General features: G+C 71.4%; 52 protein-coding genes and 1 pseudogene. 27 read left to right on the forward strand and 26 right to left on the reverse strand.

The annotated features are described in order from the left end of the window. Window positions 1-13: 13 nt before the first annotated feature. From ACWCSV_RS16880 to ACWCSV_RS16890, 3 genes are all read left to right on the forward strand, one after another. Entirely contained in the window at window positions 14-289 is a 276-nt protein-coding gene (locus tag ACWCSV_RS16880) for a hypothetical protein (protein WP_451142836.1), read from the forward strand. A gap of 87 nt (window positions 290-376) precedes the next feature. Further along, on the forward strand, window positions 377-3,127 hold the full coding sequence (locus ACWCSV_RS16885; protein WP_451142838.1) for an outer membrane protein assembly factor BamB family protein: 2,751 nt from the start codon (window positions 377-379) through the stop codon (window positions 3,125-3,127). 289 nt (window positions 3,128-3,416) lie between these two features. Continuing rightward, entirely contained in the window at window positions 3,417-4,853 is a 1,437-nt protein-coding gene (locus tag ACWCSV_RS16890) for an NlpC/P60 family protein (protein WP_451142840.1), read from the forward strand. A 138-nt stretch (window positions 4,854-4,991) separates the two neighbouring features. Here the strand turns inward: ACWCSV_RS16890 and ACWCSV_RS16895 are convergent, their stop codons facing one another. The 6 genes from ACWCSV_RS16895 to ACWCSV_RS16920 all read right to left on the reverse strand — a co-directional run bounded on the left by ACWCSV_RS16895 (window position 4,992) and on the right by ACWCSV_RS16920 (window position 12,005). Next, window positions 4,992-5,870 (reverse strand): hypothetical protein, encoded by an 879-nt coding sequence (locus ACWCSV_RS16895; protein WP_451142842.1) that lies wholly within the window; start codon window positions 5,868-5,870, stop codon window positions 4,992-4,994. Window positions 5,871-6,108: 238 nt separating this feature from the next. Next, window positions 6,109-7,344 (reverse strand): styrene monooxygenase/indole monooxygenase family protein, encoded by a 1,236-nt coding sequence (locus ACWCSV_RS16900; protein WP_451142844.1) that lies wholly within the window; start codon window positions 7,342-7,344, stop codon window positions 6,109-6,111. Window positions 7,345-7,389: 45 nt separating this feature from the next. Further along, window positions 7,390-8,100, reverse strand: coding sequence for a GTP-binding protein (locus ACWCSV_RS16905; RefSeq protein WP_451142846.1), 711 nt, complete (start codon window positions 8,098-8,100; stop codon window positions 7,390-7,392). Beyond that, complete coding sequence (locus tag ACWCSV_RS16910; RefSeq protein ID WP_327177955.1) at window positions 8,081-8,494, reverse strand: DUF742 domain-containing protein; 414 nt, start codon at window positions 8,492-8,494, stop codon at window positions 8,081-8,083. Before ACWCSV_RS16910 ends, ACWCSV_RS16905 begins: the two co-directional genes overlap by 20 nt. Then, on the reverse strand, window positions 8,491-8,970 hold the full coding sequence (locus ACWCSV_RS16915; protein WP_451142848.1) for a roadblock/LC7 domain-containing protein: 480 nt from the start codon (window positions 8,968-8,970) through the stop codon (window positions 8,491-8,493). Before ACWCSV_RS16915 ends, ACWCSV_RS16910 begins: the two co-directional genes overlap by 4 nt. Beyond that, window positions 8,967-12,005, reverse strand: coding sequence for a sensor histidine kinase (locus ACWCSV_RS16920; protein WP_451142940.1), 3,039 nt, complete (start codon window positions 12,003-12,005; stop codon window positions 8,967-8,969). The genes ACWCSV_RS16915 and ACWCSV_RS16920 overlap by 4 nt, the downstream gene beginning before the upstream one ends. Window positions 12,006-12,370: 365 nt before the next feature. On the opposite strand from ACWCSV_RS16920, the gene ACWCSV_RS16925 reads away from it, so the two are divergent. Further along, complete coding sequence (locus tag ACWCSV_RS16925) at window positions 12,371-13,156, forward strand: hypothetical protein (protein WP_451142850.1); 786 nt, start codon at window positions 12,371-12,373, stop codon at window positions 13,154-13,156. A gap of 16 nt (window positions 13,157-13,172) precedes the next feature. On the opposite strand, the gene ACWCSV_RS16930 is transcribed toward ACWCSV_RS16925, so the two are convergent. Continuing rightward, window positions 13,173-13,670: a MarR family winged helix-turn-helix transcriptional regulator gene (locus ACWCSV_RS16930; RefSeq protein WP_451142852.1), complete on the reverse strand. Its 498-nt coding sequence runs from the start codon at window positions 13,668-13,670 to the stop codon at window positions 13,173-13,175. Between the two features lie 235 nt (window positions 13,671-13,905). Between ACWCSV_RS16930 and ACWCSV_RS16935 the strand changes: the two genes are divergently transcribed. Both ACWCSV_RS16935 and ACWCSV_RS16940 read left to right on the forward strand, forming a co-directional pair. Then, entirely contained in the window at window positions 13,906-14,745 is an 840-nt protein-coding gene (locus ACWCSV_RS16935; RefSeq protein WP_451142854.1) for a lysozyme, read from the forward strand. 172 nt (window positions 14,746-14,917) lie between these two features. Continuing rightward, on the forward strand, window positions 14,918-15,697 hold the full coding sequence (locus ACWCSV_RS16940; RefSeq protein WP_451142856.1) for a polysaccharide deacetylase family protein: 780 nt from the start codon (window positions 14,918-14,920) through the stop codon (window positions 15,695-15,697). A gap of 147 nt (window positions 15,698-15,844) precedes the next feature. Here ACWCSV_RS16940 and lon read toward each other — a convergent pair whose 3' ends face one another. Then, window positions 15,845-18,262 (reverse strand): endopeptidase La, encoded by a 2,418-nt coding sequence (lon, locus tag ACWCSV_RS16945; RefSeq protein WP_451142858.1) that lies wholly within the window; start codon window positions 18,260-18,262, stop codon window positions 15,845-15,847. A gap of 708 nt (window positions 18,263-18,970) precedes the next feature. On the opposite strand from lon, the gene ACWCSV_RS16950 reads away from it, so the two are divergent. The 4 genes from ACWCSV_RS16950 to ACWCSV_RS16965 all read left to right on the forward strand — a co-directional run bounded on the left by ACWCSV_RS16950 (window position 18,971) and on the right by ACWCSV_RS16965 (window position 20,847). Then, on the forward strand, window positions 18,971-19,309 hold the full coding sequence (locus tag ACWCSV_RS16950) for a MerR family transcriptional regulator (RefSeq protein ID WP_451142860.1): 339 nt from the start codon (window positions 18,971-18,973) through the stop codon (window positions 19,307-19,309). Window positions 19,310-19,790: 481 nt separating this feature from the next. Continuing rightward, a complete protein-coding gene (locus ACWCSV_RS16955; protein ID WP_451142862.1) occupies window positions 19,791-20,000 on the forward strand; it encodes a cold-shock protein in 210 nt (69 codons plus the stop codon). Between the two features lie 170 nt (window positions 20,001-20,170). Beyond that, window positions 20,171-20,485 carry a CBS domain-containing protein gene (locus tag ACWCSV_RS16960; protein ID WP_451142864.1) on the forward strand — a complete coding sequence of 105 codons (315 nt, stop codon included), beginning with the start codon at window positions 20,171-20,173 and terminating at the stop codon, window positions 20,483-20,485. A 56-nt stretch (window positions 20,486-20,541) separates the two neighbouring features. Beyond that, complete coding sequence (locus tag ACWCSV_RS16965; RefSeq protein WP_451142866.1) at window positions 20,542-20,847, forward strand: SCO5918 family protein; 306 nt, start codon at window positions 20,542-20,544, stop codon at window positions 20,845-20,847. Window positions 20,848-20,869: 22 nt separating this feature from the next. Here the strand turns inward: ACWCSV_RS16965 and ACWCSV_RS16970 are convergent, their stop codons facing one another. From ACWCSV_RS16970 to ACWCSV_RS16995, 6 genes are all read right to left on the reverse strand, one after another. Continuing rightward, window positions 20,870-21,430, reverse strand: coding sequence for a nucleotidyltransferase domain-containing protein (locus ACWCSV_RS16970; protein ID WP_451142868.1), 561 nt, complete (start codon window positions 21,428-21,430; stop codon window positions 20,870-20,872). A 29-nt stretch (window positions 21,431-21,459) separates the two neighbouring features. Continuing rightward, window positions 21,460-22,140, reverse strand: a complete 681-nt coding sequence (locus tag ACWCSV_RS16975) for a maleylpyruvate isomerase N-terminal domain-containing protein (protein ID WP_451142870.1) — start codon at window positions 22,138-22,140, stop codon at window positions 21,460-21,462. 75 nt (window positions 22,141-22,215) lie between these two features. Next, the gene (locus ACWCSV_RS16980; RefSeq protein ID WP_451142872.1) at window positions 22,216-22,815 is read right to left on the reverse strand and encodes a TetR/AcrR family transcriptional regulator; all 600 of its coding nucleotides are present in this window, start codon (window positions 22,813-22,815) and stop codon (window positions 22,216-22,218) included. 216 nt (window positions 22,816-23,031) lie between these two features. Further along, window positions 23,032-23,793, reverse strand: a complete 762-nt coding sequence (locus ACWCSV_RS16985) for an SDR family NAD(P)-dependent oxidoreductase (protein WP_451142874.1) — start codon at window positions 23,791-23,793, stop codon at window positions 23,032-23,034. A 183-nt stretch (window positions 23,794-23,976) separates the two neighbouring features. Continuing rightward, window positions 23,977-24,660, reverse strand: coding sequence for a FadR/GntR family transcriptional regulator (locus ACWCSV_RS16990; protein ID WP_451142876.1), 684 nt, complete (start codon window positions 24,658-24,660; stop codon window positions 23,977-23,979). Window positions 24,661-24,827: 167 nt separating this feature from the next. After that, the gene (locus ACWCSV_RS16995) at window positions 24,828-26,069 is read right to left on the reverse strand and encodes an MFS transporter (RefSeq protein ID WP_451142878.1); all 1,242 of its coding nucleotides are present in this window, start codon (window positions 26,067-26,069) and stop codon (window positions 24,828-24,830) included. 613 nt (window positions 26,070-26,682) lie between these two features. Here ACWCSV_RS16995 and ACWCSV_RS17000 point away from each other — a divergent pair. The 5 genes from ACWCSV_RS17000 to ACWCSV_RS17020 all read left to right on the forward strand — a co-directional run bounded on the left by ACWCSV_RS17000 (window position 26,683) and on the right by ACWCSV_RS17020 (window position 33,815). Further along, the gene (locus ACWCSV_RS17000; protein ID WP_451142880.1) at window positions 26,683-27,384 is read left to right on the forward strand and encodes a spermidine synthase; all 702 of its coding nucleotides are present in this window, start codon (window positions 26,683-26,685) and stop codon (window positions 27,382-27,384) included. Between the two features lie 229 nt (window positions 27,385-27,613). Further along, the gene (locus ACWCSV_RS17005; RefSeq protein ID WP_266709036.1) at window positions 27,614-28,351 is read left to right on the forward strand and encodes a response regulator transcription factor; all 738 of its coding nucleotides are present in this window, start codon (window positions 27,614-27,616) and stop codon (window positions 28,349-28,351) included. After that, the gene (locus ACWCSV_RS17010; RefSeq protein ID WP_451142882.1) at window positions 28,348-29,424 is read left to right on the forward strand and encodes a HAMP domain-containing sensor histidine kinase; all 1,077 of its coding nucleotides are present in this window, start codon (window positions 28,348-28,350) and stop codon (window positions 29,422-29,424) included. Before ACWCSV_RS17005 ends, ACWCSV_RS17010 begins: the two co-directional genes overlap by 4 nt. A 258-nt stretch (window positions 29,425-29,682) precedes the next feature. Beyond that, a complete protein-coding gene (locus ACWCSV_RS17015; protein WP_451142884.1) occupies window positions 29,683-33,495 on the forward strand; it encodes a multifunctional oxoglutarate decarboxylase/oxoglutarate dehydrogenase thiamine pyrophosphate-binding subunit/dihydrolipoyllysine-residue succinyltransferase subunit in 3,813 nt (1,270 codons plus the stop codon). A gap of 137 nt (window positions 33,496-33,632) precedes the next feature. After that, the gene (locus ACWCSV_RS17020; RefSeq protein ID WP_003961784.1) at window positions 33,633-33,815 is read left to right on the forward strand and encodes a DUF6104 family protein; all 183 of its coding nucleotides are present in this window, start codon (window positions 33,633-33,635) and stop codon (window positions 33,813-33,815) included. Window positions 33,816-33,875: 60 nt separating this feature from the next. Here ACWCSV_RS17020 and ACWCSV_RS17025 read toward each other — a convergent pair whose 3' ends face one another. Next, a complete protein-coding gene (locus ACWCSV_RS17025) occupies window positions 33,876-34,721 on the reverse strand; it encodes a hypothetical protein (protein WP_451142886.1) in 846 nt (281 codons plus the stop codon). A 162-nt stretch (window positions 34,722-34,883) separates the two neighbouring features. Here ACWCSV_RS17025 and ACWCSV_RS17030 point away from each other — a divergent pair, with 162 nt between their 5' ends. Continuing rightward, window positions 34,884-35,741 carry a DUF4097 family beta strand repeat-containing protein gene (locus ACWCSV_RS17030; RefSeq protein ID WP_451142888.1) on the forward strand — a complete coding sequence of 286 codons (858 nt, stop codon included), beginning with the start codon at window positions 34,884-34,886 and terminating at the stop codon, window positions 35,739-35,741. Between the two features lies 1 nt (window position 35,742). Next, window positions 35,743-36,927 (forward strand): helix-turn-helix transcriptional regulator, encoded by a 1,185-nt coding sequence (locus ACWCSV_RS17035; protein WP_451142890.1) that lies wholly within the window; start codon window positions 35,743-35,745, stop codon window positions 36,925-36,927. Between the two features lie 98 nt (window positions 36,928-37,025). On the opposite strand, the gene ACWCSV_RS17040 is transcribed toward ACWCSV_RS17035, so the two are convergent. Continuing rightward, window positions 37,026-37,613, reverse strand: coding sequence for a Clp protease N-terminal domain-containing protein (locus ACWCSV_RS17040; RefSeq protein ID WP_451142892.1), 588 nt, complete (start codon window positions 37,611-37,613; stop codon window positions 37,026-37,028). Next, a complete protein-coding gene (locus tag ACWCSV_RS17045; protein ID WP_451142894.1) occupies window positions 37,613-37,822 on the reverse strand; it encodes a helix-turn-helix domain-containing protein in 210 nt (69 codons plus the stop codon). The genes ACWCSV_RS17040 and ACWCSV_RS17045 overlap by 1 nt, the downstream gene beginning before the upstream one ends. A 149-nt stretch (window positions 37,823-37,971) precedes the next feature. Between ACWCSV_RS17045 and ACWCSV_RS17050 the strand changes: the two genes are divergently transcribed. The 4 genes from ACWCSV_RS17050 (at window position 37,972) to ACWCSV_RS17065 (ending at window position 40,952) form a co-directional block, all read left to right on the forward strand. Continuing rightward, window positions 37,972-38,937, forward strand: a complete 966-nt coding sequence (locus tag ACWCSV_RS17050; protein WP_451142896.1) for a zinc-binding dehydrogenase — start codon at window positions 37,972-37,974, stop codon at window positions 38,935-38,937. A gap of 65 nt (window positions 38,938-39,002) precedes the next feature. Next, complete coding sequence (locus ACWCSV_RS17055; RefSeq protein ID WP_451142898.1) at window positions 39,003-39,452, forward strand: DUF6304 family protein; 450 nt, start codon at window positions 39,003-39,005, stop codon at window positions 39,450-39,452. A 139-nt stretch (window positions 39,453-39,591) separates the two neighbouring features. After that, window positions 39,592-40,587 (forward strand): NAD-dependent epimerase/dehydratase family protein, encoded by a 996-nt coding sequence (locus tag ACWCSV_RS17060; RefSeq protein WP_451142900.1) that lies wholly within the window; start codon window positions 39,592-39,594, stop codon window positions 40,585-40,587. Between the two features lie 17 nt (window positions 40,588-40,604). After that, window positions 40,605-40,952, forward strand: a complete 348-nt coding sequence (locus tag ACWCSV_RS17065) for a DUF952 domain-containing protein (protein ID WP_451142902.1) — start codon at window positions 40,605-40,607, stop codon at window positions 40,950-40,952. A 980-nt stretch (window positions 40,953-41,932) separates the two neighbouring features. On the opposite strand, the gene ACWCSV_RS17070 is transcribed toward ACWCSV_RS17065, so the two are convergent. Continuing rightward, window positions 41,933-43,381, reverse strand: coding sequence for a hypothetical protein (locus ACWCSV_RS17070; protein WP_451142904.1), 1,449 nt, complete (start codon window positions 43,379-43,381; stop codon window positions 41,933-41,935). Further along, window positions 43,382-44,437, reverse strand: a complete 1,056-nt coding sequence (locus tag ACWCSV_RS17075) for a 5'-methylthioadenosine/S-adenosylhomocysteine nucleosidase (RefSeq protein WP_451142906.1) — start codon at window positions 44,435-44,437, stop codon at window positions 43,382-43,384. 66 nt (window positions 44,438-44,503) lie between these two features. On the opposite strand from ACWCSV_RS17075, the gene ACWCSV_RS17080 reads away from it, so the two are divergent. Beyond that, window positions 44,504-45,094, forward strand: coding sequence for a hypothetical protein (locus ACWCSV_RS17080; protein WP_451142908.1), 591 nt, complete (start codon window positions 44,504-44,506; stop codon window positions 45,092-45,094). 188 nt (window positions 45,095-45,282) lie between these two features. On the opposite strand, the pseudogene ACWCSV_RS17085 reads toward ACWCSV_RS17080, so the two are convergent. Together ACWCSV_RS17085 and sodN are read right to left on the reverse strand one after the other, a co-directional pair. After that, window positions 45,283-45,486, reverse strand: a pseudogene (locus ACWCSV_RS17085) (relaxase/mobilization nuclease domain-containing protein); the annotation flags it as partial. A gap of 381 nt (window positions 45,487-45,867) precedes the next feature. Continuing rightward, window positions 45,868-46,263 (reverse strand): superoxide dismutase, Ni, encoded by a 396-nt coding sequence (gene sodN, locus ACWCSV_RS17090; RefSeq protein WP_266708992.1) that lies wholly within the window; start codon window positions 46,261-46,263, stop codon window positions 45,868-45,870. A gap of 188 nt (window positions 46,264-46,451) precedes the next feature. Between sodN and sodX the strand changes: the two genes are divergently transcribed. Beyond that, on the forward strand, window positions 46,452-46,889 hold the full coding sequence (gene sodX / locus ACWCSV_RS17095; RefSeq protein WP_450771714.1) for a nickel-type superoxide dismutase maturation protease: 438 nt from the start codon (window positions 46,452-46,454) through the stop codon (window positions 46,887-46,889). Here sodX and ACWCSV_RS17100 read toward each other — a convergent pair. Next, window positions 46,793-47,422 carry a CGNR zinc finger domain-containing protein gene (locus ACWCSV_RS17100; protein ID WP_451142910.1) on the reverse strand — a complete coding sequence of 210 codons (630 nt, stop codon included), beginning with the start codon at window positions 47,420-47,422 and terminating at the stop codon, window positions 46,793-46,795. The genes sodX and ACWCSV_RS17100 overlap by 97 nt on opposite strands. 96 nt (window positions 47,423-47,518) lie before the next feature. Between ACWCSV_RS17100 and ACWCSV_RS17105 the strand changes: the two genes are divergently transcribed. The 3 genes from ACWCSV_RS17105 to ACWCSV_RS17115 all read left to right on the forward strand — a co-directional run bounded on the left by ACWCSV_RS17105 (window position 47,519) and on the right by ACWCSV_RS17115 (window position 49,761). After that, a complete protein-coding gene (locus tag ACWCSV_RS17105) occupies window positions 47,519-48,298 on the forward strand; it encodes a class I SAM-dependent methyltransferase (protein WP_451142912.1) in 780 nt (259 codons plus the stop codon). Window positions 48,299-48,496: 198 nt separating this feature from the next. Further along, window positions 48,497-48,985, forward strand: coding sequence for a SigE family RNA polymerase sigma factor (locus tag ACWCSV_RS17110; RefSeq protein WP_451142914.1), 489 nt, complete (start codon window positions 48,497-48,499; stop codon window positions 48,983-48,985). Next, window positions 48,982-49,761: a hypothetical protein gene (locus ACWCSV_RS17115; RefSeq protein ID WP_451142916.1), complete on the forward strand. Its 780-nt coding sequence runs from the start codon at window positions 48,982-48,984 to the stop codon at window positions 49,759-49,761. Before ACWCSV_RS17110 ends, ACWCSV_RS17115 begins: the two co-directional genes overlap by 4 nt. Before the next feature lie 61 nt (window positions 49,762-49,822). Here the strand turns inward: ACWCSV_RS17115 and ACWCSV_RS17120 are convergent, their stop codons facing one another. From ACWCSV_RS17120 to ACWCSV_RS17130, 3 genes are read right to left on the reverse strand one after another with little or no spacing between them, the layout of a single operon-like run. Beyond that, window positions 49,823-50,575, reverse strand: a complete 753-nt coding sequence (locus ACWCSV_RS17120; RefSeq protein ID WP_327180158.1) for an amino acid ABC transporter ATP-binding protein — start codon at window positions 50,573-50,575, stop codon at window positions 49,823-49,825. 5 nt (window positions 50,576-50,580) lie between these two features. Further along, a complete protein-coding gene (locus ACWCSV_RS17125) occupies window positions 50,581-51,522 on the reverse strand; it encodes an amino acid ABC transporter permease (protein WP_451142918.1) in 942 nt (313 codons plus the stop codon). Window positions 51,523-51,551: 29 nt separating this feature from the next. Beyond that, on the reverse strand, window positions 51,552-52,511 hold the full coding sequence (locus ACWCSV_RS17130; RefSeq protein WP_451142920.1) for an ABC transporter substrate-binding protein: 960 nt from the start codon (window positions 52,509-52,511) through the stop codon (window positions 51,552-51,554). Window positions 52,512-53,069: 558 nt separating this feature from the next. On the opposite strand from ACWCSV_RS17130, the gene ACWCSV_RS17135 reads away from it, so the two are divergent. After that, a complete protein-coding gene (locus ACWCSV_RS17135) occupies window positions 53,070-54,299 on the forward strand; it encodes an NAD(P)-dependent malic enzyme (protein ID WP_451142922.1) in 1,230 nt (409 codons plus the stop codon). Window positions 54,300-54,378: 79 nt separating this feature from the next. Here the strand turns inward: ACWCSV_RS17135 and ACWCSV_RS17140 are convergent, their stop codons facing one another. Further along, window positions 54,379-55,431: a family 2 encapsulin nanocompartment cargo protein polyprenyl transferase gene (locus ACWCSV_RS17140; protein ID WP_451142942.1), complete on the reverse strand. Its 1,053-nt coding sequence runs from the start codon at window positions 55,429-55,431 to the stop codon at window positions 54,379-54,381. Window positions 55,432-55,492: the final 61 nt, after the last annotated feature.

The raw sequence follows: 55,492 nt of genomic DNA on the forward strand, positions 1-55,492 counted from the left end.
CAAGACTGTCCGGGTGAGAAGCGAGAACACCCCCTTCGAGGGCGGTCCCCTGGACGGCCGGGTCCTGCCCGTCCTCACCGGCCTCACCGGCCACCCGCCCAAGTGGTACGTGGTGCCGGTACCGGCCGAGGACGGCGGTCCGCCGGCCGTCCACGCCTACCGCCGCGTCCCGGCCGGGTACACCCCCCGGCTGCACCTCCAGCGCGGCTGGCTGTACGAGTACGCCCCCGGCGGCCGGGAGCGTTTCCGCCCCAAGTGGCCCTGGACAAAGCCGAACAGCGGCGGGTGAGGCAGCGGGGCGGCCCGCTCGGTCCGGTACCGAACCCCCTAAGATCGGCGGTCAGGTGCCGAGGGACGGTCACGAGGGGGGTGCGCCATGGAGGCGCTTCGTCAGGACGATCCACGCCGCTTCGGCCCGTACACCGCGCTGGCCCGTCACCGCGAGACGGCGAGCGCGGTGAGTTACGTGGCGCGCGGGGCGGACGCCGAGGACCTGGTGCTGATCACCGCCGCCCGGCCCGCCCTCGCCGGGGTGCCGGCCTTCCGGCGCCGCTTCCGGGCCGAGGCCCGCACCGCCGAACGGCTGGCCGGCGGCTGGGTGCAGCCGCCCCTCGACGGCACCGAGGGCCCTGTCGGCTCCGGAGGCCCCGTCGTCCCCGGCGGTGACGCTTCGCTCTCCGGTCCGGAGCCGCTCTGGACCGCCGCCCGCTACCTCCCCGCACTGACGCTCGCGGAAGCCGTCGCCCTCGGCGGTCCGCTGCCCGAACGCGCGGTACGGATACTGGGCGCGGGCATCGCCGAGGTGCTGGCCCGGGTGCACGCCACCGGCGCCGCCCTCCAGGGGCTCGCCCCGGACACCGTGCTGCTCGCCGTCGACGGGCCCCGGCTGACCGCCTTCGGCCCGCTGGGCGGGGCCGCCGCGGCCGAGGCGCTGCCGGGCGGGCAGCTCTCCGTACGGCTCGGCTACCTCACCCCTGAGCAGGTCGCCGGCCAGGAGGTGGGCGCCGCCTCCGACCTCTTCGTGCTGGGGCTGCTGCTGGTGTACGCGGCGACCGGGGCCACCCCGTTCGCGGAGGGCCCCGCCGAGAGCACGGCGGACCGGATCGCCCACGGGGAGCCCGGACTCGGCGGCGTACCGGCCGAGTTGCGGGAGCTGGTCGCCGGGTGTCTGGCGAAGGACCCGGCAGCCCGCCCGAGCGCCGCGACGGTCGCGGCGTCGCTGGCGCTGGAGGGCGCCGCCGCGCTCGCCCGGAGCGGCTGGCTGCCGGAACGGCTGGTGGCGGCGGTGGCCGATCAGGAGGCCCGGGTGCGGGCGCTGGAGGCCCCGGCCACCTCGCCGCTCGCAACCTCCCCCGAGGGTGCTTCGGCCACCCGGTTCCTCAACACCCGTTCCCGCGACGGGGCGCCGGACCACCCCACCACCCGGCTCGCCGCACTCCGCGAGCACTCCCCCGAGCAGGCCCCGCCAACCGGTCAGGCCCCGCCAACCGGTCAGGTCGCACCAACCGGTCGGGTTGCACCAACCGGTCAGGCGGCCCCCGCAACCGGTCAGGCCCTGGTGACCCGGCGGCCCGCCCCGCCCGCGCCGGCCGGTCCGCCGGGTGCCCCCTCCCCCGGCTCGCTGCTCCCCGCGCGCCGCCCCCTGGAGTCACCGGCCGGTGGTTCGCTCGCCGCCCAGGCTCCGGCCGCTCCGGCCTATCCCGTTCCGTACTCCGGTACCTCCCTGCCCGGCGGCGGCACCCTGCCCACCGGCGCGGCGGCCCCGCCGGTGCGGCGTCCCGCCGGGCCCGACCGGTCCTCGTTCTTCCCCACCCGCAGGTCGTTGCTGGCCACGGCCGCCGCCGGGGCGCTGGGCCTCCTCGTCGGCGGGGCCGTGGTCGGCGCCCTCGGGACCGACGACGTCCCCGCCCCCGTGGCCCACGGGAAGCCCGGGCCGAGCAAGGGCCCCGCGCTGCCCGGTCAGCCGCCCGCCCTCACCTGGACGTACGCGCACCCTGCGTCCGAGTCGGAGCCGCTCACCGCCGCGCTCTGGCAGGACCGGCTGCTGGTGCTGACGAGCAAGGCCCAGGCGACGGCGGTCGACCTCCGCACGGGCAGACGGGTCTGGCAGCGGGCGGACGCCGCCGAGGGCCAGGCGGCGCTGGCCGCCGGGGACAGCCTCGTCTTCGTCGCGGGCCCGACCGCGTTCCTGTGGCTGTCGCCGGAGACCGGCGAGGTGGAGCACCGGGTGCGGTACGCGGACGGCTTCGCCGGCCTGCCCGGGCTCCGCGTCGGCACGCTCACCGGGCAGTCGGGCTCCGTCGTCTGGTTCTGCGGCGCGCGGACGGTGACCATGAAGGCCCCGAAGCCGGCGAAGGGCAAGAAGCCCGGCAAGGACAAGCAGGTCGTCCAGGCGTACTTCTTCGCGTACGACCTGGTGGGCCGCAAGGAGCTGTGGCGGGTCCAGGTCCCGGCGGGCCGGGGCGCGGCCGGTCCGGAGTACCGGCTGACGGCGGCCCGGCTGAACGACATCGTGGTGCGCCAGGACGCCTCCACCCTCACCGCCGACGATGTGCGCGCGGCCAAGGGGAAGAGCACCTTCCGCTGCTTCGACCGGACGACCGGGAAGCTGCTCTGGACCAGGCAGTTCGGCGCGGTCGCCCCCTCGGGCGCGGCGGGCGGCGACGAGGAGGGGCGGCTCTTCGGCGCGGTCGGCCACGCCCTGCAGTCCTGGGACACGGACAGCGGCAAACCGCTGTGGCGTCTCGACGGAACCGGCGCGAAGTCGGAGTTCGGCGCCCCGGTGGAGTCGGACGATCTGATCGTCACCACCAACCGCAGCCAGGAGGTGGGCATGGTCGAACGCGAGACCGGCAAGCTCCTCTGGCTGCGCTCCACCGAGGTGCCGGTCGGCGGCGCCGCACCCGTCGTCACCGTCACCGCGTCCGGCGACACGGTGCTCGCCTCCGACCTCACACAGGTGACGGCCTTCAACGCGCGGGACGGTCGACGGCTGTGGAAGTTCCAGGACATCGGGGTGGCCGATCCCAAGGGCGCCGCCGTCACCGGCCCGTACCGGACGCTGACGACCGGGCAGACCGCCGTCGTGCTGCGGGGCCGGGCCATCTACGCGTTCCCCGTGGCCTGACGGGCGCGGCCTGACGGGCGCGGCCTGACGGGCGGCGGCCTCCCGAGCGTGGTCTGACGGGCGAGGGGCCGGCGGACGACGGGACGACGGGACGGCGAGCCACGGGCCGGCGGACGACACCCCGGGCCGGGCCGCCCGCCGTACGGGGTGAGGCGGGGCGCCACGCCGTGCGGTGCTTGCACCACCGGACCCCGAGTGAGCGGATAAATATGATTCGCACACTTTTCAGGGGCCTGGTCCGGTCCGTCGTACGGACGACGAGCCCCGCACCATCACCGGAGGTGATGACGTGTCAGGCAGGCTTCTGCGAGCGGTCTGCGCGACGGCGGTCCTGGCCGCCGTCGCCGCCCACGCCCCGTCCGGCGCCGACGCCGGCCCGCGACCGGCGCTCGAGCCCTCCGCCCGGGGCTCGTCGCGCACCCCGGACTCCTCACGCGTCCTGCGTTCCTCGCACCCCCAGGACGCAGACGCGACCGGCCCGGCTACCGGCGCCCCGCCCCCGGGAGCGTCCGACGCCCCGGCCCCCGCCCCGTCCTCCGACCCCGCCCCGTCCTCCAGCCCCGCCCCGTCCTCCAGCCCCGCCCCGTCTCCCGGCCTGACCGTGGACGCCTCCGAGGCCCTGGCCGGCCGCAAGCCGTCCGCCTCCGCCACCCCCGACGCGTCCGCCCCAGGGGCCGTTCCCGACGCCGCCGCCCCCCAGGCCGCCCCCGCCCTGCTCACCGAAGTCCAGACGCTCTTCCGGCGGCTGGAGAAGGCCACCGAGACGTTCAACGCGACCGACGAGAAGCTGGCGCGCCGGACCGCCGCCACCCGGAAGGCGAACGACGCCCTGACGAGGGCCCGGCGCACCCTCCGCTCCGGGCACGCGGCGGCCGGGCGGCTGGCCCGGGAGCAGTACCGGGGCCGGTCCGACTTCTCCGCGTACCTCCGCCTGCTGCTGGCGGACGGGCCGTCCGACGCGTTCGGCCAGGGGCACGTGATCGCCCGCGCGGCGGCCGGGCGCGCGGCGACCGTGGACCGCCTCACGAAGGCCGAGAAGCGGGCCGGTGTCCTCGCCGTCGCCGCCCGTAAGGCGCTCGCCGAGCAGCGGGCGCTCGCGGCGGAGCAACGCAGGCAGCGCGACTCCGTACGGACGGCGCTGGACGGCGTCGAGGCGCGCTTGGCGGACCTCACACCCGCCCAACTCGGCGCGGTCTCCGCCCTGGAGGACGAGAATGTCGACGCGGCGCAGCGGGCCCTCGTCGCCTCCGGCGCCCTCAGCTCGACGCGACCGCCGTCGTGGGAGGGTGCCGAGGCGGTGGCGTACGCGATCGAGCAGATCGGCAAGCCGTACGAGTGGGGCGCCGAGGGGCCGGACAGCTTCGACTGTTCCGGGCTCACCATGCGGGCCTGGGAGCACGCCGGGCTGACGGTCCCCCGGACCTCGCAGGAGCAGTGGGCCGAACTGCCCCGCGTCCCGGTCTCCTCGCTGCGGCCGGGCGACCTCGTCGTGTACTACCCGGAGGCCACCCACGTGGCGCTGTACATCGGCGACGGCCTGGTGGTGCAGGCGCCCAGGCCGGGGGCGCGGGTGAAGGTGTCGCCGCTGGCGTCGAACCCACTGCTCGGCGCCGTACGCCCCGACCCGCAGGGCGTGCCCCTCGGCACGTACACCCGGCCGGAGTTGCCGGAGGGGGCGTCGGAGGGGTCGGACACGGGGTACAGCGGGTCGACCGAGCCGGAGTGACGCGCTCGTGCCGGGTCTCGGACCGCCTGCATGCCGCCGTCGACCGGGAGGACCGCCCCGGTCACGCAGGAGGCGTGGAGTTCGCCCGGCGCCGGCAGCGCAGCTTCCACTCCACCTGCGCCGACGTCCCCGCCGGTCTCATGCGTGTGCCCTGGTCAGGGTGTACAGGTTCCAGGAGTCCGGGTCGCCGATGTACTGGTAGACGGTGACCCGCCCCTCGTCGCCGCCCACCTCCCAGGGATCGTCGTCGCCCCAACCGCACGCCGGGAGGGTGACGGAGACCGTCTGCCCCCACGGTCCCTCGCCGCGGCCGTAGGTCCAGGTGCCCCGGCCGGTGCACCGCTCCATCCCCTCTGCCGTCCCGGCGTCGAAGGCGGGGTCCCCGACCGCCACGGCCTCCGCGCTGCCGTCCTCCGCGAGCGTCAGTGTCCCGCCCTCACCGTCGGTCCAGTCGCCCACCATCCTGGCGCGGGTGACGACCGGCGGGGCGTACGTGTCGACGAGGCCGAGGTCGAGGGCCATGAGCCCGAGGACGCCGACGCTCAGCACCCCCAGCGTGCCCCACAGGGCGATCGGACCGAAGAGTCCCTTGCGCGCGACCCGGGTGACGAGGCCGGCCACGGCGAGCGGGACCGTCGCCGCGCACCAGGCCATCACCGCCTCGACCGGCCCGAGGTACCCGGCCAGGGCCGCGGCCACCCCCAGCGGCGCGAGCCCCGTCGCCATCACCACCGGCACCCACCACCACGCCTCACGGCCACCGAACCTGCGCCCCAGCACGTCGCTCAGCCGCACGGCGGGGATCACGAGGACCAGCGACAGTACGGCTCCGGCGACAAGGCCTGCCAGCATGAGGAAGGGCAGCATGAAGAACACGCCCAGGCCGAAGGACTGGGCGCTCGGTGCCTCCCGCGACCGCCCGTGGACCACGAAGAGGATGAGGGCGGTCACCGCCTCCAGGGTCACCACGAGCAGCGAAACCGACTGCATGTCGTCGAACGAACGTTTTTGCGTCATGGAGAGCCCCCTCGTGACGGGCGAGCGGCACGCCGGACAGCATGACGGCGGCACGCCGGGACAGCGCGGCACGCCCGCTGGGCGACTGCGTATCCACTCATCCTGTCAGCAAATTTGAACGCGTTCAACGCCTCGTCCCGGGTCTCCGCCGACCAGGGCCGCCCGAAGCCGGACACGCGAAAGGCGCCGGCCACCGACGGATTGTCGGTGACCGGCGCCTGGAGAGGACCGGGCGGGGTCAGGCGCCCGCGACCGAGGCCAGGTACGCGTTCGTCTTCTCCGGCTCGAAGAAGAAGTTGTCGAAGTCGGCCGGGTCGTTGAACCCGTTGGCGAAGCGGTCGGCGACCGGCTGCATCTGGCCGGCGGCGCCGATCAGGTTCAGCACGTGCTCCGGCGGGACGCCGAGCATCGCGTTGGTCCACTTCACCACGTGCTGGGCGGTGTCCCAGTAGCGGTCGAAGGTGGCCTGCATCCACTCGGCGTCGAACGCGCGGTCGCCGTGCTCGATGATCGACTCCAGGTACGCGTTGGCGCACTTGGAGGCCGAGTTGGAGCCCTGGCCGGTGATGGGGTCGTTGGCCACGACCACGTCGGCCACGCCGAGCACGAGGCCGCCGCCGGGGAGCCGGCCGATCGGGTTGCGCACGGTCGGCGCGTACCGGCCGGACAGGGTGCCGTTGGCGTCGGTCAGCTCGACCTTGGTGGCGCGGGCGTACTCCCACGGCGTGAACCGCTCCATGAGCTCCAGCGTCCTGGCCAGGTGCTCCGAGGGGTCCTTGATGCCCTGGAAGGCGTCGAGCGGGCCGCCCGGGATGCCCTCCCAGAACAGGATGTCCGCGCGTCCCGAGGTCGTCAGGGTCGGCATGACGAAGAGCTCACCGACGCCCGGCACCAGGTTGCAGCGGACCGCGTCGAACTCCGGGTGCTCCGGGCGCGGGCCCATGCCGTGCACGTACGCGACGGCCAGCGCCCGCTGCGGGGCGTCGAACGGCGAACGCGAGGCGTCCCGGCCGAACATGGAGACCAGCTCGCCCTTGCCGGCCGAGACCATCACCAGGTCGTACGTACGGGAGAAGTAGTCCAGGTCCGAGACGGCCGCACCGTGGATGACGAGCTGGCCGCCGCGCTGGGCGAAGGTCTCCATCCAGCCGGCCATCTTCACCCGCTGGTCCACGGACTGGGCGTAGCCGTCCAGCTTGCCGACCCAGTCGATGACCCGCGAGGAGTCGGGGCCCGCGACCGAAACGCCGAGGCCCTCGATCTTCGGGGCCTGGGTCTCCCAGAAGTTGAGCTGGTAGTCGCGCTCGTGCTGGAGGGCGGTGTCGAACATGCACTGCGTGGACATGACCCGGCCGGTCCGGATCTCGTCGGCCGTGCGGTTCGACATGAGGGTGACTTCGTACCCGCGCGACTGCAGGCCGAGGGCGAGCTGAAGTCCGGACTGGCCGGCTCCGACTATGAGTATCTTCCGCATGGGACGGTTCTCCGTTTACGTGGTACGTCGATCGGGGGGCGCTATTCAGACAGGGGTGGCGTCGAGAGCGTGGCCCACGAGGGTGAGCAGCGACTCGACGACGGTGATCCTGCTGCGCGCGTCCATGATCACCACAGGCACGTGCTGAGGGACACTCAGGGCCTCCCGGACGTCGGCCGCTTCGTAGCGGTCCGACCCCTCGAAGTGGTTGACGGCCACGATGTACGGCAGCCCGCAGCTCTCGAAGTAGTCGAGCGCCGGGAAGCAGTCGGCGAGACGGCGGGTGTCGGCCATGACGATCGCGCCGATGGCGCCGCGCACCAGGTCGTCCCACATGAACCAGAACCGCTGCTGGCCGGGCGTGCCGAAGACGTACAGCACGAGGTCGTCGTCGAGCGTGAGGCGGCCGAAGTCCATGGCCACGGTGGTGGTGGACTTGTCCGGGGTCGCGGTGAGGTCGTCGGTCTCCTCACTGGCCCGGGTCATGACCGCTTCGGTCTTCAGCGGGGTGATCTCGGAGACCGCGCTCACGAAGGTCGTCTTGCCCACGCCGAAGCCGCCCGCCACCACGATCTTGGTCGCGGTGGGCGCGCGCGTATGGTCCAGCTGCCACGCCTGGATGGACTCCTCGGTCCGGTCCTGGGGCCCCGGCTGACGCGGGGTGAAGAGCGTCTGCTCCGCGGGTTTCGGTTCGGCGGGCGCGGGGTCCGCGAGCGTCGGCCCGGACAGCTTCGGCTCAGAGACGACGGAGTCCATTGAGCACCCTTTCGAGCAGTGCGCGGTCGGGCTGACCGGCGCCGTGGCCGGTTCCGTACACGCGGATCTTTCCCTGGTCCGCCAGGTCGCTGAGCAGCACCCGGACCACACCGAGCGGCATCTGCAGCAGGGCGGAGATCTCGGCCACCGTACGCATCCGGCGGCAGAGTTCGACGATCGCCCGGAGCTCCGGCATGACCCGCGTGCTGAGGTTTCCGCCGGTGAGCTCGCGGCGTTCCTCGGGCGCCTCAAGCGCGGCGACGAAGGTCTCGACGAGCAGTACGTGCCCGAAGCGGGTACGCCCGCCGGTGAGGGAGTACGGACGGACGCGCGCGGGCTTCCGGTCGGACCCCCGCACGGGGAGCCTGCGGGCGGGTTCGGCGGCGGACGTCACTGGGCGCTCTCCATCGATTTGCGCAGCTCATTGCGGAGTTCGGGGGTGAGGACGTGTCCGGCCCGGCCGACGAAGAGCGCCATGTGGTACGCGATGACGCCCATGTCGCAGTCGGGGGTGGCGTGGACGCCGAGGAGCGAGCCGTCACTGATCGACATGACGAAGACGCTTCCTTCCTCCATCGCGACCATCGTCTGCTTGACGCCGCCGCCGTCCATCAGCTTCGCGGCCCCCATGGTGAGGGAACCGATGCCGGAGACGATGGTGGCCAGGTCGGCGCTGGAGCCCCTGGGGCTCTGCTGCTTCCCCGCGGCCGGAGCGGCCTGGTGTCCGGGGTCGGAGGAGAGCAGCATGAGCCCGTCGGACGAGACGACCGTGACCGAGTGGACCCCTGGTACCTCCTCCACCAGATTGCTCAGCAGCCAGTGCAGGTTCCGGGCTTCGGTGCTCAGCCCGAGTGTGCTGGGCGCAGTCAACTGCGTGCCTCCTCGACAGTGTCCCCCGCCTCCTGGCCGTCCGAGCGGCCGGCCAGGTCGGTGCGTGCGTTCGGTGCGGCAGGAACGTCGGATTCCACGCCGTCCGCAATCTCTGCTTCCACGTCCCGGCGGCCCTCACGCGCTCCCCGCTGGAATCCGCCGAGCCGGCGCCTGAGCGCTTCCTTGTCCAGGCTGCCCGTGCGCTCGGCGGAGGGTGAGCCGGCGGGCTTGACCACCCTGGGGGTGCGCTTGGGCAGCCCCTTGTCCGTGACCCGCTCGGGCTGCCGGGGACCCGGCACGGACTCGGTGGAGGCGGCCTCCCGTACGGGAAGCGCGTCGGGCTCCGGGGCCTGGGGGGCCTGGTGGTCCTCGGGGACCTGGGAGTACGGGGTGTGCGCGGTCCCGGGGAGCGGGAACGGCCGGGGCTCCGGAGCCCCGTACGGGTCGTGGGCGGCCGGGGCGGGCGCATCCGCCGTGCCGGCGGGCCGCTCGTGCCGGTCGGGGCCGACGAGGTACGGGTTCCCGGGTGCGTCCGGGGCCGCCGCGGGAGCCGGGTCCGGGTCCTCCTCCGGCACGGTCGGGAGCCGGAACTGCATGGTGGTCTCGGCCAGGGTCTCCACCGGGGCCGGGCGGTCCACGACGGCCGGTTCCCCGGGAGCGGCGGCCGGGTGCTCCACCGCGGCCGGTGCGTCGGGAACGGCGGCCGGCTGCCCGTGCGCCTCGGGAGCGGCGGCAGGGACGGCCTGCGGGCCCGCGTCCCGGATGGTCTGCTCGGCGGCGGCGATCAGCGGGTCGTCGGCGGCTACGACGAGGGAACGGCCCTGGAGGGTGTTGGAGTTCGCCTCGGCGACGGAACCGGGGAGGTTCAGCGCCGGCGCCACGCCCGGCACGTTCACCGGCGGCGGCGAGGCGGCCGGCGGGGCCTTGGGCAGCAGGGCCTGGGGCAGCACGACGACCGCCGTCACGCCGGTACCGGTCTTCTGCGGCTGCAGCCGCACCTGTACGCCGTGGCGCGCGGCCAGCAGCGAGGAGACCTGGAGGCCGAGGCCGGTGCTGTCGTCGGCCGGGTGCCCGACCCGGAAGGAGTTCGGGTCGGCCAGCCGGAGGTTGACCTCCTCCATCCGCGCCGCCGACATCCCGATGCCCTCGTCCTGCACGGAGAGCATCACCTCGCCGGTCTCCAGCAGCCAGCCGGAGAGCTCGACGCGCGAGTCGGGCGGCGAGAACGCGGTGGCGTTCTCCAGGAGTTCGGCGACCAGGTGGCTCAGGTCGTCGGCGGCGAACCCGGCGATCTGGGCGTACGGCGGCAAGGACTGGATGGTGACGCGTTCGTACCGCTCGATCTCGCTGACGGCGGCGCGGGCCACGTCGACCAGCGGGATCGGGCCGGCGTGCCCCTGACCGTGGTCGGCGCCCGCGAGGACCAGCATGTTCTCGCCGTGGCGGCGCATCACGGTGGCGAGGTGGTCGAGCTTGAAGAGGGTGGCCAGCCGCTCCGGGTCCTGCTCGCGCTCCTCCAGGTTCTCGATCACGCCCAGCTGGCGCTCGACGAGCCCGAGGCTGCGCAGCGAGAGGTTGACGAAGGTGTGGTGCACGGTGTCGCGCAGCCGCTGGAGTTCGGCGGTGAGGTCGGTGACCTGGACCTGGAGTTCGGCGCGCTGGAGGGTGAGCGCCTCGCGTCCGGCGACCAGTTCGGCGTGCTCGGCCCGCAGCCCGCCGGTCTGCCCGGCGAACTCGTGGTGCAGGGCGAGCAACCGGTCGTGCAGGGCGTTGATCGAGCGGACCACCTGGGCGAACTCGTCGTTGCGGCCGCGGTAGGCGATCGCCTCCGCGCTCTCCGGTTCGGCGGCCAGCCGGGCGGAGCCGATGCGCAGCACGGCGAGCGGCTGGGTGAGGGTGCGGGCGACGGCGGTGGAGACGCCGACCGCGATCAGGAAGCAGCCGCCGAGCAGGGCGAGGGAGAGTTCGAGCCCGGTGACGTCGTCGTCGCGGAGCTTCTCCAGCCGCTGCACCTGGGCGGTGCCGAGCGCCGACTCGACGCCGCGCATCCGGTCGATGCGCGCGGAGAGAGCGGCGGAGAGCTTCTTGGAGCTGGTCTTCCGCTCGGAGTCGGAGAGTTCCGGGCTGTCCGTCAGGGCGGCGAGGTACTTCTCGGCGCTGTTGACCTCGGGCCCGGTGACGGTGGAGGAGAGCTTGTCGCGAGCGCCGGCGCCGGCTGCCTGGTCGAAGTCGGCGAGGGCGGCGAGTTCACGGACCCGGGCCTGCTGGGCGGCGGCGCTCAGCTCGTCCCGGGCGCGGTCGTCGGCCGACTTCTCGTCGTCGTCGCTCTGCACGGGGAGCCCGGTGTAGGGGTCGTACTCCTGGACCGGCGCCGGGCTGGGCACGGCGAGGGCAGCGAGAAGCAGTCCCCGGGTAGCGGAGGCCTGTTCGACGGCGGTGGAGAGGGCGAGCGGCGCGCGGGTGGCGGCGGCCGCGCGCGGCGGGGTCGACTCGGCGAGTTCGGCGGCGAGGTCGTGGAGCTTGGCGATGACCTCGCTGTACGCCTGATGGGCGGCGAGGGCCGAGCCCTTGCCGCTGACCGCGTCGCGGCGCAGCGACGGGACGGTGGAGAGGTCCCGGCGGAGCGGGGCGGGGGCGGCCTCGCGGATCTCGTCGATCTGCTGGTCGACCCGGGCACTGAGGCTGTCGGCGCCGGGCTTGGCGTCGCCGCCGTCGCCGTTTCCGTCGTACGCCTCACGGCCGCCCGCGATGTACGCGGTGATCGCGTCGCGTTCGTCGGCGAGGGAGTGGGCGAGCGTGATGGCCTGCTGGTCGAGCTCGGCCAGGGTCACCAGGTTCTGCGACTCGTTGAGGTCGGAGGAGGCGCTGAGGGCCGCCGGGGCACCCGCCGCTATGACGGTGATCCCGACGACGGCGACGCCCGCCACGAGACGCCTGCGCACGCGCACCTTGCGCTTGCCGCCGCCCGCCACCGGAGCGGTCGCCCCGGAAACGTCCTGCGTGCTGACCTTGCTCCGCGGCCGCTTCTTCTGCACCGGTGCTCGCATTCTTGACTCGTCCGCCCATGAAGCAGAGGTGACGCATCGTCACATGCGCGCACTCCCCTGCCACTGGTCCAGCTTCTGACCATTCCAGCCCTTTTGGGAGGGAGACGCGCATCGACCGCTCCGCCACTCGAACGAGTGAACATCACTCGTGAGCGGGCGAACAAGTCTCCCCAGTGCGACCGCTCCCCATGCGCCGGACGCCGGGTGGACCTTCCGCGCGGGCTTTGGCAGGATGCCCGCCCGCACCCCGCCGGGTTCCGCGACCGCCACCCCCCGGCCCGGCCTGACCTGCTGCTACACGGCAGCACGCCCGTCGTGCAGGCGGTGTGAAGGCGTCGTGCAGACTGGCTGCCATGCGCATCGAACTCGCCGGTACGCCCGGCAGCCCCGAACGCCCCAACGAGGACTGGGTCATGGCCGCCCTCCCCGCGTCCGGCCAGGGCGGGTGCCTGGTCCTGCTGGACGGAGTGACTCCCCCTCCGGGTGACGACGGTTGTGTGCACTCGGTGCCCTGGTTCACCTCGCGGCTGGGTGGAGGGCTGGCCGAACTGTCCGCTTCACGCCCGGATCTGACCCTGGAGGAGATCCTCGCCGAGTCCATCCGGCGCACGGCGGACGCCCATCGCACCTCCTGTGACCTTTCTCACGTAAGGACGCCTCAGGCAACCGTCGTCCTGACCCGCTGGAACGAGGCGGCGATCGAGTACCTGGTGCTGTCCGATTCGGTCCTGCTGCTGGAGTCCCTGGACGGGAGCGTACGCGCGGTGATCGACGACCGGCTCGACCGGCTGCCGCCGGGGATGCTCTCCTCCATGGAGTTGACGGACACGCTGGCCCGGAACAAGGAGGGTGGATTCTTCACCGCCGCCGCCGATCCCGCCGTCGCGTCCCGCGCGGTGACCGGCGGACTGCCGCTCGGGGAAGTACGCGCACTGGCCGCCCTGACGGACGGGGCGAGCCGCTGGACCGAGGTGTTCCAGGAGGGTGACTGGCACGCCGCGTTGGGGCTGCTGCGCTCGGCGGGTCCCCAGCACCTCATCGACCGCGTACGGGAACGGGAGCGGGCCGACACCGGCCGGGTCCACCTGGGCCGGGGCAAGCGGCACGACGACGCCACGGCGGTCCTGGTGGAGTTCTGACACCTCCTTCGCTGCCTCAGCTCTCCGCGCGCGCGTTGAACTGGTGCAGCAGCCGGGCCAGTTCCGCGACCTCGGCGCGGTCCCAGTCGGCGAGCTTGCGGACGTAGCGGGCCCGCCGGGCGTCGCGGACGTGCCGGAACCGGGCGAGCCCCTCCTCGGTGAGGTGGACGAGCGAGGCGCGGCCGTCCTCGGGGTCCGGCTCGCGGTTCACCAGACCGAGGTCCTCAAGGGCGCGCAGTTGACGGCTCATGGTGGCTTTGCCGACCCCGAACCAGGCCGCGAGCTCGGTGGCCCGCTGCTGCCCGGCGGACTCCAGCCGTACGAGCAATCCGTAGGCGGCGGCCTCCAGTTCGGGGTGGACCTCGCGGGCCATCTCGCCGGAGGTGGCGCGCGCACGCCGCAGGATCACGGCCAGTTCGTGTTCCAGGGCGAGGAATGCCCGATCCGCCGGGACCCCGGCTGCGGTGTCGGGCCCGGTTCCGCTGTCCTGCTCCTCCACCACGGCACCCCTCATGCGCTTTCCACCTCTGAAACTTTCGCCCGCCGCGGTTCCTTTCCGCAGCTGGGCCAGTATTTCGCAGGAGTAGACCACAGGAGGGTCCTGGACCCTCTTCCGGAGAACGGGTCAACGCGCGTAGCGTCATTCTCGTCATGTTCGTGACAGAGCAGGACCACCGGGGCCCGGCCCCGCACGCACCCCGGTTCGCGGTTCCCCCCACCGTCCCTCACCGAACCACGGAGGCACGCCCATGTCCGCGCACAGATCCCGTTCCCGCACCGCTCGTCTGCTCGCCCCGGCCGGCACCCTGCTCGCCGCGCTCTCACTCCTGTTCTCCCTGCCCGGTGCCGCCTCGGCGGCCGGCACCCCGGCCGACGCCGTTCCGGCCCGGGGGACAGCCTCGCTCGGCATGGGCGTCGTCGCCCACGACGGCCGGGGGCCCCTGCCGGTCGGTACGACCGCGACCCAGACCGAGGGCGTCGACGTCAGCGGCCACCAGGGCAATGTCGCCTGGTCGACGCTGTGGAGCGCCGGAGTCAAGTGGGCGTACGTGAAGGCGACCGAGGGGACTTACTACAAGAACACCTCGTTCTCGCAGCAGTACACGGGCTCGTACAACGTCGGGATGATCCGCGGTTCGTACCACTTCGCCACCCCGGACACGACCTCCGGCGCCGTCCAGGCGAACTACTTCGCGGACAACGGCGGCGGCTGGTCCCGGGACGGCCGGACGCTCCCGGGCGTGCTGGACATCGAGTGGAACCCGTACGGCGACCAGTGCTACGGCAAGACGCCCGCCGCGATGGTCTCCTGGATACGCGACTTCGTGAACACCTACAAGGCGCGCACCGGGCGGGACGCGGTGATCTACACGGCCACCAGCTGGTGGACGACGTGCACCGGCGGCAACGCGGGCTTCGGCGCGACCAACCCGCTCTGGGTGGCCCGCTACAACACCACGGTGGGCGAACTCCCCGCGGGCTGGGACTACTACACGATCTGGCAGTACACCTCGACCGGTACGACGGTCGGCGACCACGACAAGTTCAACGGCGCGCTGGACCGCGTACAGGCCCTGGCGAACGGCTGACATACCGCCACATGCGGCGCACCTCACCACCCGTGGCCCCGGCGACGCACCCCGTCGCCGGGGCCACGGCGATCCACCGGGTACCCGCCCCGCTATGAACCAATTGTATACACGGTATGTATAGTCCGGGCTGCCGTACCGGACGTACGGCTGTACCGCGCCGTACCGACCGATGGATGGAACCACCGTGCTCAGAAGGACGCCGAAGCCCCGCGCCTGGTCGACTCCCGCCCTGGTGGCCGCGCTCGCCCTCACCCTGGGCGGCTGCTCCATGGCCACCACCGCCCCCGCCACGGCGCGCGACGAGGCGGCCGCCGACGCGAAGGGCGAACCCGGCCCGGTGGACTGCCGCGTGGCGAAGTGCATCGCGCTGACCTTCGACGCGGGACCGGGCGAGGACACCCCGCACCTGCTGGACGTGCTCAAGGAGAAGAAGGTGCACGCGACCTTCTTCCTGCTGGGCAAGAACCACGTCCTCAAGCACCCCGACACCGTGCGGCGGATCGCGGACGAGGGGCACGAGGTGGCCAACCACACTTGGTCGCACGAGATCCTGACGGACAAGAAGCCGGACGAGATACGGGCCGAGCTGGAGAAGACCCAGGACGCCATAGCGGAAATCACCGGGAAGAAGCCCCGGCTGATGCGTCCGCCCCAGGGCCGCACCGACGACACCGTCTCGGAGATCAGCAAGGACCTGGGCCTCTCCCAGATCCTGTGGAGCGCGACCGCCAAGGACTACTCGACCACCGACTCGGCGCTGATCGAGAAGCGCATCCTGGACCAGGCGGAACGGGACGGCATCATCCTGCTCCACGACATATACAAGGGGTCCGTGCCCGCCGTGCCGGGCATCATCGACGCCCTGCGGGCACGCGGCTACACCTTCGTCACCGTCCCCGAGCTGATGGCCCCCGCCGAGCCCGAGCCGGGCACGATCTACCGCCCCTGACCCGGGTCACGGCTCCCCCGGGGTGCGAGCACGGGAACGGCCCGCCGCCCCGGGGTCTCCGGGGCGGCGGGCCGTCCGTACCGGTCGCGCGCGGCGGCGCGTCCGGCACACCGTGCCACTCATGCCGTGCCGCTCACGCCGTGCCGCTCATGCCGCGGCCGGAACCTTCTCCTCCGCGCCCGCGGTGGCCGGGGCGAGGGCGATCTCCAGCACCTGGCGGACGTCGGTCACCGGGTGCACCTCCAGCTTCTCCAGGACCTCGGCCGGGACGTCGTCCAGGTCGGCCTCGTTCCGCTTGGGGATCACCACGGTGGTGATCCCGGCCCGGTGCGCCGCCAGCAGCTTCTGCTTCAGGCCGCCGATCGGCAGGACCCGCCCGGTCAGCGAGACCTCACCGGTCATCGCCACGTCCGTACGGACCAGCCGCCCGGAGAGCAGCGAGGCCAGCGCCGTCGTCATGGTGATGCCGGCGCTCGGACCGTCCTTCGGGACCGCGCCCGCCGGGAAGTGGATGTGGGTGCCCCGGTCCTTGAGATCGGCGACCGGCAGCTCCAGCTCCGCGCCGTGCGACCGCAGGAAGCTCAGCGCGATCTGCGCGGACTCCTTCATCACGTCGCCGAGCTGACCGGTCAGGGTCAGTCCGGACGCCCCGGTCTCCGGGTCGGCCAGCGACGCTTCGACGAAGAGCACGTCGCCGCCCGCACCGGTCACCGCGAGGCCGGTCGCCACGCCCGGTACGGCGGTACGGCGCTCGGCCGGGTCCTGGGCGGACTCGGGCACATGGTGCGGCCGCCCGATCAGCCCCCGCAGGTCGGCGTCGGTGACCGTGAACGGCAGCTCGCGGTCGCCCAGTTCGTGCTGGGCCGCGACCTTCCGCAGCAGCCGGGCGACGGCCCGCTCCAGGTTCCGTACGCCCGCCTCACGGGTGTACTCGCCGGCCAGCTTGCGCAGCGCCGACTCGTCCAGCGCCACCTCGTCCTTCTCCAGACCGGCCCGCTCCAGCTGGCGCGGGAGCAGGTGGTCGCGGGCGATGACGACCTTCTCGTCCTCGGTGTACCCGTCGAGCCGGACCAGCTCCATGCGGTCGAGCAGCGCCTCCGGGATGGCCTCAAGAACGTTGGCGGTGGCGAGGAAGACCACGTCGCTGAGGTCGAGCTCGACCTCCAGGTAGTGGTCGCGGAAGGTGTGGTTCTGCGCCGGGTCCAGCACTTCGAGCAGGGCCGCGGCCGGGTCGCCCCGGAAGTCGGAGCCGACCTTGTCGATCTCGTCGAGCAGCACGACCGGGTTCATCGAGCCGGCCTCCTTGATCGCCCGGACGATGCGTCCCGGCAGCGCGCCGACGTACGTACGCCGGTGGCCCCGGATCTCCGCCTCGTCCCGGACACCGCCGAGCGCCACCCGGACGAACTTCCGTCCCATGGCGTGCGCGACGGACTCCCCGAGCGAGGTCTTGCCGACCCCGGGAGGGCCGACGAGCGCCAGCACCGCGCCGCCGCGCCGCCCGCCGACGACACCGAGGCCCCGGTCGGCCCGGCGCTTGCGGACCGCGAGGTACTCGGTGATGCGCTCCTTCACGTCGTCGAGTCCGGCGTGCTCGGCGTCGAGGGTCGCCTGCGCGCCCCGGATGTCGTACGCGTCCTCGGTCCGCTCGGTCCAGGGCAGCTCCAGGACGGTGTCCAGCCAGGTCCGGATCCAGGACCCCTCGGGGCTCTGGTCCGAGGACCGCTCCAGCTTCTCGACCTCCTTGAGCGCGGCCTCGCGGACGTGCTCGGGCAGATCGGCGGCCTCGACACGGGCGCGGTAGTCGTCGGACTCGTCGCCCGGGTCACCGTTGAGCTCCGACAGCTCCTTGCGTACGGCGTCGAGCTGGCGCCGCAGCAGGAACTCGCGCTGCTGCTTGTCGACGCCCTCCTGGACGTCCTTGGCGATGGACTCGGCCACGTCCTGCTCGGCGAGGTGCTCACCGAGCCACTGCACGGCCAGCTTCAGCCGGGCGACCGGGTCCGTGGTCTCCAGCAGCTCGACCTTCTGCGCGGTGGTCAGGAAGGGGGAGTAACCGGAGTTGTCGGCGAGCGCGGAGACACCGTCGATCTGCTGCACCCGGTCGACGACCTGCCAGGCACCCCGCTTCTTCAGCCAGCTGGTGGCGAGGGCCTTGTACTCCTTGACCAGCTCGGCGACGGCCCCCGGCAGCGGGTCGGGCACCTGCTCGCCGATGCGCGTCGCCTCGACCCAGAGGGCCCGCCCGGGGCCGGTCGTACCGGTGCCGATCCGTACCCGCGAGCGCGCCCGCACGATCGCGCCGGGATCTCCGTCGGAGAGCCGCCCGATCTGCTCGACCGTACCGAGGACGCCGGTCCCCGTGTACCGGCCGTCGATGCGCGGCACCAGCAGCACCTCGGGCTTGCCGCCCTCGGCGGCTGCGGCCTGCGCGGCCTCGACGGCGGCGCGTGCCTCGCTGTCGGAAAGATCGAGAGGAACCACCATGCCGGGCAGCACGACTTCGTCGTCGAGCGGCAGCACGGGCAGGTCGAACGGAGTGGACGCCTTGGTGTCGGTAGCCATGATCTTCCCTTCGGCAGTCAAGTTGAGCTATGCACGCTCAATGCTTGTGAGCCGAGGAATGTTCCCCACGGGGTGTTCGCTCTGAGCGATCGGCGGACGACCGCACCTCACGGCCGGGGGGAGCGCGCACCCAGCGACCGCACCGCCGGAAACCTCCCTGGACTTGACGAAGAAATCTGTAGTGGCGACAGTAGACATTGCTTCATGGTGTGACTAGGGTTTCTCTCGTAGCCCAGAGAGACAGAGAGGTCGGCGGAGACGAACCGCCGGGCAGCAGTACGCAGCACAGCAGTACGCACGACGGTGCGGTGGTGGAGCCCCGGAGCCGGCAGCGACGCAGGGAGGCGACGGGGCTGACGACCGGACCGGGCGGCCCGCGGCGATCAGGGGCCGCCGCCGGACCTGCCGCGAGGGCGGTCCGTACACGTGGCCCGCCGAACGGGCCATCCAGAGGGAAGAAGGGAGGGACGGGCGCCATCACCATCGCCCGGGCGGGAACGACGGGCCCGGGTACCGCACGACATCGACAGTGAGGTGGTCTCCGGTCAGGCACACGCGATCCCCGCACCCGCGGCCGTCCGCCGCGAGTCGGTGCGGAACAAGAAGGCCGGCAGGGTACTGAAGCCGGCAGATGGTGTAGCAGTTCCTTCGGGGCCCTGGTGCCGTACGGCACCAGGGCCCCGCCACGCGTTCCACGGAGAGGTGCGTATGACAGCACAGGACTCGAACGGCCGTCTTGACGACGACGACTATCCCGCTTTCACCATGGGCCGGGCCGCCGAGATGATCGGCGCCACCCAGGGCTTCCTCCGCTCCGTCGGCGAAGCCCGCCTCATCACGCCGCTCCGGTCCGAGGGCGGCCACCGTCGCTACTCCCGCTACCAGTTGCGCATCGCCGCGCGCGCCCGGGAACTCGTCGACCAGGGCACCCCCGTCGAGGCCGCCTGCCGCATCGTCATCCTCGAAGACCAGCTCGAAGAGGCCCAGCGGATCAACGCCGAATACCGCCGGGCCGCCCAGGCACCCGGCCCGCCGCCCGCGCTCTGAGGGAGCCCGCCCGGCCCGCCCCCGCTCGCCCGGTGTTCCCGTACACGCACGTCGGCGGGGGCGGGAGCGACGCCCCTCCGGGGCCTTCCGCGAACACCATCCCCTGCGCATGCCTGCGCGGACGCCTCCGGACGCCTCCACGGAAGCCTCCCGGGCGCCTCCTGGGTACCGAAGCGCTTCCCCGAAGAGCTGCGCTTCCGAGGGGGCAATATCTGTGCCCGCCGGGCGAACTTTGAGCACACCGCGCACGAAGTGTTTTAGGCCTGGGGACCGGAGCGGAATTACACATCGCCTGCCCACCACTACCGCATGCTATCGTCGAACCAGTTGCCGTGGTCCTAAAATTTCGAGCACCCTCGTCGACATTTCCGACAGTAGGACGCCTTTCGCGTTTCCGGTCGTTATCGGACGGGGCATCACCGCGGCAACCGGGCATCCATGCAACTGCGGTTTCCGGCGTAATGCCCCAAGGAGATATGACATGGCGTCCGGCACCGTGAAATGGTTCAACGCGGCCAAGGGTTTCGGCTTCATCGAGCAGGAGGACGGCGGCCCGGACGTGTTCGCCCACTTCTCGAACATCGCTGCCGAGGGCTTCCGCGAGCTGCTCGAAGGCCAGCAGGTCACCTTCGACATCGCGCCGACCCAGAAGGGCCCGACGGCCGAGAACATCGTTCCCGTCCAATCGTGACGCGCCCAGTTCTCCTCTCCGCGGGGCACCGCCGTTTCACCGTTGCAGTCGATTCACCGCAGGCCTGATCCGATTTCGCATTCCGTTCGGCGCATTCTCGGCATTCCCGCAGCGGCTTCTCGCCCACGGCGGGAATTCCTTGATCGGCGCCGCGTCGAGGAAGGTTCCTCTTGGGCCCCGTACGTACGCACAGACACTTCTCCCGCATTCGTCCCACCGGCACCGTCCAGCTTTCCGATGACGACACTCAGGAGCCGCGGGTCGGCGACGACATGACCGTCGAAGTGGCTCTGTCGGTCATGATCAGTGCCCGTGTCGACCATCTGCTCGTCTGCGACAACGACGGACTGTGCACCGGGACGGTCACCCTGGCCGCGCTCGCCGCCGTACGGGACGGGACCGCGTACACGGACCGGATCCAGTTGCGCGACGTTCTCGCCGACGACCGGGACGGCGCTCCGGGCCTGCTCGCCCTGGCCCTCTGAGCCGACCCGCTCGGCACGACAGCACCCCGCTCCTTCTCTTCTCTCTGTGAGGCATCATGCGCTGCGTCATCGCCCGTTTCCCGTTCGAGCTCACGAAGAGCGGGGTCCTGGAAGCCATGAAGGGCATCAAGCCGGAGCCGGCCGTCGGCGAGTGCGTGATCGTGGGCCGCCGTACCTACCCCGTCAAGCAGGTCGGCCAGGTCATCACCCGGCAGGACCGCCGGGACTTCAGCGCCGGTGAGGTCCTCCGGGCCATGGCCCAGCTCGGCTTCACCTGCCCCGCCGTTCCCCGCGCGCCCGCGCCCGCGACCGACTCGTTCCAGCACGCGTCCGAGCTGCTCGGCGCCCCCGCAGCCGCCTGAGCCGAGTCGGACTCCGGCCCGGTCAGAAGTGCGTGGCGATCCCGAAGGCGCGGCGCAGCAGGGCCATGTCGTGCAGGTCTCGCGACGTGGGTTCGTACCCCTGGTGGAAGTAGGCCTGCTGCTCCGCCGAGAGGCACGGGACGCGCGTGCCCCCGATGGTGCCCGTCACGAAACAGGCGGCGGGGTACCGGAAGGGGCGGTCCGGTTCGGGCGAGGCCTGTACGGCGGAACCGTCGGCGGCGAAGACCAGCGGGTGCAGGTCCAGCTCCGGGCCCGGCGGGGAAGACAGGCCCGGCGGGGGCGTGAGGGCTGGCGGGGGCGTGAGCGCCGGGGACGAGTGACCCGCCGGAGACGTCAGGACGAACCGTACGGGGCGCTGGTCGAGGGTCTCCGTGAAGCCGGCGCCCGCCAGCGCGGCCAGCACGGCCGGCTCCTGGTCCGAGCGGTGCATCAGGTCGAGGTCGCGGTGGTCCCGGGTCTGCTCGCCTATCAGCGCGTCGATCCCCCAGCCTCCGCCGATCCAGACGTCGGCCTCCGCCCGTCGCAGCAGGCCGAGGACGGACAGCACGTCTTCCGCCGTCATCACGGCACGCGCTCCCTTCTTTCGGCCGGTCAGATCCGGGGCCGGGGTGTGCCGTTCCAGCGCCAGGTGGTCAGCCGTGGGTGCCCGGGGAGTTCGGCGCGTCCGGTGGCCCACAGCAGAGTGGGCCAGGGGGCCGTGGACTCCGGGGCGTCCGGGAAGAGCCGGGCGAGCACCCGTGCGCAGATGCCGGCGGGTGGGTTCCAGGAAAGGCCGAGCCCCTGGGCCAGGTCGTGGGTGTGCACCAGGGTCTCCACGATCCCCATCGCGGCGAAGCCCTCGGGGTCGGACGCCCCGTAGCCGTGGTGGGCGCGGACCCGCGGGGGTTTCGTACGCACCATGGCGGCCAGCAGCGCACCGCTGGCCTCCAGCACCTGCAGGAGCCCGTCGGGACCGGCCGCGCGGTCCGCGTGGATCGCGTTCGCGGGGCCGCCGGGCCGCCGGCTCTCCCAGAGGAAGGGCACATCGCCCGTCATGGGCGGTGTGCGGGGCCCCAGTTGCGCGGCGTACGCGAAGAGGTCGTCGCTGAGGTGCTCGACGGTCTCCCAGCAGTCCCACTCCAGCGAACCCGCCTTCCCTTCCCACGCGTCCGGCGGGGCCTCGCGGAGGGCGTCCACCGCGAGCCGCACAGCACGGTCGAGGTCGTCCGCGGTGACCGGGCCGTGCGCGGCTGCGGAGGACTGGGAAGGGCCGGTCTCGGTCGATCGGGACATGACAGGACGGTACCTCTGCCCGGGGCGCGTGCCACCCCCTCCGGCAGGGCCCGTCACCCACGCGGCGGCAGTCTTTCAGGCGTGGTCCGGCACCCGCAGGTGGTCGAGGGCCAGGTCCAGGGCGGATTCCAGCGGGCCGAGGCGGCCGGTGGCGATCAGGGTGAACGCACCTCCCTGCACCGCGGCGAGGATCGACTCGCCCGCCCGCTCCGCGTCCGGCGCGGCCGACATCAGCCCCTGGCGCTGCATGTCCCGCACCCCGGAAGCCAGTTGGGCCTGCCAGCGGCCCATCAGGTCCTCGGCGACGGCGCGCACCTCGGGGTTGTCACCGGCGAGCTGGCCGGTGAGGACGTTCAGCGGGCAGTTGCGGCCCTGGCGGCGGTAGTGGTCGAGCACCGCGTCGCGCCAGGCGTCCCAGGCGGGCCAGCTGGTGAGTTCGCCGAGGTGGGGCTGCTGGTCGGCGAGGATCGCCTCGGCCTCGTGCCGGGCGACGGCGACGAGGAGGGCGGACCGGCCCTCGGGGAAGTAGTGGAAGAGCTGGCTCTTGCTGGTACCGGTCGCTGCGCGGATCTCGTCGAGGGAGACCTCGGGCCCGCGCTGCCGCATCAGCTGGGCAGCGCCGTCGACGATGCGCTGCCGCGTCGCGGCACCCTTGCTGGTCAGGCCTTGTGCCACGGGTCCGCTTCCTGGGGGTGCAGGGGGCGCCCGGCGCCGGCGCCCCGGGGGACACGCGTACCGGGTCCCCGCCTGGTCGGCCCATCGTACAACCGGGCGCACGGGCCCCTGAGGTACGCGGCCCGGGGCCGTACCGCAGTGGCCCGTGGGCCCGTGGCCCGCAGCCCGAGCAGCCCGAGCAGCCCGCCCGGCGACGCGGTGGCGGTCAGGCAGCGATCAGGTGGCGATCACCGCGGTGGAGGTCCTGCCGCCGTCCACGTCGAGGACGATGCCCTGCACGAAGGAGGAGTCGTCGCTCGCCAGGTAGACGACGGCCCGGGCGATGTCCTCGGGCCTGCCGTGCGTACCGGCCGGGGTTCCCTTCATCATCACGTCGCCGGGCATCGGCTCGCCGGAGGGCTCGTGGACCACACCGGGCGAGACCGCGTTCACCCGGACCCCGGACGGCCCGAACTCCGCGGCCCAGGCGCGGGTGAGGGTTTCGACGGCTCCCTTGGTCGAGCTGTAGAGCGCGTTGGAGGCTACACCGAGCCGGGTGATCCAGGAGCCGAGGTTCACGACCACTCCCCCGCCGGCCGCCACCATGGCCGGGGCCACGGCCGCCGTGAGGAAGAAGGGGGCCTTCACGTTCACCCCGTACACCAGGTCGAAGGTGGCCTCGTCGGTGGTGGTCGTGGTGGACGGCGGGTAGATGCCCGCGTTGTTCACCAGGATGTCGATGCGGCCGCCGAGTACCTCGGTGCTCCGTTCGGCGAGCGCCCGGGAAGCGGCGGCGGTGCCGTCCAGGTCGGCGGCGACGAAGTCGGCCCGGCCCCCGGCGGCCCTGATCCCGGCGACCACCCGCTCACCTCGCTCGCCGTCACGGCCGGAGACCACGACGTGGGCGCCTTCAGCGCCGAGAGCCAGCGCGATGGCCCGTCCGATGTTGCTGGTCGCGCCGGTGACCAGCGCCGTCCTGTTGTCGAGTCGTGCCGTCATGGCGCCGCACTCCCTCTCGGAACTCTCGGAACTCTCGGAGCCCAGGATTGGACCGTACGGTTCAAAGCTAACCTCTTATGGACCGTACAGTCCATTCCTGTGGGCAGAAAACGGCGGAGCCGGACCCGACCGGTGTACGGGCCGGACCCGACCGGTGTACGGGAAGGGGCGGCGCCCCCGTCCTCACGCGCCGCGCAGGCGTTCCAGGGCACGTCCGAGGTTGCGGCGGGTGGCCTCTTCCGCCGCCTGCGGGTCACCCGCGACGACGGCGGCGACGAGGTCCTCGTGCGCGCGGGCGTCGTCGCCGCCCGGGCCGTCGTGCACGTCGCCGTCCGCCACGGCGTCCCGGGCGGCGACCCGGAGCGCACCGAGGAAGGAGTCGTACACCTGGGCGAGGACCGGGTTGTGCGCGGCTGTGACCACCGCGCGATGCAGCCGCAGGTCGGCCTCCACCAGCTCGGCGTCCGAGCCGGCGGCGCCCCGCTCGCTCAGCAGCTCCCCGAGGACGACGACATCCTTGTCGGTGCGCCGGGTCGCGGCGAGCCGTCCCGCCTCCACCTCCAGGGCGATCCGTACCTCGTACACGTCGGCGACGGCGGCCCGGCGGAGCCCGCGCTCGAACTCCTCGACGGGTGCGGTGGAGACCACGTAGGTACCGGATCCCTGCTGGGAGCGGAGCTGTCCGGAGGCGATCAGTGCCCGGACCGCCTCCCGCCCGGTGGAGCGGCCGACGCCGAGGAGCCGGCTCAGTTCGACCTCGCCGGGCAGCCGGGCACCCACCGGCCAGTGTTCCGCCGCGAGCAGGCGGCGCAGTTCGGCGACCGCGCCTTCGACGAGCGAGGTGCGCTGCACCGGCCGTACCGCCATGACGGACGCTCCCTGGGACCGAGGTGGGAAGTGGGTCGAATTCCCGGACGAAGAACGTTCCGGACGAAGCAGGTTCCGAACGAAGCAGGTTCCGAACGCGGAATGCTCCGTACCCGAGGAACGACGGCACCGTCACCAGCCCGCCACTCCTCGGGTACTCAGACAACTTAACCCACGGCTTCGGAGCCCTCCTTCTCGCCGGCCGCCTCCGGGCCGGGCCCCGGCTCCGCAACCGCCACCGCCGCCTGAGGCGTCCGTTCCCGCAGCCGCAGTGCGGCGAGCAGGGCGACCACGAGGATCGCGAGGACCACGGCGAAGGTGACGCGCAGTCCGTGCGCGTCGGCCAGCCGCCCGAACAGCGGCGAGCCGAGTCCGCCGACCGACATGGTGAGCCCCAGTGTGACGCCGCTGGCGGTGCCGGGGCGGGTGGGCAGGTAGTCCTGGGCCAGGGTCACCTGCGAGGAGAAGGGGATGAACATGGCGAAGCCCAGTACGGCGACGCCGATCGCGCCGGCCGCCACACCGGGGGCGAACACCAGCGCGGCCATCGCGGGCACCGCGAGGGTGTAGCCGCTGCGGATCGCGGCCAGCCGCCCGTACCGGTCGGCCGCCCACCCGCCCAGCAGGGTGCCGACCGCTCCGGCCAGCGTGAAGGAGGTCAGGACGGCCGCGGCCGTCCCCCGCGAGCTGTCCAGTTCACGGATCATGAAGAGGGAGACCAGGGAGACCGTCGTCACGTAGGGGACGGACCAGCAGGCCGCGACCACGACCAGCCGGCCGAACGCGTGCCAGTCGTCCCGGGCCCCGGCACCGCCGGAACGCGCACCGGCGGCGGGGATCACCACCGTGGCCTCCTGGATGCCGCGGGCCCGCATCCAGGGCCCCTTGGCCACCCAGAGCGCGGCCATCACCAGGGCGGGTACGGCCAGCAGCCAGGTGCCCCGCAGTCCGGCGGCCCCGACCACCAGCGTGACGAACCCGGGGGCGAGCGAACCTCCCAGGGTGCCGCCGACCGAGAAGACGCTCATCGCCTTCTGGGAGTTTCCTCCCGCCGCCCGCGCCTGGTTGGTGGCGGGCGGGTGATAGGCGGCGATGCCGATCCCGGCGACGGCGGCGCAGATCCAGGTGAGGAGATAGCCGGAGAACAGTCCGGTACCGGCCACTCCCGCGGCGGCCACCAGGAATCCGGCGGGCACCAGCCAGGGACGCGGCGCCCGGTCCGCCAGCGCTCCGAAGAGCGGCTGCACCACGCTGGAGAGGCCGGTGGCGGCGAGTGAGATGCCCGACAGCGCCGAGTAGCTGTAGTGCCGTTCGGAGACCAGGAACGGCAGCAGCGCGGGCAGCGCCCCCTGGTAGAGGTCGTTGACGACGTGGGTGCCGGTCAGGAACCCCAACTGCCCCTTGCGCACACCGTCCGGTCTCCCCGCGCGTCCCGCCGCATCCGGCCGTGGCGCGCCGCCCCGCCTCTGCCGCCGCGGTTCGCCGCGGCCCGTCGTCATCGTCATCGCCGGTTCCTGCCCCTCGCCCTTGAACGTCCCGCTCGGACGTCGCACCCGAACACCTCACTCCTCAGGTCCTCTGAGGAGTTGGGGTACGGTAACAGGACACGGGCGACCGCAGCAACGGCGTCCACCGGCGCACGGCGGGGCGGACCGGCGCGGTATCGGCCACCCCCGCAGGGAGACCACCCGACACCGGGCCGGGGCGGCGGTGTCCCCATCGGAGCTCCCGTCGTTAGCGGAGGGAGTCCGCGACACGGGATCACATCCCCACCGGAGGGAGCCCGCAACACGGGACCACGCCCCCACCAGAGGGAGCCCGCGACACGGGACCACGCCCCCACGGGAGAAGGTCCACGACACAGGGCCACGCCCCGTCGGGCCTCCGCAGGACGGGGCGACGTCGACGGTGAGCACCCCATCCGCCCGCCCGCACAAACCCGTTGGCGAATCGAGCACCCGCCGCGCCAGGATGGGCGGCCTCGACCCCGTCCGCCGCCATCGGAGACCGGAGAGCAGCAGCATGTCCGCCAGCGCCACCCCCAGCCGTCACGCAGACCCGGCCCCCGTCACCCTCGACCGCCGCGACGGCCCCTTCGGCGAGGTGGTGCTGCGCGAGCGGGGCGAGCACTTCGAGATCATCGCCAACGGGTGCTTCCTCATGGACACCTCGGACGGCCGGTCCGAGCGGCTGCTGATCGACCTGGCGCTCGCGGCGCTGCCGCCTTCGCGGCCGGCGCCCTCGGTGCTCATCGGCGGGCTCGGCGTGGGGTTCTCACTGGTACGGGCGGCCGGGCAGGAACGGTGGGGGCGGATCGTCGTGGCCGAGCGGGAGCCGGCGATCGTGGAGTGGCACCTGGGCGGCCCGCTGGGCCGGATCTCCGGCGCCGCGCCGGCCGACCCCAGAACCGGGATTCTCCGTACGGACCTGGTCGAGCACCTCCGTACGACTACGGAGCGTTATGACGCACTGTGTCTGGACATCGACAACGGCCCGGAGTGGACCGTGACGGAGGACAACGGAAGCCTCTATTCCCCTTCCGGCCTCGCCGCCTGCCGGGAGCGCCTGACCACCGGAGGCGTTCTCGCCATCTGGTCCGCACAACCGTCCGAATCGTTCGAACATGCTTTGCGCGCTGCCGGATTCGAGGGGGTACGAACCGAAGAGGTGGCCGTTGCCCGAGGTGTGCCCGACGTGGTTCATCTCGCACTTCGGACCGCCTGAGCACCCCGCCGGGGTATCCGGCCGGGCGGGGATACCCGGACAAGGCACGCTTTCCCCCACCCCTGGCGGGGTATCCCTTCCAGACCGGGCACCACCCTGCGTAGCCGCAAGGCATCCGCTGCCTCTACGCTGCTGCCCGGCAGACGGACCACACAGGCAAGAAAAAACGAGCGAAGAAACCGCATCCCCCGGAGGAATGATCTCCGCGGGAGCGGGCAGGGGCGGGGCGATGGAACAGACACACACCAACCACAACGGCGTCGCGGCCACCCCCGGAGCGCAGCGCCGGGTGCTGGTGGTCGAAGACGACGCCACGATCATCGATGCCATCGCCGCGCGTCTGCGGGCGGAGGGCTTCCTGGTGCAGACCGCACTGGACGGCCCCGCCGCCGTGGACGCGGCCGAGGCCTGGCAGCCCGATCTCATGGTGCTCGACATCATGCTCCCGGGCTTCGACGGCCTGGAGGTCTGCCGCCGGGTGCAGGCGCAGCGCCCGGTACCGGTGCTGATGCTGACCGCGCGGGACGACGAGACCGACATGCTGGTCGGGCTCGGGGTCGGCGCGGACGACTACATGACCAAGCCGTTCTCCATGCGCGAGCTGGCCGCCCGGGTGCACGTGCTGCTGCGCCGGGTCGAGCGGGCCGCGCTGGCCGCCGTGACCCCGCGCAGCGGCATCCTGCGGCTGGGCGAACTGGAGATCGACCACGCGCAGCGCAGGGTCCGGGTACGCGCCGACGACGTCCACCTGACGCCGACCGAGTTCGACCTGCTGGTCTGCCTGGCGAACACCCCGCGTGCGGTGCTCTCCCGCGAGCAGCTGCTCGCCGAGGTCTGGGACTGGGCGGACGCCTCGGGCACCCGCACGGTCGACAGCCACATCAAGGCGCTCCGCCGGAAGATCGGCGCCGAGCGCATCCGCACGGTCCACGGTGTCGGTTACGCGTTGGAGACCCCGGCAGCATGACCCGCTCCGGGCCCGGTCTGCGCCCGTTCTCGATCAAGGCCAAGCTGGGGACGCTCGTCGTGGTCTCCGTGTTCATCACCACGGGGCTGCTCGTGGTGGCGCTGCGGACCCGGACCGAGTTCCAGTTCATCACCGTCTTCTCGGTGATCGCCACGCTGCTGATAACCCAGTTCGTCGCGCACGGCCTGACCGCTCCCCTGGACGAGATGCGGGCGGTGGCCCGGTCGATCTCGCACGGCGACTACACCTGCCGGGTCAGCGGGGCCGGGCGCCGTGACGAGCTGGGCGACCTCGCGCAGACGATCAACCGCATGGCGGACGATCTGGAGGCGGTCGACCGGCACCGCAAGACGTTGGTCGCCAATGTGTCGCACGAGCTGCGGACCCCCATCGCGGCGTTGCGCGCCGTGCTGGAGAACGTGGTGGACGGGGTGTCGGCGGCCGACCCGGAGACCATGCGGACCGCGCTCCAGCAGACGGAGCGGCTCGGCCGGCTGGTGGAGACGCTGCTCGACCTGTCGCGGCTGGACAACGGTGTCGTGCCCCTCAAGGCCGGCCGTTTCGAGGTGTGGCCCTATCTCGCCGGGGTACTGAAGGAGGCGAACCTCGCGGCCTCGCGCCGGCGGCTCTCCTCGGGCTCCGGCAACCACTCCCGTACGGACGTCCATCTGCACCTCGACGTGTCCCCCGCGGACATGACGGCGTACGCGGACACCGAGCGGCTGCACCAGGTCGTGGCGAATCTCATCGACAACGCCGTGAAACACAGTCCGCCGCACGGCCGGGTGACGGTGCTGGCGCGACCGAGCGCGCAACCAGAGTCCCTGGAACTCGAAGTGATCGACGAGGGGCCCGGTATCCCTGAGGCCGAGCGCCATCGCGTCTTCGAGCGGTTCAACCGGGGCCAGAACCCGTCCCCGCACGGTCCCGGCAGCGACGGGGGCACGGGGCTCGGACTGGCCATCGCCCACTGGGCGGTGGATCTGCACGGTGGCCGCATCAGAGTGGCTGAATCCACACATGGATGCCGGATTCAGATCACCCTTCCGGGGATGTCACCGGCCCGCAGTTGACATATGGTTCGAACGAAAGGGACGTGATCTTGGTCCCTCGTCACCAGGGGTACGGCCCGCGGGGCCCCAGCCGTGTCCCCGACTACCCGAAGCGCAGCGGAACCCCGCTTGTTTCCCGCCATTCCGAGCTCCGAAACCCGCCTTCAGATGTGATGTGCACGACGATGAGCGGCCCGGTCTGCAAGGAACGGCGCGGGAGGCGTAGCCTTGATTCCCGCTGTCCATCACCTTGTGAAGCGGAAGAGGGCGGTTGCCGCCGTGTCGTCTCAGTCCCCCAGTAACTCGACCATCTCGACCGACCAAGCAGGCCCGGGAATCAACCCGGCCGCTGCTTTCGGTGCCAATGAATGGCTCGTCGACGAGATCTACCAGCAGTACCTCCAGGATCCGAACTCCGTCGACCGTGCCTGGTGGGACTTCTTCGCCGACTACAAGCCGGGTTCCGGCGCGGCGGACAAGCCCGGAGCCGCAGCCCCGGCGGCCCCTGCCGCCCCGGTGACGCCGGCCGCCGCGCCCGCCGCCGAGAAGGCCGCGCCCGCGCAGGCCGCCCCGGCAGCCCCCGCGAAGCCCGCCGCCGCAGCTCCGGCCGCACCCGTCGCGCCCGCCGCCCCGGTGGCCCCCGCGGCGCCGGCCGCGCCCCCCGCTCCGAAGGCGCCGGCCGCGAAGGCGCCTGCCAAGGCCGCCCCGGCGACCGAGGCCGCCGGCGGACCCGAGTACGTGACGCTGCGCGGCCCCTCGGCCGCCGTCGCGAAGAACATGAACGCCTCGCTGGAACTGCCGACGGCCACCTCCGTCCGCGCCGTGCCGGTGAAGCTGCTCTTCGACAACCGCATCGTCATCAACAACCACCTCAAGCGCGCCCGCGGCGGGAAGATCTCCTTCACGCACCTCATCGGGTACGCGATGGTGCAGGCCCTCAAGGCCATGCCGTCGATGAACTACTCCTTCACGGAGAAGGACGGCAAGCCGACCCTGGTCAAGCCGGAGCACGTCAACCTCGGTCTGGCCATCGACCTGGTCAAGCCGAACGGCGACCGGCAGCTCGTGGTCGCGGCCATCAAGAAGGCCGAGACGCTCAACTTCTTCGAGTTCTGGCAGGCGTACGAGGACATCGTCCGCCGCGCCCGCATCGGCAAGCTGGGCATGGACGACTTCACCGGGGTCACCGCCTCGCTGACCAACCCCGGCGGCATCGGCACCGTCCACTCGGTGCCCCGCCTGATGCCCGGTCAGGGCCTCATCATGGGCGTCGGCGCGATGGACTACCCGGCGGAGTTCCAGGGCACCTCGCAGGACACCCTGAACAAACTCGGTATCTCGAAGGTCATGACGCTGACCTCGACCTACGACCACCGGGTCATCCAGGGTGCCGCCTCCGGCGAGTTCCTGCGGGTCCTCTCGCAGCTGCTGCTCGGCGAGAACGGCTTCTACGACGAGATCTTCGAGGCGCTGCGCATCCCCTACGAGCCGGTCCGCTGGCTCAAGGACATCGACGCCTCGCACGACGACGACGTCACCAAGGCCGCGCGGGTCTTCGAGCTGATCCACTCCTACCGGGTCCGCGGCCACGTCATGGCCGACACCGACCCGCTGGAGTACCGCCAGCGCAAGCACCCCGACCTGGACATCACCGAGCACGGCCTCACCCTGTGGGACCTGGAGCGCGACTTCGCGGTCGGCGGTTTCGCCGGCAAGTCGATGATGAAGCTCCGCGACATCCTCGGTGTGCTCCGTGAGTCGTACTGCCGCACCACCGGCATCGAGTTCATGCACATCCAGGACCCGAAGCAGCGCAAGTGGCTCCAGGACCGGGTCGAGCGTCCGCGCTCGCAGCCCGAGCGCGAGGAGCAGCTGCGCATCCTCCGCCGCCTCAACGCGGCCGAGGCCTTCGAGACGTTCCTGCAGACGAAGTACGTCGGCCAGAAGCGGTTCTCCCTGGAGGGCGGCGAGTCCGTCATCCCGCTGCTCGACGCCGTCATCGACTCCGCCGCCGAGGCCCGCCTGGACGAGGTCGTCATCGGCATGGCCCACCGCGGCCGCCTGAACGTCCTGGCGAACATCGTCGGCAAGTCGTACGCGCAGATCTTCCGCGAGTTCGAGGGCAACCTCGACCCGCGTTCGATGCACGGCTCCGGCGACGTGAAGTACCACCTGGGCGCCGAGGGCACCTTCACCGGTCTGGACGGTGAGCAGATCAAGGTCTCGCTCGCCGCGAACCCCTCGCACCTGGAGGCGGTCGACCCGGTCCTGGAGGGCATCGCCCGCGCCAAGCAGGACATCATCAACAAGGGCGGCACGGACTTCACGGTCCTGCCCGTCGCCCTGCACGGTGACGCGGCCTTCGCCGGCCAGGGTGTCGTCGCCGAGACGCTCAACATGTCGCAGCTGCGCGGCTACCGCACCGGTGGCACCGTGCACGTGGTGATCAACAACCAGGTCGGCTTCACCGCCGCCCCGGAGTCCTCGCGCTCCTCGATGTACGCCACCGACGTGGCGCGCATGATCGAGGCGCCGATCATCCACGTCAACGGTGACGACCCGGAGGCCGTGGTCCGCGTCGCGCGCCTCGCCTTCGAGTTCCGTCAGGCGTTCAACAAGGACGTCGTGATCGACCTCATCTGCTACCGCCGCCGCGGTCACAACGAGGGCGACAACCCTGAGTTCACCAACCCGCAGATGTACACCCTGATCGACAAGAAGCGCTCGGTGCGCAAGCTCTACACCGAGTCGCTCATCGGTCGCGGCGACATCACGCTGGAAGAGGCGGAGCAGGCGCTCCAGGACTTCCAGGGCCAGCTGGAGAAGGTCTTCGCGGAGGTCCGCGAGGCCACTTCGCAGTCGGCTGCCCCGCACGTCCGCGAGCCGCAGGCGGCCTTCCCGGTCACCGTGGACACCTCGGTCTCCTCCGAGGTCGTCAAGCGGATCGCCGAGTCCCAGGTCAACATCCCCGAGCACATCACGGTGCACCCGCGCCTGATGCCGCAGATGCAGCGCCGTGCCGCCTCGGTGGAGAACGGCACCATCGACTGGGGCATGGGCGAGACCCTCGCCATCGGTTCGCTGCTGATGGAGGGCACCCCGGTCCGGCTCGCCGGCCAGGACACCCGCCGCGGCACGTTCGGCCAGCGCCACGCGGTGCTGGTCGACCAGGTGACCGGCGAGGACTACACCCCGCTGCTCTACCTGACCGAGGACCAGGCCCGTTACAACGTCTACGACTCGCTGCTCAGCGAGTACGCGGCGATGGGCTTCGAGTACGGCTACTCGCTGGCCCGTCCGGAGTCGCTGGTCGTGTGGGAGGCGCAGTTCGGTGACTTCGTCAACGGCGCGCAGACCGTCGTGGACGAGTTCATCTCCTCGGCCGAGCAGAAGTGGGGCCAGACGTCCGGCGTCACCCTGCTGCTGCCGCACGGTTACGAGGGCCAGGGCCCGGACCACTCGTCCGCCCGCCCGGAGCGCTTCCTCCAGATGTGCGGCCAGGACAACATGACGGTCGCCATGCCGACCCTGCCGTCGAACTACTTCCACCTCCTGCGGTGGCAGGTGCACAACCCGCACCACAAGCCGCTGATCGTCTTCACCCCGAAGTCGATGCTCCGCCTCAAGGCGGCGTCCTCGAAGGCGGAGGAGTTCACCACCGGCGGCTTCCGCCCGGTGATCGGCGACGCGTCGGTGACGCCCGAGAACGTCCGCAAGGTCGTCTTCTGCGCCGGCAAGCTGTACTACGACCTGGACGCCGAGCGTCAGAAGCGGGGCGACACGGAGACCGCGATCATCCGCCTCGAGCGCCTGTACCCGCTGCCGGGTGCGGAGCTCCAGGCCGAGATCGCCAAGTACCCGAACGCCGAGAAGTACCTCTGGGCGCAGGAGGAGCCGGCGAACCAGGGTGCGTGGCCGTTCATCGCGCTCAACCTGATCGACCACCTGGACCTGGCCGTCGGCGCCGACGTCCCGCACAACGAGCGTCTGCGCCGCATCTCGCGGTCGCACAGCTCGTCGCCGGCCGTCGGTTCGGCCAAGCGCCACCAGGCGGAGCAGGCTCAGCTGGTCGCCGAGGTCTTCGAGGCCTGACCGGCAGCGGTACCCGCACGACGACAGGGACCGGCCCCCACCGTGATCATCACGGTGGGGGCCGGTCCCTGTTCGTGGCGGACCGTGAGCGCCCTACCCTGAGAGGGCAGAACATCCGCAGGCATCAGGAGCACGTTGTGTATTTCACCGACCGTGGCATCGAGGAACTGGAGAAGCGGCGCGGCGAGGAGGAGGTCACCTTCGAGTGGCTGGCCGAGCAGCTGCGTACCTTCGTCGACCTCAACCCCGATTTCGAGGTGCCGGTGGAGCGGCTGGCGACCTGGCTGGCGCGTCTGGACGACGAGGACGAGGACGAGTAGTCACCCGGGGCCGCCGGGTCTCCTTCACCGGTGACGCTCTCCTCACCGGTGCGGTTCTCCTCACCGGTAGGGCAGCGTCTCGCGTACGAACGTCCCCGCCCTGACCTCGTTGTACGTGAGCCCCAGCACCCCTTGCGCGAGCAGCAGGGTGCCGGCCGCCGTCCATCCGCCGCTGCGGCGGTACGCCCCCCAGAGGGCCAGCGGGGCGCCGACGGCCACCTGTGCGGTGGCCACCGCCCGCGCCCGGGGGCCGAGCATCCAGGGGCCGAGGCCGCTGCTCTCCACCGCGTCGAGTTCGACGCGTACGGCGTCGCGCCATCCCGTCCACTCGACCCGCCCGGTCTCCGGCAGCGCCTCGGCCGCCTGCCGCAGGGCTTCGGCGCTCCGGCCCGGCTCCAGTCCCGGCCGGAGCTCCACCCCGGTGCGGGTGAGGAGGCCGAGCAGCCTCCGCAGCCGCGCGCACCCGTCGGCGTGCGGGTCGGGGCGGGTCAGGGTCTGCAGCGCCTGTACGTCGAGTACCGGGTCGAGATCCAGCCGCGCCGCGAAGGTGGCCATCGCCTCGTCCTCGCCGGCCGGGGTGCCGTCCGCCAGCCAGACGTACCCCACCGGGCGCCGGAAGCCGGACGCGAGCGTGCAGCCCGCCCGGGTGTCGTCCCACCAGAGTGCGACGACCGGCCAGGTGGAGGCGACCGCGAGGGCCGCCGCCCAGCCCGCCAGTACCCGGTCTACGGGCTCGGCGGGTTCGGCGGGCGTGTCCCGCCAGGCCCGCCCCTCCGGCACCAGCACGCTCCACTCCGTACCGGCGGGGGTGAGGAGCATCCGTTCGCGCAGGAGGTGGGCCAGGGGGCGCACGGTCTCGGGGTCGGCCCGGCACAGCAGCAGCGCGCCCACGGGTGTCGCGTTCATGCCTCACACGCTAGGGCAATTCATCCACTCATGACCCTTTTTGACCGTGGGACCGGCATGGGGCCGGACCGCTCGCCCTTGACTCCATCCATCCGCGATATATCGTGTTGAACGAGAGACGCGATATGTTGCGTCGCGCCATGCGCTCTGGAGGTCACACCCATGCCTGTGTCGACGTGGACCGTCGCCGAGCCACTGAAACTCGCCTTCGCCGAGCAGGTGACCGCACTCAAGGTGCGGATCGTCAACGGCACCGTCAACGTGGTCGGCTCCGACGAGCCGGAAGCCCGGCTGGAGGTCTCCGCCATCGACGGCCCGCCGCTGATCGTCACGCTCGAGGACGGCGTCCTGACCGTGACCTACGAGGACCTCGCCTGGAAGAGCTTCCTCAAGTGGTTCGACCGCAGCGAACGCTCCCGCAGCGCGGCGGTCACCCTCGCGGTCCCCGCCTCCGCGTCGGTGGAGGTCGGCGTCGTCGGCGCCGGGGCGTTCGTCTCGGGCATCCGGGGCCGTACGGACGTACGCGGCGTCACCGGCGACACCACCCTCGTCGGGCTCACCGGGGAGGTGCGCGGCGAGACGGTCTCCGGCGGCCTGGAGGCGCAGTCCGTCACGGGCGACCTGCGGTTCACGTCGGTCTCCGGCGACCTGACCGTGGTGGAGGGCGCCGGCACCTCGGTGCGCGCCGAGTCCGTCAGCGGCGACATGGTGCTGGACGTCGACGCCACCGGAGCGCCGGCCGACATCCGGCTGACCACCGTCTCCGGTGAGATCGCGATCCGGCTGCCCCACCCGGCGGACGCCCGGGTCGAGGCGAACACCGCGAGCGGCGCCGTCTCCAACGCCTTCGAGGACCTGCGGGTCAGTGGCCAGTGGGGTGCGAAGAAGATCACCGGCACGCTGGGTGCCGGCACCGGCAAGCTGAGGGCGACGACGGTGTCCGGCTCGATCGCGCTGCTGCGCCGCCCGCCGTCCGAGGACGAACCGTACGTTGCCGAGCCGACCGGAAAGGCGCTCTGACATGCCCCCCGTTTTCGCCCACGGCCGTCTCCGGCTCTACCTGCTGAAACTGCTCGACGAGGCCCCGCGCCACGGTTACGAGGTGATCCGGCTGCTGGAGGAGCGCTTCCAGGGCCTGTACGCCCCGTCCGCCGGCACGGTCTACCCCCGGCTGGCCAAGCTGGAGGCGGAAGGGCTCGTCACCCACGCCACGGAGGGCGGCCGGAAGGTCTACTCGATCACCGACGCGGGCCGCGCCGAACTCGCCGGGCGCACCGGTGAACTCGCCGATCTGGAGCTGGAGATCCGCGAGTCGGTCTCCGAGCTGGCCGCCGAGATCCGCGACGACGTCCGGGGCGCGGCCGGCCGGCTGCGCAGCGACATGCGCGCCGCCGCCTCCGCCTCCCGCCACCGCCCCGGCTCGGGCTCGGGTTCCGGCCCGGGTTCCGGCCCGGGTGAACCCGGCGGCGGCAAGGGCGAGTGGGAGTCCTTCATCGGCGACCTGGGCGACCTCGGCCGGCTGGGGAACCTCGGCGACCTGACGGAGAAGGACGCCTGGCGCAAGGCCAAGGAGGAGCTGCGCCAGGCCAAGCAGGAGTGGAAGGAGCAGGCCCGCCGGGCCAAGGACGAGTCGCGGCGCGCCCGCGAGGAGGCCCAGCAGGCCCGCCGGCAGGCGAAGGAGGCCGACGAGCGGGCCCGCGAGCAGATGCGGAACGCCGCCCGCCAGGTGCAGGAGCACTTCGCGCGGGGCGACTGGCCCGCCGGGGTGCGCGACGGCCTGGCCGAGCTCACCGGCCACCTCGCCGGTCTCGCCAGGAGCGGCACCTGGCCGCCGGCCGAGAGCCCCGAACACGCCCGCACGGAGAGCCCGGGGGCCCGGCCGTCGGACCGGGAGCCCTCGCGTACGGACGGGACCGCTGCGGGCTCCTCGGCCGCCCCGGCCGCTTCCCGTACGGAGGAGCCGGACCCCGCGCCCGACTGGGCCGTGGACGTGCCGGTCACCGGCGATCCGGCCCGGGACCTGGACCGGCTGCTGGACCGTTTCCGCGACGACATCCGCGACGCAGCCCGCGACCGGGGCGTCACGGCCGACCAGGTGGCCGAGGCCCGCGCCCACCTGTCGACGGCGGTCTCCCGCGTCGACGCGCTGCTGCGCAGGGGCGACCGGCCGGGCGAGGACGGCCCCAAGGACCTGCGGAGGGCCTGAGGGTCCGTCACACGCGGTGAGGCTGCCACTCCGGTGCCGGGGTGGCGGCCTCAGCGCGTCACGGGCGCGTCAGCCGGCGGCCGGCCGTCATTGGCGCGTCAGCCGGCGGCCGCCGCCCCCGCCTCTCCCCCGCCCTCGCGCCCCGTCCCGTGGAGCGCGCGCTCCACGGCCTCGTACGAGGCGCCGTGGTCGGCGAGTACGTCCGCCACCACTCCGGGCCGCACGAGGAGGGCCAGCAGCAGGTGCTCGCCGCCGATGAAGCGGTCGCCCCGGCCCACGGCGATCCGCAGGGAGCCTTCCAGCACCCCCTTGGCGCCCGCGGTGAGCGGCCGGCGGCCGGACCGGCGACGGCGGCCCCTGGCGTCCTCCGCCAGCGCCCCCTCGCCGTGCTCCTCCTCGATCCGGGCGACGATCTCTCCGACGTCGATGCCGAGTCCGGCCAGCGCCTCCGTGTCGGCCTTCGTCAGGCCGCCCCGCCGCCGGGCCTCGCCGAGCGCCGCCTCCAGGGAGGCCCGGCGGTCGGTGACGCCGAGCGCGGTGAGGGCGGACGCGGCCCGGCCCGAGTCCTGTTCGAGGAGGGAGAGCAGCAGGTGCTCCTCGGTGATGCCGCCCTCCCCGGCGCGCCGGGAGAAGGTGACGGCTCCGGCGACGGTGGCCCGGGCCTCCTTGGTGAATCGCTCGAACATCAATGCCTCCCGTACTTCTTGTGCACGGCCTGCCTGCTGACGCCGAGTTCGGCCGCGATCTCCTGCCACGACCAGCCCTTGGCGCGGGCGCTTCCGACTTGGACGGCTTCGAGCTGCTCCAGCAGCCGCCGCAGCGCGGCGACGGCCCGCAGTCCGACGCGCGGATCTCGATCCCCGGCACGTGCGGCCAGGTCCGTTGCTTCGGTCATGATGTCAACGTACGTTGACACCCGGGGTCACGTCAACCCCGGTTGACACGCAAGGTGGCGCGAGGATCGGCGCAAGAGGGGTGGCGGCGCGGCGCGTGTCACACCGGCAGCCGGTTGGATCGGGCGGCGGCCGGGCCTAGGGTCGGGGCATGTTCGCCGCCTACGCAGCCCGCATCGACCGCGAGAACCCCCTGAACGGCCTGGAACTGGGCGAGCGCCCCGCTCCGGAGGCCCGGCCCGGCTGGACCACCGTCGAGGTCCGCGCCGCCTCGCTCAACCACCACGACCTCTGGTCGCTGCGCGGCGTGGGCATCACGGAGGACCGGCTGCCGATGATCCTCGGCTGCGACGCGGCCGGCATCGACGAGGACGGCAACGAGGTCGTCGTGCACTCGGTGATCGGCCAGACCGGCCACGGGGTCGGCCCGAAGGAGCCGCGCTCGATCCTGACCGAGCGCTACCAGGGCACGTTCGCCGAGCGCGTCGCCGTGCCCGCCTGGAACGTGCTGCCCAAGCCGAAGGAGCTGAGCTTCGAGGAGGCCGCCTGCCTGCCGACCGCCTGGCTCACCGCGTACCGGATGCTCTTCACCAACGCCGGTGTGCGCCCCGGCGATTCCGTACTGGTGCAGGGCGCGGGCGGCGGGGTCGCCACCGCCGCCGTCGTCCTCGGCCGGGCGGCGGGCCTCCGGGTCTACGCGACCAGCCGCGACGAGGCCAAGCGGAGGCGGGCGGTCGAACTGGGCGCCGTCGACGCCTTCGAACCCGGCGCCCGGCTGCCCGAGCGCGTGGACGCCGTCATCGAGACGGTCGGCGCCGCGACCTGGTCCCACTCGGTCAAGTCGCTCCGCCCCGGCGGCACCCTCGTCATCTCGGGCGCCACCAGCGGAGACCGGCCTACGCACGCCGAGTTGACCAGGATCTTCTTCCTGGAACTCAAGATCGTCGGCTCCACGATGGGCTCCAAGGACGAGTTGGAGGACCTGCTCTCCTTCTGCGCGACGACCGGCGTACGGCCCGTCGTCGACGCGGTCCTGCCGCTCGACCGGGCCCGCGAGGGCTTCGAACGGATGCTCACGGGCGAGCAGTTCGGCAAGATCGTGCTCACCGCCTCCTGAGCTGCGCGCGGCAAAGTGGAGGGCGGCACGAAACGCGTCATGAGCAGGGGCTACAGTCCCTGCTCATGACAAACGAGTCGTGGGCAGGCTGGTACCGGGACCACTTGGGTTCCGACGCGGCCACCGTCTTCGCGGACGGCGGAGTGATCAAGCTGCGCATCCGGGGTGTCGACTTCGAGGGCAACCGCCTCGACGGCCTCCGCCCGGTGGTGGAACCACTCCCGGACAGTGCTTCGTTCGCGCTCGCGGACGGCGCCCTGACCGACTGCGTCCTGGAGTGGGACCAGCCGGTGACCATCGTCGCGGAGGGCGCCGGCTCCGGAGAGACCGAGCGGCCCGCCACGATGAGCTGCCTCTTCTCCCTGCGCCGCTCGGACCCCGACGTGCACCTCGCCCTCCACCTGGACGGCGCGCTCTACGAATCGGCGCGCGCCGAGCGCGACTTCACGGCGGCACTGGCCGCGATACGTGACGCCCTGCCCCAGGACGTACGGCTGCGGGCTCCGGCTCTCTGACCGGGCCGGGGTCCGCTCGCGGAGGTCACGGCGCTCCGCGCACGGCCGCGCCGAACTCCCGGAAGCCGCGATTCGTTCCCCGATCTGCCAACAGCGAGGCCGGGTTCCCCTCCCCTGCCCCCCGGGGCAGAGTCGCACCATGAAGATCCTGATTCTGGGCGGTACGGAGTTCGTCGGACGGTCCGTCGCCGAAGCGGCGCTCGGGCGCGGCTGGGACGTGTCCGTGTTCAACCGCGGCCGCCAGGCGCCCATCCCCGGCACGGTGGCGCTGCACGGCGACCGGAGGGCGGGTGAGGCCGGTCTGGCGGCGCTGGAGACCGGCGCGTGGGACGCGGTGGTCGACACCTGGACCGGCGCACCCGTGGCGGTCCGGGACGCGGCCCGGCTGCTCGCCGACCGGACCGGCCACTACACGTACGTCTCCACCCGCTCGGTGCACCCCTACCCGGCGCCCGCCGGCCTGCCGGAGGACGGCCCGCTGGTGTCCGGTGCCTCCCCCGACGAGGCGGGCGAAGTCCCGTACCCGCAGGCGAAGCTGGGCGGCGAGCTGGCCGCGCTCGACGCCTTCGGCGACCGCGCCCTGCTGGCACGCCCCGGCCTGATCCTCGGCCCGTACGAGAACATCGGCCGGCTGCCGTGGTGGCTGACCCGGATAGCCCGTGGCGGCCCGGTCCTGGCGCCGGGCCCCCACGACAGCCCGATCCAGTACATCGACGCCCGCGACCTCGCCACGTGGGTGCTGGACGCTGCGGAGAAGGGCCTGCACGGCCCCTACAACACGGTCGGCGAGTCCGGTCACGCCACCCTGGGCGAGCTGCTGGACGCCTGCGTCCGGGTCACCGGTTCCGACGCCGAACTGCGCTGGACCGACCCGGACACCCTCCTCGCGGCGGGCGTGACGCCCTGGACCGAGCTCCCGATCTGGCTGCCCGCCGGGGAGATGCACGACACCCTCCACCGGGGCGACGTCAGCAAGGCCCTGGCCGCCGGTCTGCGCTGCCGCCCTGTGGCCGAGACCGTCGCCGACACCTGGACCTGGCTGGAGTCGATCGGCGGCACCGCCCCGCAGCGCCCCGACCGGCCCCCGGTCGGCCTCGCCCCGGAGGTGGAGGCCCGCCTGCTCGCGGCCGGCTGAGGACCTACCGTGGCGCCATGACCGACTTCCTCCTCCACCTCACCGAACCCGCCCTCTGGGCAGCCGCCCAGCACGACGGCACCTACACCTGGTCCACCCGGGGCCGCACTCTCCAGCAGGAGGGCTTCATCCACCTCTCCCACTCCCACCAACTCCCCGCCGTGGCCCGCATGCTGTACGGCTCCGAGGAGGTGGAGCTCATCGTCCTGGTCATCGACCCGACCCGCCTCACCGCACCCCTGCGCCACGAGGCCATGTCCGAGGGCGGCGAGGACTTCCCCCACCTGTACGGGCCGCTGCCGGTGGACGCGGTGGTCGAGGTGCGGGCGTGGACGGGGGACGGGGGCGGCGGGACGGCGGGCTGAGGCCGGCGGACGGGGCTGAAGGCACCCGGGACGGCCGCCCAAGCCCGAGCCGACGTCGGCCTCCCGCAGGGACGGTGACCCAGAAGGTACAGGCCTTCTCAGCAGGTCCTTCGCGCCGTCTCCCCGCACGACTGCTTCGCTCAGCCGAGCGCAGGCCTTGGCGTACAGGGCGAGCTCTCCCGGCTCGGTGACACCCAACTGGGAGGAGACACGCTCGACGTGGGCCCGTCCGCCGTCGCCCTCGGCGCGGGGGTTGAAGCCGTTGACGGGGAACATGTCCATCCATGTGGTGGCGGGAAGGATGCCCAGCAGATGCTGACGAGAGTCGGCGCGATCTCACGCGTCTGCGCTGACCTGTGGCCGAAAAGCACCGCACCCGGCCCGCCATGGACGCCACATTCGGCGCCCTGAGGACCGGGTGCGGTCAGGTGGGCGGACGCGACCCGCGACGCTCGCGGGTCGGACGGCCCGGCCAGACCTTCTTGGTCTCCATGCGACGGGTCGGATCGGTGACCTGCGGTGATCACTCCTGCAGGCCGCTGAACTGGCCTTTCACCGTTGACCAGCGATGGGTCCCGACGGCCCTGACCGGGTGTCCTGTGGACTGTGTGCGGACTGCGGGGAAGCTTTCAAAGTGCCCCCGCCGGCACTGCCACCTGCTGAAGTGCTGCTGCCTCCCTGGGGCGGCGTCACTGAAGTCGGGGCACTCCATCACCCAGCAAGAGCCTCTCAAGCGGCGGGAACAAGGCCCTCGACAACCATGATACTCGCCAGGAACAGCCACTTTCTGTCATTCTGACCCCATTTCGGGCAGCCCACTTCACGAAAGCGCGAGGCCAAAATCTGAAACCGTCCACAAAGAAGATGATGTCAAACCGTCACACCCTGCCGGAGGAGCGGACCGCCCACGTCAGAAGTCGCAGAATACCGAGTGTCGAGGAAACCGCTGGAACCCCCAGCAATTGCGATATCGAACCGGATTACGAAGCACCATCTTCCCGCATGCGCTGAAGGATGGCTGTAAGGTCGGTATCGAGCGCAAGGCTCCCCGGACGAGCGCGATAGTCCACCTGGCTCGGCAGGATCGCGATCTGATCGCTGAATCGATCACCGAACTCCCGGTCAAGCCCGACACCGACGAATCCCCGACGAACATCGCTTTGGGACGTTTCCTCAGTGGCAAGGCCGAGTAGGGCCGCTTGGGAGTTCATGGAACTCGCGTGCACGCGCTGCCAATTGTTAGCCACCATACGGCGGCACTCTTCGATACTCATTCGACTCAGTCCGGTGTTCACGCGAGTGGGGGCATGCGCCAAGCTGCCGGCAAAGTTGAAGAAGTCGCTGATGGCGTACCGGCTTCGTCGCCACATGTACGCACGGTACGGAACGTTCTGAGGAAGATACCCAGGTGTGACGTTCAGCCAGATTTCGTCGTAGCTTCCGGAGCCGTCCGCACGAAAATCGTTGTCGAGCTCCTCCAGCCAGAGCCCTGATGTCCAGCCGTACGTTTCTCCCTCCATTAGCAGAATCCGCAGAAGCCGGTCTTCCAAACCATCCAACGCGTAGTCGAACAGCGCACCGATCGCGCCGACGGTGAGCGAGTGCCGAGTCCTCATGTAGCGCAGGAGCAGGCTGGCGTACTCGATCAGCTCATACCGTTCAGATTTCGGGAACTGCTCAACATACTTGCGTTGATGGGCGATTCCAACAACCTCCTCAGGGGTGATACCCAGTGGGACTTCGCTCATGTAGTTGATCCCAGTCGCCGTGGGCCGGAGGAGGAGGCTCCAAGGATTCGGGAATGTCTTGAAGTGTTTCAGGAGGTCAGGCGCAGTGTCCGCGAAATGCTGCGTGCAGGCAGCGCAGAAGCATGAGGCTTCGACCTGGGCGTCCTCTCCGCCCATTCCCCAAAGGTCCGTGACGTCAAGAGCCACTCCTTGCAACCCGACTCCAGTCAGACGTGCCGCGACATCTTTAACGATATCGATGCCAGTTCCCAAGATCGCACCCAGCACCTCAGTCGAACGCGGATTGGCAAGGCAGGGCTGCGGCGAGGTGGTTCCGTTGATGTCGCGTGTCAGCAGCCCTTCTCCAGGGATGTACCCCATGGTCGGAACGAACGTCAGAATAATATTCTTCCCGAGTGACATGAATGCCTTCACGACATCCTCGAAACCCTTCAGTGCCGGGGAAGGCTGCGCGTGGCTGGAGAGCGGAACTCCCCTCATTCCGTCGATCTCGTACAGGAGGCCGTCCGCCTCCGCCACAGGGAGGGCAACCGTGCTGGAGTCAACGCCCCAGATGGCCCGGAACTCCTCAAGAAGAACCTCGGGAGACTTGTAGCGCAAGATCGACAAGCTGGGAATGTCAAGGACTCCCTCACCGGCCGACTGGGATACGTTGGAGATGCTGAACTGACGGCGGCCCATCTACTTCTTCCTTCCTCTGGCAAGGGCTTGGAGGCCGTTCGATGAAACTTCCATGCGACCGCTAGGGCTGGCACGCAGGTATCCACGGTCGATCAGGAGTCGCATGGCCATTTTCGCCAGATCCGGCGAAAGGTGTGGGGACGCCTCGGCGGCGACCTCGACGGCAGCAGACTCCTCCAGACGCCCGTCGAGAGAAAGGGAAGCGCTCCGGGCAAGAGCGCTGAGCACTTCGTATTCGGATTCTGAAATGCCCCAAACATGGGGAGCCCTGACAAGTCCCAATGCAGTTTCCCTGGACGATGCAGACCGTGGAGCATGTATGGCGCGATCCCGTGGTCTCACCGAATCAAGAGTTCGCAAGATCGTGACGGCAACCTCTGCCGCGTTCCTGGATGCCAGCTCCTGAGACCCTTGGGCGTCGTATCTGAACTTTTCCGCGTCGGCATTGTCGCTTACCCCCCGGATGACGAGAGCATCCAGACCGCCGGCGAGGTGAGCAGCCTGCACCAGGCCGGCTCCCTCCATGTCGAGGGCCGCCGCGTCATTGAAGTTCGCGCGCAGATAGGCCGCAATCTCGGACTCGGCGTCAGCCAGAACCACGTCGCCGGATGCGATCGGCTTGAAGTGCACGCCGCGTCGCCCTCGCAAGGCGGCACGTGCCGCCTGATCGAGCCGATGGGAAGACGGCCAGACATCGGGACGCACTTCGAATCGCCCCGGACTCTGCTTGCCTCCGTGGATCCCATACACCTTGGTGGCGACAACCACATCGCCAATCTGAATGTCGCTCTTGAGCCCGCCCGCCACGCCCACGAACAGCACCGCTTGAGGGTTGAACCAATGCGCCACGCGCTCCGTGAGCACCGCGGTAGCGCCAGCGCCCACTCCTGCCTCGACGAGCGCGATGCGCCACGGGGTGCCGGGCAGCCGTGCGCTCTCAACACGAGTGCCGTGTGGGTGGACGAGCGGCTCTATGTCCGTGACGTGGTCACGCACAGCGAGATACTCCACGGGCAGCGCGGTCAGCACCGCAATGAAGGGAGCGGGGTCCGACATAGGCAAAGCATACGGATAACTGCCATGCTCTGTGGTGTCGTTGACGCCTCGAAGTGAGGGAGGATCATGCGTTCGGAGAGGTCGGATCAGCAAGGGGTGACCACTCTGGCAGGCCTGCATCTCGTGGAGTACCAAGTGATCAAGGAGGAGCAGAAGGCGAGGATCGGCTTCCGTGACAATCTTCTGTATGTCGCCCTCGCCGCCGTCACCGCTGTAGTCGCCGCCGCAGCACAGTCGAAGGCGCCGGTCCTGTTACTTTCCCTGCCTCCGGTCTGCGTAGTGCTCGGGTGGACCTACCTCGTAAACGACGAAAAGATCTCCGCGATTGGGACCTACATCCGTGAGGAGTTGGGGCCTCAGCTGGCTTCCCTCAGCCAATCCGGGGACCGTCAGGTCGTAGTCTTCGGATGGGAGATGGCCCATCGTTCAGACGATCGGCGAAAGTCCCGGAAGCTGATACAGCTCCTGATCGACCTGGCAGCCTTCTGCCTGGTGCCACTGGCCGGGCTGGTGGCCTTCTGGACGACGGGCGAATACGGCGCCGGGTTGTTGTCCGTATCGGTCATCGAGGGATTGGCCATCACAGGGCTCGGCGTACAAGTGCTGCTTTACACCCGCCCCTCCTCGCGGAGCCCTTCGACGCCGTCCGGACGGTAGGCACGAGCGGGCGTCACCAGGCCGGACAGCGGGTTCCGGCTCTCTCCCCCTCCCCGGGCACAACATAAGCCTCAGTCCTTCGTGGCGTTCCGCCGACGAGGTCAGCCGCATCCCCTGCGGCCGGCCATTTCCTCATCGGGATTCCGGCTGGGAGAGACCGGGTGCGGCTGCGCGCACCATGAGGCTCATTCCCGCTGGGCGACCACCTCCGCCAGGAGGCGCCGGGGGTTGTGGCCGGAGGTCTCGGCTCGGGCGAGGGTTGTGGTCAGGGCGGTCCAGGCGGGGTCGGCGATGATCCCGTCGGCGTGGTCGGGGAGGGCCGCGCGCACGTCTTGCCCGCAGCGGCGGGCGGTTGCGACTCGCGGTGCTCGGCGGGCCAAGTCCGCCAGGACGGTGCGGAGGAGGAGCCGCTCGACTACCGCCGCTGGAAGTCCGAGTGGGACTGCGCAAGGCGCTCCAGGGGCGGAGGACAGCGAGGCGGCCGGGCGCGAGGGGCCGAAAGCCCGTCGAGCTGCCGCACCTGGTGACCCGCGACCTGCGGCACTTCTACGCCTCCGCGCTCATCGCGGGCAGGGCGAGCATCAACCAGGTCCAGATGGTCCTCGGCCACGCGTCCGCCGTCATCACGCTGCGGATCTACGCGCTTCCGTGGCCGAGCCGAAAACACCGCACCCGGCCCGCCATGGACGCCATGTTCGGCGTCCTGCGGACCGGGTGCGGTCAGGTAGGCAACGTGACCCGCGAAATCGCGGGTCAGAAGGCCCAACCCGAGATCAGGCCTTCTTGGTCTCCCAGAAGATCTTGTCGATCTCGGCGATCAGGTCCAGAGCCTTCTGGCCCGTGGCCGGGTCGTTCGACGCCTTGGCGGCGGAGAGCGCCTTCAGGGTGTCGTTGACCAGCTGGTGCAGCTGGGGGTACTTCTCGAAGTGCGGGGCCTTGAAGTAGTCGCTCCAGAGCACGGAGACGTGGTGCTTCGCGAGCTCCGCACGCTGTTCCTTGATCAGGACCGAGCGGGTGCGGAAGTCCGCGTCCTCATTGGCCTGGTACTTCTCCTGGACGGCCTTGACGGACTCCGCCTCGATGCGGGCCTGGGCCGGGTCGTACACACCGCAGGGCAGGTCGCAGTGGGCGCTGACCTTCACCTTGGGGGCAAACAGGCGGGAGAGCATGGAGCTGTCCTTCCTCGTGATCGTCTTCTCAGGTGGGACATTACTCCGTGGAGCACCTGTTTCAGCGAGTGCCCCCATGGGCTTAGGTCAAAAGTCCGGGGTGAGGATGAGCGCCTGAGGCCGAATGTACGAGCGAGGCCCGAGGCGGTGTACTGGAGGCGGACGAACGGACCGGGGAGGTAGCGGAGATGGCGGAACCGGCGCAGGGGCCCGGGGACGGGCGGGCGGCAGGGGTGCGGTTTCAGGTGGTGGAGGTGACGGGGCCTTCGATGGTGCCGACGCTCTACCACGGTGACCGGCTCCTGGTGCAGTACGGGGCGCCGGTGCGTCCGGGGGACGTGGTGATTCTGCGCCACCCCTTCCAGCAGGATCTGCTGGTGGTGAAGCGGGCCACCGAGCGCCGGCCGGGCGGCTGGTGGGTGCTGGCGGACAACACGTTCGCGGGCGGCGACAGCACGGTGTACGGGACCGTCCCGGAGGATCTCGTACTGGCCCGGGCGCACCTGCGGTTCCGGCCGTTGCGGAAGGATCAGCGGTCGCCGCTGGGGGTGCTGGGCTGGGCGGCCTCGGCGGTGCGGCCGCTGTCGGCGGACCGGTCGGCCTCCAGGCGTTTGCGGGCCCGGTAGGCGGCCACGTTGGCACGGGTCGCGCAGCGGTCGGAGCAGTACCGCCGCGACCGGTTGGTGGAGGTGTCCAGGTAGGCGTTGCGGCACGGCGGTGCCTCGCAGAGGCCCAGCCGGTCCACCCCGTGGGTGGTGAGGTGGAAGGCGAGCCCCATGGCGGCGATGGCGGCGTAGCCGGCGGTGGCGTTGGACGGATGGTCCGCCAGGTGCATGTGCCAGTCCGGCTTCCCGGTGCCGTCCAGGGTGTCGTGGCCGGAGATCTGCGGGCTGACGGGGAACTCCAGCAGCAGGGAGTTGAGCAGGTCGACCGCGAGGGTCTCGTCGCCTCCGTCGGCGGCTTCGAAGACGGCGCGCAGCCGGCCCCGTACGGAGCGGAAGCGGGTCACGTCGGCGTCGGTCGCCCGCCGGGCGGCCTGGGCGTTACCGGCGAAGAGCTCGCGGACGGCGTCGACCGAGGTGAGCGCGTCCTTGTTGCGGGCCGGCTCCTCGGTGTTGACCAGACGCACGGCGTAGTCCGAGTAATAGGCCAGTTCCACTTGTCGTCCTTACGGCGTGGGTCCAAAGTTCCCTGCAACCAGCAGTGTAATGGTCGATCCCGCAATTTGAGTATTACATCAGAGGTGAGGGCTCACATGACGGACACCGAGGTGACGGACTCGGCCGCGGGCACCGGCCGGCGTCCCTGGCAGCGGAGCTGGGACCGCCAGCAGGAGTGGTACATGCCGGACCGCGAGGAGCGCTTCCGGATCATGCTCGACATGGTCGAGGCCGTGGTCGGCCCCGAGCCGAGCGTGCTCGACCTCGCCTGCGGTACGGGAAGTATTACGGACCGGCTGCTCCGCCGGTTCCCGAAGGCCACCAGTACGGGCGTGGATCTCGACCCCGCGCTCCTCGCCATCGCCCGCGGCACCTTCGCAGGCGACGACCGGGTCACCCTCGTCACCGCGGATCTCAAGGACCCCGCGTGGCCGGCGGCGCTGCCCCGTACCTCGTACGACGCGGTACTCACGGCCACCGCGCTCCACTGGTTCCACCGTGAGCCGCTCGCCGTGCTCTACGGGCAGGTCGGCGAACTGGTTCGGGAGGGCGGGGTGTTCATGAACGCGGACCACATGACCGACGCGTCCACTCCTCGCCTCAACGCGGCCGAACGCGCCCACCGGCACGCCGGGACGGACCGGGCCGCCAGGGCGGCGGGCGCGCTCGACCGGGCCGAGTGGTGGGGCGAGGCCGCGAAGGACCCGGCGCTCGCCGGACCGACCGCCGAGCGGTTCGCGATCCACGGCGACCACGCCGACGGGGAGGCCCCCTCGGCGGACTGGCACGCCCGTACGCTGCGCGCGTCCGGCTTCGGCGAGGCGCGGACCGTCTGGGCCTCGCCCTCCGACGCGGTGGTGCTCGCGCTGAAGTAGCGGCGCAGGGCGGCGGGGGCGGCACGGAGAGGCTTCCGTGCCGCCCCCGCCGCCGTGTCCCAGCACCCCAACTCCAGTACGGCACCTCGCGCGGGACACGCTTGAGATCCGTCGCGTCCGGCCGCAACCTCCGTCGTGGTCCGGCGCACTGGAAGGGGTGAGACGGTCCGCGCCCGCGGGCCCGGAGAGGGGCGGGGAATGCGGACGGACGAGGATGCCGCGCTGCACGCCTTCGTGGAGGGCCGACGCACCGCGCTGTTCCGCAGCGCCTATCTGTTGTGCGGCGACCGGCACGAGGCCGAGGACCTGGTGCAGACGGCGCTCGTGAAGGTGCTGGTCGGTGGCCGGCGGCACGGGCGGCTCGACAACGTCGAGGCGTACGCGCGCAGGACGCTGGTCAACACGTTCATCGCGTCCCGCCGCAGGTTCTGGCGGCGGGAGCAGCCCTTCGGCGAGCTGCCCGACCGCGCGGCCGGTCAGGAGGACAGCGACACCGGCCTCCAGGTACGGGCGGCGCTCGCCCGGCTCACGGCCAAGCAGCGCGCGGTGCTGGTCCTCCGCTACTGGGAGGACCTGAGCGTGGAGGCCACGGCGGACCTGCTCGGAATGCGGCAGAACACGGTCAAGAGCCACGCGGCTCGGGGATTGGCGGCGCTGCGCGCCGGGATGACGGAGGAATTGGTGTGAGCGACGACGTGAAGAACTTGCTGGAGAGGGCCGCGGCGGACGCCGGACGGCCGGTGCTGTCGACGGAGGCGGTGTACGCGGGCGCGGCCCGGGTGCGGTTCCGCCGGCGGGCGGCGGTCTCGTGCGCGGCCCTCGCGGTCGTGGCGGCCGGGGCCGTCGTGGTGCCTCAGCTGAACCAGGACTCCGCCACCCCGCTGGAGCGGGTCTCGGTCGCGGCGTCGGCGACTTCCGGCGCGGACAAGGCGAGGCGGGTCGCCGCTCTGCTGCCCACGGGGGTCGGCCGGCTGGAGGAAGTCTCGTTCGTGGTGCTGATCAAGCACGTGAAGCCGAGCGAGGACACGAGGCACTTCATCGGTCCCTTGGACGGGGACTACGCGGTCCACAAGGACGGCGGGGTCGGCTACCTCTCGTTCGAGATCAGGAGTGCGAAGGAGAGCGCCGCGAAGAGCGGCGACGGCGCGCCGCTCGCTGCCCAGGACCTGTGCGAGGTCAACGGCAAGGAGCCGGGGCGCGCGGACTGCGTGCGCGAGGTGCTGCCGGACGGACGTGTCCTCACCACCTGGAGCGACGCGATGGACTACGGGGCCGGAACGCCCCAGTGGGGTCCGGAGATCGACGGGCAGCTGGTCCTGGAGGACGGCAGCGCCCTGATGCTCCGTTCCAGCACCGGGTTCGAGGCCAAGGGGGCGCAGGGCCCGCTGCTGAAGACCCCGCCGCTCACCGCCGCCGAGGTCCGTGACCTGCTGAAGCGACCGGAGCTGCTGCCGGGCAAGTGAGCCTGCGCGTGCCTCGGGGCGGTGGACCGGAAGGGTCTCCACCGCCCCGAGGCACGCCCGCCTACAGCACCTTGGAGAGGAACGCCTGCGTCCGCTCGTGCCGCGGGTTGGTCAGCACGTCCCGCGGGTGGCCCGCTTCGACGACCACGCCATCGTCCATGAAGACGAGCGCGTCGCCGACCTCGCGGGCGAAGCCCATCTCGTGGGTGACGACGATCATCGTCATGCCTTCCTCGGCCAGTCCGCGCATGACGTCCAGGACGTCTCCGACCAGCTCCGGGTCGAGCGCGGAGGTGGGCTCGTCGAAGAGCATCAGCTTGGGCTGCATGGCCAGTGCGCGGGCGATGGCGACCCGCTGCTGCTGCCCGCCGGAGAGCTGCGAGGGGTAGCTGTCCTGCTTGTCGGAGAGGCCGACCCGGTCCAGCAGGCGCTCCGCGCGCTCGCGGGCGACGGCCCTGGATTCGCGCAGGACCTGGACCGGGGCTTCCATGACGTTCTCGATGGCCGTCATGTGCGGGAACAGGTTGAAGCGCTGGAAGACCATGCCGATGTCGCGGCGCCGCAGGGCGACTTCGCTGTCCCTGAGCTCGTACAGCCGGCCGCCGTGCTCGCGGTAGCCGACGAGTTCGCCGTCGACGGAGAGCCGTCCGGCGTTGATCTTCTCCAGGTGGTTGATGCACCGCAGGAAGGTCGACTTGCCGGAACCGGACGGTCCGATCAGGCAGAACACCTCCCCGGGGGCGACCTCCAGGTCGATGCCCTTGAGGACGTGCGAGGCGCCGTAGGACTTGTGGACGCCCTCGGACTTCACCATGGCGGTCATGCGACGCCTCCCTTGGGACGGCTCAGGGACAGCACGTTGGCCTTGACCCTCTGGAACGGGGTGGGCGGAAGGCTGCGGCTCGATCCGCGGGCGAAGTGACGCTCCAGGTAGTACTGGCCGATGCTCAGCACCGAGGTCGCCACCATGTACCAGACCGCCGCGAGGAAGAGCATCTCCACGGTGGCGCCGGAGGACTGGGAGACGTTCTGGGTGGAGCGCAGCAGTTCGCCGTACTGGACGGCGACCGCGAGCGAGGAGGTCTTCAGCATGTTGATGACCTCGTTGCCCGTGGGCGGCACGATGACGCGCATCGCCTGCGGGACGACGATCCGGCGCAGCGTCCTGCCGTGGGTCATGCCCAGCGCGTGCGCCGCCTCGGTCTGGCCCTCGTCGACGGACTGGAGGCCGGCGCGGCAGATCTCGGCCATGTACGCGGCCTCGTTGAGCCCGAGGCCGAGCAGCGCGCAGAGGAACGGGGTCATGAAGGACGACCACTCGTCCTTGTAGACCGGCCCGAGGTCGATGTACTTGAAGACGAGGCCGAGGTTGAACCAGACGAGCAGCTGTACGTAGACCGGGGTGCCGCGGAAGAACCAGATGTAGCCCCAGGCGACGGACGAGGTCACCGGGTTCTTGGAGAGCCGCATCACCGCGAGCACGACGCCGAGGACGATGCCGATCACCATGGCCAGCAGGGTGATGACGACGGTGTTCCTGACGCCTTCGAGGATCTGGTCGTTGAAGAAGTAGTCAGGTATCGCGCCCCAGTTGATGTCGCCCTGGGAGAAGGCGTAGACGAGGGAGGCGAGCAGGCCGAGGACCACGATCGCGGCGACGTACCGGCCGTAGTGGCGTACCGGGACGGCCCTGATCGGCTCGGGCCCGGCAGCCGGAGCCGGCGGGGTGTCCGCAGGCTCCGTCTTGTCGATGTCAATCACTGTTGTCGCCTTTCAGCGCCGGAACCCGGTCAGGATCCGCCGTTGATCTTGGACTCGGTGACCGCGCCGGCGTCCACGCCCCACTTGCTGATGACCTTCTGGTACGTGCCGTCCTTGATGATCGCGTCCAGGGCCGACTGGATGGCCTTGGTGAGCTGGTCGTTGCCCTTGGCGATGGCGATGCCGTACGGGGCCGCCTCGACCTGCTCGCCGACGAGCTGGAAGTCCTTGCCCCCGCCCGAGGTCTTGACCGCGTAGGCGGCGACCGGGAAGTCGGAGGAGCCGGCGTCGGCGCCGCCGGCGCGCAGCCGGGTCTGGGCCTCCAGGTCGTTGTCGAACGCCTCGATGGAGATCTTGCCCTTGGCGCCGCACTTGGCGCTCTCGGCCTTGGCGAGGTCGTGGGAGACGGTGCCGCGCTGGACGACCATCTTCTTGCCGCAGAGGTCCGCCCAGGTGGCTATGCCCTTGTCGTCGCCCTTCTTGGTGTAGATCGAGACGCCGGCGGTGAAGTAGTCGACGAAGTCGACGCCTTCACCGACCTTCTTGTTCGTCTCGGGGTCGACGCCGTCCTGGCGGTTCTTGGTGTCGGTCATGGCCGACATGGCCAGGTCGTAGCGGCCGGAGCGCAGGCCGGTGAGCAGGGTGTCGAAGGTGCCGTTCTCGAAGACGAACTTCACGCCGAGCTGCTTGCCGAGCGCGGCGCCGAGGTCGGGGTCGATGCCGATGGTGGCGCCGTCCTCGCCCTTGAACTCGACCGGCGGGTAGGCGATGTCGGAACCGACCTTGATCTCGCCCTTGTCCCGGATGTCCTGGGGCAGCAGGTCGGCGAGCGGGGCGGCGGCCGAAGCGGAGGCGGCCGGCTCGTCCTTCTTGGCGGAGTCGGTCTGGTCACCGCAGCCGGTCAGGATCAGCGCGCCGGCGACCGCGAGGGAGCTCACCGCAGCCAGACGGGACATGGCGGGCGTACAGCGGATGGTGCGAGCGGTCATGGTCGGAGTCCTCCGGCGGTGAGGGAGTGTCAAAAAGAAAGGGGCGCCTGAACGCATCTTCGAGTCCCGACACCCCGAGCGATTAGGGCATCTTGCCATCCGGAATAGCCCATTCAGGGGTCCAGCCATGTCAAAATCGGGTAACGGGCGACCCCCGAATCCCCAGAGGCCGACTGAGCGGAACCGGACCATCTGTGAGAATTTCACCGTGAGACCGGAGAATCTCCGGAACGGCCGGATCGGCCCGACGACTCGTGTGCCGTACAACGGACTTGCCGCCGAGCGCGCTTCCGTCGTGCGGACTTGTCACACCATTCGCCCATGAACCACGTCACCGGGTCGAAAGAGACTCGTCCACGGCGGGCCCGGTCCGGTAAGAAAGACCTTTACACCCCTCATCCGGGGACCAGGACGCGTGTGCGGCGCGTCCGCGCGTACGAACGCTCCCTGCCGAGGCGGTCCAACCGCCGGCGCGGGGACGTACGCGGTGCCCACCCACCCCTCCTCGACCAGGAGCGGCAAACCCTCAGACGATGAAGACTTAAGGGGTCAGACAGCATGGCAGCGGAGATCGTCAATCCTCTCAACCACAGCACGACCGGCAGCGGGGCCGGAGAGTCGGACACGGCCGACGAGCCCTTCGATCCGGCCTTCGCGCTCCACCGCGGCGGGAAGATGGCCGTGCAGGCCACCGTGCCGATCCGTGACAAGGACGACCTGTCCCTCGCCTACACGCCGGGCGTCGCCAAGGTGTGCAGCGCCATCGCGGAGAACCCGGAGCTCGTCCACGACTACACCTGGAAGTCGCAGGTCGTGGCGGTCGTCACGGACGGCACCGCGGTCCTCGGCCTCGGGGACATCGGCCCCGAGGCGTCGCTCCCGGTGATGGAGGGCAAGGCCATCCTCTTCAAGCAGTTCGGCGGTGTGGACGCGGTGCCGATCGCCCTCGCCACCACCGACACGGACGAGATCGTGGAGACCGTCGTCCGGCTCGCGCCCTCCTTCGGCGGGGTCAACCTGGAGGACATCTCGGCGCCTCGCTGCTTCGAGATCGAGCGCAGGCTCCAGGAGCGGCTGGACATCCCGGTCTTCCACGACGACCAGCACGGCACCGCCGTGGTGACGCTGGCGGCCCTGCGCAACGCGGCGAAGCTCTCCGGCCGGACCCTGGGCGACCTGCGCGGCGTCATCTCCGGCGCGGGCGCGGCCGGTGTCGCCATCGCGAAGTTCCTGCTGGAGGCGGGCATCGGCGACATCGCCGTCGCCGACCGCAAGGGCATCGTCAGCCGGGACCGCGAGGACCTCAGCGAGGTCAAGCGGGAGCTGGCCGAGATCACCAACAAGGCCGGGATCTCGGGCCCGTTGGAGGACGCGCTGGCCGGTGCGGACGTCTTCATCGGCGTCTCCGGCGGCACGGTCCCCGAGCCCGCCGTCGCCTCGATGGCCCCGGGCGCGTACGTCTTCGCCATGGCCAACCCGAACCCCGAGGTCCACCCGGACATCGCGCACAAGTACGCGGCGGTCGTGGCCACCGGGCGTTCGGACTATCCGAACCAGATCAACAACGTGCTGGCCTTCCCCGGCATCTTCGCGGGCGCGCTCCAGGTCCGGGCCTCCCGGATCACCGAGGGCATGAAGATCGCCGCGGCGAACGCGCTGGCCGACGTGGTCGGCGACGAGCTGGCCGCGGAGTACGTGATCCCGTCGCCGTTCGACGAGCGGGTGGCCCCGGCGGTGACGGCCGCGGTCGCCGCCGCCGCGCGGGCCGAGGGTGTCGCACGGCGCTGACGCCCCGCGCCGCATCGGACGTACGGAGCCCCGCTCCCCCGCATGACGGGGAGCGGGGCTCCGTACGTACGGAAGAGGGTCAGTGGCTGCGGCGGGTGACGAACTCCGCGAGGGAGAGCAGATCGCCTGCGGCCGCCGGGTCGGGCACGGCCCGGGAGAGGTGGTGGACCGCCCGCGCCATCCGGTCGGCGGCCGTGACCTGCGCCCAGTCGCGCCCGCCGGCCCGCTCCACGGCGTCGGCGGCCCGGCTCACCTCGTCCGGTGCGCCGAGGGGGCCCTCGTAGAGCGCGGCGAGCTCGGCGGCCGCCGGGGTCCCGGAGGTGAGCGCGGCCACCACGGGCAGGGACTTCTTGTGGGCGGTGAGGTCCGCGCCGACCGGTTTGCCGGTGCGGTCCGGGTCGCCCCAGATGCCGATCAGGTCGTCGATGAGCTGGAAGGAGAGCCCCGACTCCCGGCCGAAGCCGTCCATCGCACCGACCGACCGGTCCGGGGCGCCCGCGTAGAGGGCGCCGACCGCGCAGGCGCAGCCGAGCAGGGCACCGGTCTTGGCCATGGCCATGGTGAGGCACTCGTCGAGGGTGACCTCCCGGGGGCCGCGTTCCTCGAAGGCGCAGTCGGCCTGCTGGCCGGCGCAGAGCTCGATGACGCAGGCGGTGAGGCGCGCCATGGCGGGGCCCGAGGCGGGGTGGTCGTCGTCGGCGAGCAGCCGCAGGGCGAGGGCCATCATGGCGTCGCCGGTGATGACGGCGTCCGGGATGCCGAAGACCGCCCAGGCGGTGGGCCGGTGGCGCCGGGTGGCGTCCTCGTCGATGACGTCGTCGTGGAGCAGGGTGAAGTTGTGCACGAGTTCGACGGCCACGGCGGCGCGCACCGCGCGTTCCGGGTCGCCGCCCAGGGCGCGGGCCGCCGCCAGCACCAGGGCGGGCCTGATGGCCTTGCCGGCCGGGCCCGATGCCGCGCTGTCCTCGTTGCCTTCGGCGTCGGCCCAGCCGAAGTGGTACATCGCCACCCGGCGCATCCCGCCGGGCAGGGACGCCACCGCGGCGCGCAGGTGCGGGTCGACGACGGCCCGGGTCCGCTCCAGGAGCGCGGCGGCCTCGTGGCCCTCGGTCGCGGCGTCCGTAGTCGTCATGGTCACGGTCACTCCCTCTGTCGCCGGTGAACCCCCGGTCCTGTGCTCCGTGGGCCGGGGG

The sequence above is a fragment of the Streptomyces sp. NPDC001770 genome (assembly GCF_053596135.1).

Bases quoted from the DNA above. Each gene is read 5' to 3' on its own strand.
- ACWCSV_RS17060 (WP_451142900.1), top strand. From the start codon at position 39,592: ATGAAGATCCTGATTCTGGGCGGTACGGAGTTCGTCGGACGGTCCGTC.
- ACWCSV_RS16950 (WP_451142860.1), top strand. From the start codon at position 18,971: ATGACAGCACAGGACTCGAACGGCCGTCTTGACGACGACGACTATCCC.
- ACWCSV_RS17010 (WP_451142882.1), top strand. From the start codon at position 28,348: ATGACCCGCTCCGGGCCCGGTCTGCGCCCGTTCTCGATCAAGGCCAAG.
- ACWCSV_RS17135 (WP_451142922.1), top strand. From the start codon at position 53,070: ATGGCAGCGGAGATCGTCAATCCTCTCAACCACAGCACGACCGGCAGC.
- ACWCSV_RS17065 (WP_451142902.1), top strand. From the start codon at position 40,605: ATGACCGACTTCCTCCTCCACCTCACCGAACCCGCCCTCTGGGCAGCC.
- ACWCSV_RS17110 (WP_451142914.1), top strand. From the start codon at position 48,497: ATGCGGACGGACGAGGATGCCGCGCTGCACGCCTTCGTGGAGGGCCGA.
- ACWCSV_RS16895 (WP_451142842.1), bottom strand. From the start codon at position 5,870: ATGACGCAAAAACGTTCGTTCGACGACATGCAGTCGGTTTCGCTGCTC.
- sodN (WP_266708992.1), bottom strand. From the start codon at position 46,263: ATGCTCTCCCGCCTGTTTGCCCCCAAGGTGAAGGTCAGCGCCCACTGC.
- ACWCSV_RS17030 (WP_451142888.1), top strand. From the start codon at position 34,884: ATGCCTGTGTCGACGTGGACCGTCGCCGAGCCACTGAAACTCGCCTTC.
- sodX (WP_450771714.1), top strand. From the start codon at position 46,452: ATGGCGGAACCGGCGCAGGGGCCCGGGGACGGGCGGGCGGCAGGGGTG.
- ACWCSV_RS16925 (WP_451142850.1), top strand. From the start codon at position 12,371: ATGCGCATCGAACTCGCCGGTACGCCCGGCAGCCCCGAACGCCCCAAC.
- ACWCSV_RS17025 (WP_451142886.1), bottom strand. From the start codon at position 34,721: ATGAACGCGACACCCGTGGGCGCGCTGCTGCTGTGCCGGGCCGACCCC.
- ACWCSV_RS16940 (WP_451142856.1), top strand. From the start codon at position 14,918: ATGGATGGAACCACCGTGCTCAGAAGGACGCCGAAGCCCCGCGCCTGG.
- ACWCSV_RS17055 (WP_451142898.1), top strand. From the start codon at position 39,003: ATGACAAACGAGTCGTGGGCAGGCTGGTACCGGGACCACTTGGGTTCC.
- ACWCSV_RS17130 (WP_451142920.1), bottom strand. From the start codon at position 52,511: ATGACCGCTCGCACCATCCGCTGTACGCCCGCCATGTCCCGTCTGGCT.
- ACWCSV_RS16970 (WP_451142868.1), bottom strand. From the start codon at position 21,430: ATGACGGCGGAAGACGTGCTGTCCGTCCTCGGCCTGCTGCGACGGGCG.
- ACWCSV_RS16985 (WP_451142874.1), bottom strand. From the start codon at position 23,793: ATGACGGCACGACTCGACAACAGGACGGCGCTGGTCACCGGCGCGACC.
- ACWCSV_RS16885 (WP_451142838.1), top strand. From the start codon at position 377: ATGGAGGCGCTTCGTCAGGACGATCCACGCCGCTTCGGCCCGTACACC.
- ACWCSV_RS16965 (WP_451142866.1), top strand. From the start codon at position 20,542: ATGCGCTGCGTCATCGCCCGTTTCCCGTTCGAGCTCACGAAGAGCGGG.
- ACWCSV_RS16990 (WP_451142876.1), bottom strand. From the start codon at position 24,660: ATGGCGGTACGGCCGGTGCAGCGCACCTCGCTCGTCGAAGGCGCGGTC.
- ACWCSV_RS16955 (WP_451142862.1), top strand. From the start codon at position 19,791: ATGGCGTCCGGCACCGTGAAATGGTTCAACGCGGCCAAGGGTTTCGGC.
- ACWCSV_RS16900 (WP_451142844.1), bottom strand. From the start codon at position 7,344: ATGCGGAAGATACTCATAGTCGGAGCCGGCCAGTCCGGACTTCAGCTC.
- ACWCSV_RS17045 (WP_451142894.1), bottom strand. From the start codon at position 37,822: ATGACCGAAGCAACGGACCTGGCCGCACGTGCCGGGGATCGAGATCCG.
- ACWCSV_RS17105 (WP_451142912.1), top strand. From the start codon at position 47,519: ATGACGGACACCGAGGTGACGGACTCGGCCGCGGGCACCGGCCGGCGT.
- ACWCSV_RS16975 (WP_451142870.1), bottom strand. From the start codon at position 22,140: ATGTCCCGATCGACCGAGACCGGCCCTTCCCAGTCCTCCGCAGCCGCG.
- ACWCSV_RS17040 (WP_451142892.1), bottom strand. From the start codon at position 37,613: ATGTTCGAGCGATTCACCAAGGAGGCCCGGGCCACCGTCGCCGGAGCC.
- lon (WP_451142858.1), bottom strand. From the start codon at position 18,262: ATGGCTACCGACACCAAGGCGTCCACTCCGTTCGACCTGCCCGTGCTG.
- ACWCSV_RS16905 (WP_451142846.1), bottom strand. From the start codon at position 8,100: ATGGACTCCGTCGTCTCTGAGCCGAAGCTGTCCGGGCCGACGCTCGCG.
- ACWCSV_RS17080 (WP_451142908.1), top strand. From the start codon at position 44,504: ATGCGTTCGGAGAGGTCGGATCAGCAAGGGGTGACCACTCTGGCAGGC.
- ACWCSV_RS16930 (WP_451142852.1), bottom strand. From the start codon at position 13,670: ATGAGGGGTGCCGTGGTGGAGGAGCAGGACAGCGGAACCGGGCCCGAC.
- ACWCSV_RS17035 (WP_451142890.1), top strand. From the start codon at position 35,743: ATGCCCCCCGTTTTCGCCCACGGCCGTCTCCGGCTCTACCTGCTGAAA.
- ACWCSV_RS17120 (WP_327180158.1), bottom strand. From the start codon at position 50,575: ATGGTGAAGTCCGAGGGCGTCCACAAGTCCTACGGCGCCTCGCACGTC.
- ACWCSV_RS17050 (WP_451142896.1), top strand. From the start codon at position 37,972: ATGTTCGCCGCCTACGCAGCCCGCATCGACCGCGAGAACCCCCTGAAC.
- ACWCSV_RS17140 (WP_451142942.1), bottom strand. From the start codon at position 55,431: ATGACGACTACGGACGCCGCGACCGAGGGCCACGAGGCCGCCGCGCTC.
- ACWCSV_RS17000 (WP_451142880.1), top strand. From the start codon at position 26,683: ATGTCCGCCAGCGCCACCCCCAGCCGTCACGCAGACCCGGCCCCCGTC.
- ACWCSV_RS17070 (WP_451142904.1), bottom strand. From the start codon at position 43,381: ATGGGCCGCCGTCAGTTCAGCATCTCCAACGTATCCCAGTCGGCCGGT.
- ACWCSV_RS16935 (WP_451142854.1), top strand. From the start codon at position 13,906: ATGTCCGCGCACAGATCCCGTTCCCGCACCGCTCGTCTGCTCGCCCCG.
- ACWCSV_RS17005 (WP_266709036.1), top strand. From the start codon at position 27,614: ATGGAACAGACACACACCAACCACAACGGCGTCGCGGCCACCCCCGGA.
- ACWCSV_RS17075 (WP_451142906.1), bottom strand. From the start codon at position 44,437: ATGTCGGACCCCGCTCCCTTCATTGCGGTGCTGACCGCGCTGCCCGTG.